Source organism: Acholeplasma equirhinis (assembly GCF_017052655.1).
GTDB classification, from domain to species: Bacteria; Bacillota_I; Bacilli_A; order Acholeplasmatales; family Acholeplasmataceae; genus Acholeplasma; species Acholeplasma equirhinis.
Genome location: NZ_JAFIDC010000001.1, coordinates 1,153,433 through 1,211,103, shown reverse-complemented (window position 1 = coordinate 1,211,103; position 57,671 = coordinate 1,153,433). Strand labels below are relative to the sequence as shown.

Annotated in this window: 68 protein-coding genes, 2 tRNA genes, 1 pseudogene and 1 other annotated feature (2 of these 72 running past the window's edge); of the genes and pseudogenes, 63 read left to right on the top strand and 8 right to left on the bottom strand. The window is 32.7% G+C overall.

Features of this window, described 5'->3' with window-relative positions; genetic code table 11:
- The 3 genes in view from ftsH to tilS are tightly spaced (at most 12 nt apart) and all read right to left on the bottom strand, a layout consistent with a single transcriptional unit that may run on beyond the window.
- Positions 1–522 carry the beginning of an ATP-dependent zinc metalloprotease FtsH gene (gene ftsH / locus JV173_RS05720; protein ID WP_205735333.1) on the bottom strand. It extends 1,413 nt beyond the left edge of the window, so the window shows 522 of its 1,935 coding nt (coding positions 1–522); the start codon lies at positions 520–522; the stop codon falls past the left edge of the window.
- 12 nt (positions 523–534) lie between these two features.
- On the bottom strand, positions 535–1,074 hold the full coding sequence (gene hpt, locus JV173_RS05715; protein WP_205735332.1) for a hypoxanthine phosphoribosyltransferase: 540 nt from the start codon (positions 1,072–1,074) through the stop codon (positions 535–537).
- Positions 1,067–2,299, bottom strand: a complete 1,233-nt coding sequence (gene tilS / locus JV173_RS05710) for a tRNA lysidine(34) synthetase TilS (protein WP_205735331.1) — start codon at positions 2,297–2,299, stop codon at positions 1,067–1,069. Before tilS ends, hpt begins: the two co-directional genes overlap by 8 nt.
- 57 nt (positions 2,300–2,356) lie before the next feature.
- Here tilS and JV173_RS05705 point away from each other — a divergent pair, with 57 nt between their 5' ends.
- Complete coding sequence (locus JV173_RS05705) at positions 2,357–2,905, top strand: Maf family protein (protein ID WP_205735330.1); 549 nt, start codon at positions 2,357–2,359, stop codon at positions 2,903–2,905.
- Positions 2,906–2,914: 9 nt separating this feature from the next.
- On the opposite strand, the gene hslO is transcribed toward JV173_RS05705, so the two are convergent.
- The gene (hslO, locus tag JV173_RS05700) at positions 2,915–3,790 is read right to left on the bottom strand and encodes an Hsp33 family molecular chaperone HslO (RefSeq protein ID WP_205735329.1); all 876 of its coding nucleotides are present in this window, start codon (positions 3,788–3,790) and stop codon (positions 2,915–2,917) included.
- Between the two features lie 60 nt (positions 3,791–3,850).
- Between hslO and dusB the strand changes: the two genes are divergently transcribed.
- The 4 genes from dusB to JV173_RS05680 all read left to right on the top strand — a co-directional run bounded on the left by dusB (position 3,851) and on the right by JV173_RS05680 (position 7,594).
- Positions 3,851–4,849 (top strand): tRNA dihydrouridine synthase DusB, encoded by a 999-nt coding sequence (dusB, locus tag JV173_RS05695; protein WP_205735328.1) that lies wholly within the window; start codon positions 3,851–3,853, stop codon positions 4,847–4,849.
- 259 nt (positions 4,850–5,108) lie between these two features.
- Positions 5,109–5,320 (top strand) — a binding site (T-box leader).
- A gap of 64 nt (positions 5,321–5,384) precedes the next feature.
- Positions 5,385–6,182, top strand: coding sequence for a transporter substrate-binding domain-containing protein (locus tag JV173_RS05690; RefSeq protein ID WP_205735327.1), 798 nt, complete (start codon positions 5,385–5,387; stop codon positions 6,180–6,182).
- A 1-nt stretch (position 6,183) separates the two neighbouring features.
- Complete coding sequence (locus JV173_RS05685) at positions 6,184–6,861, top strand: amino acid ABC transporter permease (protein ID WP_205735326.1); 678 nt, start codon at positions 6,184–6,186, stop codon at positions 6,859–6,861.
- Complete coding sequence (locus JV173_RS05680) at positions 6,851–7,594, top strand: amino acid ABC transporter ATP-binding protein (RefSeq protein WP_205735325.1); 744 nt, start codon at positions 6,851–6,853, stop codon at positions 7,592–7,594. Before JV173_RS05685 ends, JV173_RS05680 begins: the two co-directional genes overlap by 11 nt.
- A gap of 39 nt (positions 7,595–7,633) precedes the next feature.
- Here the strand turns inward: JV173_RS05680 and hflX are convergent, their stop codons facing one another.
- Positions 7,634–8,890: a GTPase HflX gene (gene hflX, locus JV173_RS05675; RefSeq protein WP_205735324.1), complete on the bottom strand. Its 1,257-nt coding sequence runs from the start codon at positions 8,888–8,890 to the stop codon at positions 7,634–7,636.
- On the bottom strand, positions 8,877–9,179 hold the full coding sequence (locus JV173_RS05670) for a winged helix-turn-helix transcriptional regulator (RefSeq protein WP_205735323.1): 303 nt from the start codon (positions 9,177–9,179) through the stop codon (positions 8,877–8,879). The genes hflX and JV173_RS05670 overlap by 14 nt, the downstream gene beginning before the upstream one ends.
- A 153-nt stretch (positions 9,180–9,332) precedes the next feature.
- On the opposite strand from JV173_RS05670, the gene JV173_RS05665 reads away from it, so the two are divergent.
- From JV173_RS05665 to JV173_RS05575, 19 genes are all read left to right on the top strand, one after another.
- The gene (locus tag JV173_RS05665; RefSeq protein WP_205735322.1) at positions 9,333–10,085 is read left to right on the top strand and encodes a diadenylate cyclase; all 753 of its coding nucleotides are present in this window, start codon (positions 9,333–9,335) and stop codon (positions 10,083–10,085) included.
- Between the two features lie 12 nt (positions 10,086–10,097).
- On the top strand, positions 10,098–10,268 hold the full coding sequence (locus JV173_RS05660) for a hypothetical protein (protein WP_205735321.1): 171 nt from the start codon (positions 10,098–10,100) through the stop codon (positions 10,266–10,268).
- Between the two features lie 14 nt (positions 10,269–10,282).
- Positions 10,283–11,866: a diguanylate cyclase domain-containing protein gene (locus JV173_RS05655; RefSeq protein WP_205735320.1), complete on the top strand. Its 1,584-nt coding sequence runs from the start codon at positions 10,283–10,285 to the stop codon at positions 11,864–11,866.
- A 24-nt stretch (positions 11,867–11,890) separates the two neighbouring features.
- A complete protein-coding gene (locus tag JV173_RS05650) occupies positions 11,891–12,412 on the top strand; it encodes a 5-formyltetrahydrofolate cyclo-ligase (RefSeq protein WP_205735319.1) in 522 nt (173 codons plus the stop codon).
- 9 nt (positions 12,413–12,421) lie between these two features.
- Entirely contained in the window at positions 12,422–12,706 is a 285-nt protein-coding gene (locus JV173_RS05645) for a YutD family protein (RefSeq protein ID WP_205735318.1), read from the top strand.
- Between the two features lie 32 nt (positions 12,707–12,738).
- Positions 12,739–12,972, top strand: a complete 234-nt coding sequence (locus JV173_RS05640) for a NifU family protein (protein ID WP_205735317.1) — start codon at positions 12,739–12,741, stop codon at positions 12,970–12,972.
- A 1-nt stretch (position 12,973) separates the two neighbouring features.
- A complete protein-coding gene (locus tag JV173_RS05635; RefSeq protein WP_205735316.1) occupies positions 12,974–13,438 on the top strand; it encodes a divergent PAP2 family protein in 465 nt (154 codons plus the stop codon).
- Positions 13,435–14,247, top strand: coding sequence for a DegV family protein (locus JV173_RS05630; protein ID WP_205735315.1), 813 nt, complete (start codon positions 13,435–13,437; stop codon positions 14,245–14,247). The genes JV173_RS05635 and JV173_RS05630 overlap by 4 nt, the downstream gene beginning before the upstream one ends.
- A gap of 6 nt (positions 14,248–14,253) precedes the next feature.
- Entirely contained in the window at positions 14,254–14,796 is a 543-nt protein-coding gene (locus tag JV173_RS05625) for a hypothetical protein (protein ID WP_205735314.1), read from the top strand.
- 128 nt (positions 14,797–14,924) lie between these two features.
- Complete coding sequence (locus JV173_RS05620) at positions 14,925–15,251, top strand: S1 RNA-binding domain-containing protein (RefSeq protein WP_205735313.1); 327 nt, start codon at positions 14,925–14,927, stop codon at positions 15,249–15,251.
- 3 nt (positions 15,252–15,254) lie between these two features.
- Positions 15,255–16,529, top strand: a complete 1,275-nt coding sequence (locus JV173_RS05615) for a glucose-6-phosphate isomerase (RefSeq protein WP_205735312.1) — start codon at positions 15,255–15,257, stop codon at positions 16,527–16,529.
- Entirely contained in the window at positions 16,526–16,972 is a 447-nt protein-coding gene (gene tsaE / locus JV173_RS05610; protein WP_205735311.1) for a tRNA (adenosine(37)-N6)-threonylcarbamoyltransferase complex ATPase subunit type 1 TsaE, read from the top strand. Before JV173_RS05615 ends, tsaE begins: the two co-directional genes overlap by 4 nt.
- On the top strand, positions 16,969–17,556 hold the full coding sequence (tsaB, locus tag JV173_RS05605; RefSeq protein ID WP_205735310.1) for a tRNA (adenosine(37)-N6)-threonylcarbamoyltransferase complex dimerization subunit type 1 TsaB: 588 nt from the start codon (positions 16,969–16,971) through the stop codon (positions 17,554–17,556). The genes tsaE and tsaB overlap by 4 nt, the downstream gene beginning before the upstream one ends.
- The gene (rimI, locus tag JV173_RS05600; protein ID WP_205735309.1) at positions 17,537–17,989 is read left to right on the top strand and encodes a ribosomal protein S18-alanine N-acetyltransferase; all 453 of its coding nucleotides are present in this window, start codon (positions 17,537–17,539) and stop codon (positions 17,987–17,989) included. The genes tsaB and rimI overlap by 20 nt, the downstream gene beginning before the upstream one ends.
- A complete protein-coding gene (gene tsaD / locus JV173_RS05595) occupies positions 17,970–18,980 on the top strand; it encodes a tRNA (adenosine(37)-N6)-threonylcarbamoyltransferase complex transferase subunit TsaD (protein WP_205735308.1) in 1,011 nt (336 codons plus the stop codon). Before rimI ends, tsaD begins: the two co-directional genes overlap by 20 nt.
- 56 nt (positions 18,981–19,036) lie before the next feature.
- On the top strand, positions 19,037–20,713 hold the full coding sequence (locus JV173_RS05590; RefSeq protein ID WP_205735307.1) for a hypothetical protein: 1,677 nt from the start codon (positions 19,037–19,039) through the stop codon (positions 20,711–20,713).
- A gap of 107 nt (positions 20,714–20,820) precedes the next feature.
- The gene (locus tag JV173_RS05585) at positions 20,821–22,611 is read left to right on the top strand and encodes a glycosyltransferase (RefSeq protein ID WP_205735306.1); all 1,791 of its coding nucleotides are present in this window, start codon (positions 20,821–20,823) and stop codon (positions 22,609–22,611) included.
- 12 nt (positions 22,612–22,623) lie between these two features.
- Positions 22,624–24,258 carry a glutamine--tRNA ligase/YqeY domain fusion protein gene (locus JV173_RS05580; RefSeq protein WP_205735305.1) on the top strand — a complete coding sequence of 545 codons (1,635 nt, stop codon included), beginning with the start codon at positions 22,624–22,626 and terminating at the stop codon, positions 24,256–24,258.
- 13 nt (positions 24,259–24,271) lie between these two features.
- Positions 24,272–26,362, top strand: a complete 2,091-nt coding sequence (locus JV173_RS05575; RefSeq protein ID WP_205735304.1) for an ATP-dependent helicase — start codon at positions 24,272–24,274, stop codon at positions 26,360–26,362.
- A gap of 34 nt (positions 26,363–26,396) precedes the next feature.
- Here JV173_RS05575 and JV173_RS05570 read toward each other — a convergent pair whose 3' ends face one another.
- Both JV173_RS05570 and JV173_RS05565 read right to left on the bottom strand, forming a co-directional pair.
- On the bottom strand, positions 26,397–27,095 hold the full coding sequence (locus JV173_RS05570) for a DUF4956 domain-containing protein (protein WP_205735303.1): 699 nt from the start codon (positions 27,093–27,095) through the stop codon (positions 26,397–26,399).
- A complete protein-coding gene (locus JV173_RS05565; RefSeq protein WP_205735302.1) occupies positions 27,082–27,813 on the bottom strand; it encodes a polyphosphate polymerase domain-containing protein in 732 nt (243 codons plus the stop codon). Before JV173_RS05565 ends, JV173_RS05570 begins: the two co-directional genes overlap by 14 nt.
- Before the next feature lie 101 nt (positions 27,814–27,914).
- On the opposite strand from JV173_RS05565, the gene JV173_RS05560 reads away from it, so the two are divergent.
- From JV173_RS05560 to rplE, 39 genes and pseudogenes are all read left to right on the top strand, one after another.
- On the top strand, positions 27,915–29,063 hold the full coding sequence (locus JV173_RS05560) for an ATP-dependent helicase (protein ID WP_205735301.1): 1,149 nt from the start codon (positions 27,915–27,917) through the stop codon (positions 29,061–29,063).
- A gap of 98 nt (positions 29,064–29,161) precedes the next feature.
- Positions 29,162–31,141, top strand: coding sequence for an NAD-dependent DNA ligase LigA (ligA, locus tag JV173_RS05555; RefSeq protein ID WP_205735300.1), 1,980 nt, complete (start codon positions 29,162–29,164; stop codon positions 31,139–31,141).
- Positions 31,134–33,950, top strand: a complete 2,817-nt coding sequence (gene uvrA, locus JV173_RS05550) for an excinuclease ABC subunit UvrA (RefSeq protein WP_205735299.1) — start codon at positions 31,134–31,136, stop codon at positions 33,948–33,950. The genes ligA and uvrA overlap by 8 nt, the downstream gene beginning before the upstream one ends.
- A 28-nt stretch (positions 33,951–33,978) precedes the next feature.
- On the top strand, positions 33,979–34,479 hold the full coding sequence (locus tag JV173_RS05545) for a phage holin family protein (protein ID WP_205735298.1): 501 nt from the start codon (positions 33,979–33,981) through the stop codon (positions 34,477–34,479).
- A 3-nt stretch (positions 34,480–34,482) separates the two neighbouring features.
- A complete protein-coding gene (hprK, locus tag JV173_RS05540; protein ID WP_205735297.1) occupies positions 34,483–35,430 on the top strand; it encodes an HPr(Ser) kinase/phosphatase in 948 nt (315 codons plus the stop codon).
- On the top strand, positions 35,420–36,955 hold the full coding sequence (gene lgt, locus JV173_RS05535) for a prolipoprotein diacylglyceryl transferase (RefSeq protein ID WP_205735296.1): 1,536 nt from the start codon (positions 35,420–35,422) through the stop codon (positions 36,953–36,955). Before hprK ends, lgt begins: the two co-directional genes overlap by 11 nt.
- A gap of 9 nt (positions 36,956–36,964) precedes the next feature.
- Complete coding sequence (locus JV173_RS05530; protein WP_205735295.1) at positions 36,965–37,876, top strand: NAD(P)/FAD-dependent oxidoreductase; 912 nt, start codon at positions 36,965–36,967, stop codon at positions 37,874–37,876.
- 4 nt (positions 37,877–37,880) lie between these two features.
- The gene (gene whiA, locus JV173_RS05525; protein WP_205735294.1) at positions 37,881–38,807 is read left to right on the top strand and encodes a DNA-binding protein WhiA; all 927 of its coding nucleotides are present in this window, start codon (positions 37,881–37,883) and stop codon (positions 38,805–38,807) included.
- A complete protein-coding gene (acpS, locus tag JV173_RS05520; RefSeq protein WP_240453018.1) occupies positions 38,804–39,166 on the top strand; it encodes a holo-ACP synthase in 363 nt (120 codons plus the stop codon). The genes whiA and acpS overlap by 4 nt, the downstream gene beginning before the upstream one ends.
- Before the next feature lie 67 nt (positions 39,167–39,233).
- On the top strand, positions 39,234–39,944 hold the full coding sequence (locus JV173_RS05515) for a hypothetical protein (protein ID WP_205735293.1): 711 nt from the start codon (positions 39,234–39,236) through the stop codon (positions 39,942–39,944).
- Positions 39,945–40,000: 56 nt separating this feature from the next.
- On the top strand, positions 40,001–42,175 hold the full coding sequence (locus tag JV173_RS05510; protein WP_205735292.1) for a Tex-like N-terminal domain-containing protein: 2,175 nt from the start codon (positions 40,001–40,003) through the stop codon (positions 42,173–42,175).
- Positions 42,176–42,237: 62 nt separating this feature from the next.
- Positions 42,238–42,328 (top strand) — tRNA-Ser (locus JV173_RS05505).
- Positions 42,329–42,331: 3 nt separating this feature from the next.
- Positions 42,332–42,407 (top strand) — tRNA-Glu (locus tag JV173_RS05500).
- Between the two features lie 193 nt (positions 42,408–42,600).
- Positions 42,601–43,083 (top strand): hypothetical protein, encoded by a 483-nt coding sequence (locus tag JV173_RS05495; RefSeq protein ID WP_205735291.1) that lies wholly within the window; start codon positions 42,601–42,603, stop codon positions 43,081–43,083.
- 101 nt (positions 43,084–43,184) lie between these two features.
- Positions 43,185–43,916 carry a sugar nucleotide-binding protein gene (locus JV173_RS05490; protein ID WP_205735290.1) on the top strand — a complete coding sequence of 244 codons (732 nt, stop codon included), beginning with the start codon at positions 43,185–43,187 and terminating at the stop codon, positions 43,914–43,916.
- A 25-nt stretch (positions 43,917–43,941) separates the two neighbouring features.
- Positions 43,942–44,349 carry an SRPBCC domain-containing protein gene (locus JV173_RS05485; RefSeq protein ID WP_205735289.1) on the top strand — a complete coding sequence of 136 codons (408 nt, stop codon included), beginning with the start codon at positions 43,942–43,944 and terminating at the stop codon, positions 44,347–44,349.
- 163 nt (positions 44,350–44,512) lie between these two features.
- Positions 44,513–45,202 carry a nuclease-related domain-containing protein gene (locus tag JV173_RS05480; RefSeq protein ID WP_205735288.1) on the top strand — a complete coding sequence of 230 codons (690 nt, stop codon included), beginning with the start codon at positions 44,513–44,515 and terminating at the stop codon, positions 45,200–45,202.
- A 53-nt stretch (positions 45,203–45,255) separates the two neighbouring features.
- Positions 45,256–45,768, top strand: a complete 513-nt coding sequence (locus tag JV173_RS05475) for a hypothetical protein (RefSeq protein WP_205735287.1) — start codon at positions 45,256–45,258, stop codon at positions 45,766–45,768.
- A 21-nt stretch (positions 45,769–45,789) separates the two neighbouring features.
- Positions 45,790–46,497 carry a restriction endonuclease gene (locus JV173_RS05470; RefSeq protein ID WP_205735286.1) on the top strand — a complete coding sequence of 236 codons (708 nt, stop codon included), beginning with the start codon at positions 45,790–45,792 and terminating at the stop codon, positions 46,495–46,497.
- A 77-nt stretch (positions 46,498–46,574) separates the two neighbouring features.
- Positions 46,575–47,327, top strand: coding sequence for a hypothetical protein (locus JV173_RS05465; RefSeq protein WP_205735285.1), 753 nt, complete (start codon positions 46,575–46,577; stop codon positions 47,325–47,327).
- Between the two features lie 37 nt (positions 47,328–47,364).
- Positions 47,365–47,553: pseudogene (locus tag JV173_RS05460) on the top strand (YccF domain-containing protein); the annotation flags it as partial.
- Positions 47,554–47,574: 21 nt separating this feature from the next.
- A complete protein-coding gene (locus JV173_RS05455; RefSeq protein WP_205735283.1) occupies positions 47,575–48,426 on the top strand; it encodes an NAD(P)-dependent oxidoreductase in 852 nt (283 codons plus the stop codon).
- A 118-nt stretch (positions 48,427–48,544) separates the two neighbouring features.
- Positions 48,545–49,393 carry a DegV family protein gene (locus JV173_RS05450; RefSeq protein WP_205735282.1) on the top strand — a complete coding sequence of 283 codons (849 nt, stop codon included), beginning with the start codon at positions 48,545–48,547 and terminating at the stop codon, positions 49,391–49,393.
- Positions 49,394–49,403: 10 nt separating this feature from the next.
- Complete coding sequence (locus JV173_RS05445) at positions 49,404–49,841, top strand: MarR family winged helix-turn-helix transcriptional regulator (RefSeq protein ID WP_205735281.1); 438 nt, start codon at positions 49,404–49,406, stop codon at positions 49,839–49,841.
- A 94-nt stretch (positions 49,842–49,935) separates the two neighbouring features.
- The gene (locus JV173_RS05440; RefSeq protein ID WP_205735280.1) at positions 49,936–51,345 is read left to right on the top strand and encodes a hypothetical protein; all 1,410 of its coding nucleotides are present in this window, start codon (positions 49,936–49,938) and stop codon (positions 51,343–51,345) included.
- A 211-nt stretch (positions 51,346–51,556) separates the two neighbouring features.
- The gene (rpsJ, locus tag JV173_RS05435; protein ID WP_205735279.1) at positions 51,557–51,865 is read left to right on the top strand and encodes a 30S ribosomal protein S10; all 309 of its coding nucleotides are present in this window, start codon (positions 51,557–51,559) and stop codon (positions 51,863–51,865) included.
- A gap of 44 nt (positions 51,866–51,909) precedes the next feature.
- Complete coding sequence (gene rplC / locus JV173_RS05430) at positions 51,910–52,548, top strand: 50S ribosomal protein L3 (protein ID WP_205735278.1); 639 nt, start codon at positions 51,910–51,912, stop codon at positions 52,546–52,548.
- A gap of 11 nt (positions 52,549–52,559) precedes the next feature.
- On the top strand, positions 52,560–53,183 hold the full coding sequence (gene rplD / locus JV173_RS05425; protein WP_205735277.1) for a 50S ribosomal protein L4: 624 nt from the start codon (positions 52,560–52,562) through the stop codon (positions 53,181–53,183).
- Complete coding sequence (gene rplW / locus JV173_RS05420; protein ID WP_205735276.1) at positions 53,183–53,485, top strand: 50S ribosomal protein L23; 303 nt, start codon at positions 53,183–53,185, stop codon at positions 53,483–53,485. Before rplD ends, rplW begins: the two co-directional genes overlap by 1 nt.
- 32 nt (positions 53,486–53,517) lie before the next feature.
- A complete protein-coding gene (rplB, locus tag JV173_RS05415; protein ID WP_205735275.1) occupies positions 53,518–54,348 on the top strand; it encodes a 50S ribosomal protein L2 in 831 nt (276 codons plus the stop codon).
- 11 nt (positions 54,349–54,359) lie between these two features.
- On the top strand, positions 54,360–54,641 hold the full coding sequence (rpsS, locus tag JV173_RS05410; RefSeq protein WP_205735274.1) for a 30S ribosomal protein S19: 282 nt from the start codon (positions 54,360–54,362) through the stop codon (positions 54,639–54,641).
- Between the two features lie 11 nt (positions 54,642–54,652).
- Entirely contained in the window at positions 54,653–54,988 is a 336-nt protein-coding gene (gene rplV / locus JV173_RS05405; RefSeq protein ID WP_205735273.1) for a 50S ribosomal protein L22, read from the top strand.
- Positions 54,989–54,994: 6 nt separating this feature from the next.
- Positions 54,995–55,756, top strand: coding sequence for a 30S ribosomal protein S3 (gene rpsC, locus JV173_RS05400; protein ID WP_205735272.1), 762 nt, complete (start codon positions 54,995–54,997; stop codon positions 55,754–55,756).
- Positions 55,757–55,761: 5 nt separating this feature from the next.
- Positions 55,762–56,178, top strand: a complete 417-nt coding sequence (gene rplP / locus JV173_RS05395) for a 50S ribosomal protein L16 (protein ID WP_205735271.1) — start codon at positions 55,762–55,764, stop codon at positions 56,176–56,178.
- A complete protein-coding gene (gene rpmC, locus JV173_RS05390) occupies positions 56,175–56,366 on the top strand; it encodes a 50S ribosomal protein L29 (protein WP_205735270.1) in 192 nt (63 codons plus the stop codon). Before rplP ends, rpmC begins: the two co-directional genes overlap by 4 nt.
- 14 nt (positions 56,367–56,380) lie before the next feature.
- Positions 56,381–56,647 (top strand): 30S ribosomal protein S17, encoded by a 267-nt coding sequence (gene rpsQ / locus JV173_RS05385; RefSeq protein WP_205735269.1) that lies wholly within the window; start codon positions 56,381–56,383, stop codon positions 56,645–56,647.
- Positions 56,648–56,661: 14 nt separating this feature from the next.
- The gene (gene rplN / locus JV173_RS05380; protein WP_205735268.1) at positions 56,662–57,030 is read left to right on the top strand and encodes a 50S ribosomal protein L14; all 369 of its coding nucleotides are present in this window, start codon (positions 56,662–56,664) and stop codon (positions 57,028–57,030) included.
- 14 nt (positions 57,031–57,044) lie between these two features.
- Positions 57,045–57,464 carry a 50S ribosomal protein L24 gene (gene rplX / locus JV173_RS05375; protein WP_205735267.1) on the top strand — a complete coding sequence of 140 codons (420 nt, stop codon included), beginning with the start codon at positions 57,045–57,047 and terminating at the stop codon, positions 57,462–57,464.
- Positions 57,464–57,671, top strand: the 5' end (the start) of a protein-coding gene (rplE, locus tag JV173_RS05370) for a 50S ribosomal protein L5 (protein WP_205735266.1). Its footprint extends 335 nt past the window's final position; the window shows 208 of its 543 coding nt (coding positions 1–208); its start codon is at positions 57,464–57,466; its stop codon lies off the right edge, out of view. Before rplX ends, rplE begins: the two co-directional genes overlap by 1 nt.

Here is a 57,671-nt window from a genome sequence, read left to right as displayed (position 1 = left end):
GCGAGAAAGTCTTGCTCTGTTTCTTGTAAAGTCTTGTGCTTTATTATTTTGTGATGTCATGCTTCTGAATAAGATAACAACTAAAATGATTGGTAATGCAACTGTTAAGATGATTTGAAGAATTGTCCAAATATCAACAGAAACGTGTTCTTTAAATGTTAATGCGATAGGTTGTGCTGGATTTAATGCATTATAATCTGCAACAACATCATAAAGATCATTTAATCGATCTCCATAAATTAACATGGTATAACCGCGATATCCTTCAGGTGTATTACCTGCAGAATAATAACCAGAGATATGCCATAAGTTGTAGTTGTCACCACCGACATATTCAACTGTGATTGTAGCAATCTTGTCTTCTTCAATCAATTGAACTAATTCTGACTCGGTAATTGTAAGTTCTCCAGGTTGCATATTTAAGATGAAGAAGTAGATACCAGCAGATAGAAGAATAATGATTAAAATGACAAGCAAATCAGGACGCATTGGTGATTTTGTAGGTTTTTTCTGTGCGTTCATATATAATCCTTCCTATTTTTCGTATACTTCGGGTTTTAATACACCGACGTATGGTAAATTTCTATAACGTTCTTGATAGTCGAGGCCATAACCAACGACGAATTTTTTAGGGATTGTTTTCCCGATGTAATCAGGTATGAAAGTAACTTTCCTACCTTCAGGTTTATCAAGTAAAGTGACAACCTTTACGGATTTTGCACCGCGATACTTTAATAATTCAGTAATAACTTTTAAAGTTGATCCTGTATCAACAATGTCTTCAACAATTAACACATCGCGACCAGCAACTGAATGATCTAAGTCATACTTAATTTTGACATCTCCAGTGGATGCGATACCGCCATGATAACTTGAGACTGCCATGAATTGCATTTCCATTGGAATCTTTATGTGCTTAATGAGTTGAGCCATGAATGGAATACAACCATTAAGAAGACCAACAAGAAGTGGTGTCTTACCTTCATATGCCTTCGTAAGTTCTTCACCTAGTTTGACACAAATATCTTCAATTTCAGCTTCAGAAACTAAGATCTCAGCGATATCTTTATGCATGGTTATCCTCCTCTAATTCAAGGTAAATTTTATTGTTTTGTCCTAAAGTCTGATTGATATAAAGATTTGGAATCCAAAGAATTCTGTTTTTATTGTCAGCAACAATTAAAAGTGAATCTCTTTGTTCTTTTGGTACTTTTTTATCAATTAAAAACTTTTTGAGTTTTTTACTGCCATAGGAAAACGATAAAACATCTCCATTTTTCCTACGACGCAAAGTAATAGGAAAATCTAATTCATTATAACATAATTCTATTGAATTATTGGGATTGTTAGATAATTTGTGGGAAATCGTGAGAGTTGGTACTTTTTCATCGTTTTTAGTTGATGAAAACTCTTTTATTTTAACAAGATCATATGCTTTAATTAGTACATACTTACTGGATAACTTAATTTCAATATTTGGTTTCTTTGATGCAAGTTGTTTCAATATGTTTGAAATCTTTTCATACGATTTTTGAACATCATAACCTTCAAGTAAATAACTGATTAAATCCCATTTAATTGCTTCATGAAGCGAATTGAATGCTGTAAGACTAAAGGCATTTCTTTCGCCTAGAAAACTTTTTGTTTGACTTCTAATATAGTCACTAGCAAGAAACACTTGCCGACTAAAGTTTCTAATACGGGTATAAATATCATTTTCCTCATTAAGTTGAGGGACAACATGATGTCTGATTCTGTTTCTTAAATAATCATCTTCAAAGTTGCTGCTATCATCTCTGTATTTAACTTGATTGTTGTTTGCATAAGAAATAAGATCTGCCTTAGAATATTTAAGGAGTGGTTTATAGTATGTAAAAGGATTGATTTTTGTAACTTCCTGCATACCACTATAGCCCAGTAAATTAGAACCTCTTGTAATTTTCATCAAGACAGTTTCTAACAAATCATCATTATGATGTGCAGTGATGATATGTGATGTTTTATATTCATTTGCAACTTTCTCTAATAGGTCATAGCGTTCTTTTCTTGCTTCATCTTGGAAATTACCTGATTTAATATTTAATTTAAAGTACTTATATGGAATGTTAAAAGAACTTGTTATACTTTGAACAAGCTCGTGGTCTAAGTTTGCATCATCTCGTTTTTGATGATTAAAATGGACAACGATAAACTTATAATTTTCCTTGATTAAATAATCAAGTAAAACCATCGAGTCTACACCACCACTAATCGATGCGATATAAGTATTTGATTTTGGTAAATTCAGTCTTAATTCCATATATAAACCCATCTAAAAATGTTAATATAATTATATCACGCAAAGGAACTCATGAAGATGTTAATATTAGGATCAACTTCTGCAAGAAGGAAAGAAATCATTGAAAAATTAAATATTCCATTTAAAGTTGTATCACCTAACTTTAATGAAGACGAACTAGATATTAATCTAGACCCACTAGTTTATGTTCAAACAAACGCACTTAATAAGGCATTATCGTTAAAAGAAGTATTTCCAAATGATACGATTTTAACCGCGGATACAATTGTTGTTTTTGAAGGTGAAATTTTAAATAAACCATTAGACGAAGCAGATGCATATTTAATGTTAAAGAAACTAGCGAATAATGAACATATAGTTTATACAGCTTGTACACTGATTAAAGATGGCAAAGTAGAACAATTTTACGATAAAGCAATTGTTTACTTTAAACACTATTCAGACGTTGAAATTCTAGATTATATCAATACCGGTGAACCTATGGATAAGGCAGGTAGTTATGGTATTCAAGGTCACGGTGCTAAACTCATTGATAAATATGAAGGTAGTTTCTATACAATCATGGGTTTACCACTTGATATGGTTAAAGAAAAACTAGGATTATAAAAAAAGAAATTATGCCTTTTTGGCAATAATTTCTTTAAGTTCTTCCTCGTTAAAAATATATTTTTTATTACAATATGGACAGACGATTTCTGCTTGTTTGTCTTCAATCAAAATATCAGTTAAAGTCTTTTTGTCAAGTTGACTAAGAGATTTTTTATATTTAGATCTTCTACATCCACAATAGTATTTAATTGGATGTGTTTCTAAAATGCGTTCAGTGTTGTCTGCAAGTAAACTTATCATATCTTCAGGTGTTTTACCATCGGCAAGATAGTCTGTAACAGAAGTAATCTTACTTAATGCAGATTCTAGTTTTGAAATCGTTGAATTTGAAGCACCAGGTAAAACTTGAATAATAAATCCACCGGATAAAATCACTTTTTGAGTTTTAGCAACTAAGACACCAAGTCCAACAGCAGAAGGTGTTTGTTCACTGGTTGCATAATAATATGTGAAATCATCACCAATTTCTCCAGTTTGAAGTTCTGCACTTGAAGTGAAATAATTACCTTTCCAGTCTTTTGTTACATATAAGTAACCTGAACCAACTGCAGCACCTACATTCAATTTTCCCTTTTTAGGTCCATCTTCATAAACTAAATAAACATTTGGATTATCAATTCTAGATTTAACAACACCAAACTTAGCATCAACTAGCATTGTCCCCACTGGGCCATCTCCAGCAATTTTTAATTGTATTCTCTCCCCATCCTTATACATTAAACTCATCATTGCAGATGCGGTTATAAAACGGCCCATTGCAGCTGATGCAGTCGGCATGGTTTGATGTAACTTTCTTGATTTTTCGACGAGAGTGGTAGAAACTGATGCATAGATTCTAGCCTCTCCATTATATGCTAATGCAATTACTGTGTAGTCTTTCATAAATACCTCATTTGTTATTATAAACTAAAACTGTGATAAAATAGCACACGGTGAAGAAATATGAGTTTTAAATTAGGAAATTATGAAGTTGCTAACAAATTAATCTTAGCACCAATGGCTGGTGTTTCTAACTCACCATTCCGTTTACTTGCAAGAGAATACGGTGCTGGTGTAGTTTATGCAGAAATGGTTTCTGATAAGGGAATCTTTTTTCAAAATTCTAAAACACTTGAATTACTCTATATGACAGAAGTTGAAAAACCTGCTGCACAACAAATCTTTGGTAGTGACTTAAACACCATGGTAGAAGCAGCAATGTTTATTGATCAAAATTCAAACTGTGATTTTATTGATATTAATATGGGATGTCCAGTTCCAAAAGTTGCAATCTCTGCACAAGCTGGTGCATCTTTAATGAAAGACCCACAAAAGATTTACGATATTGTTTCAGCTATTAAAGCAAAAGTATCTAAACCAGTAACAGTTAAAATCAGATCTGGGTGGGATGAAAATTCAGTTAATGCAGTTGAAGTTGCAAAATTAATTGAAAAAGCTGGTGCATCTGCAATTACTGTTCACGCAAGAACGCGTGCACAAGGTTATTCTGGAGAACCAGATTTAAATGTGATTAAAGCAGTTAAAGAAGCTGTTTCAATCCCAGTTATTGGAAATGGTAATATTGTTGATGGACCCAGTGCTTTACGTATGTTAGAGTATACTGGATGTGATGCAGTCATGATTGGTCGTGCTGCACTCGGTAATCCGTGGGTATTTAGAGAAATCAACGCCTTCCTAAATGGAACTGAAGCACCAAAGAGAAGATATTCAGAAGTTAAAGAATTAATGGTCAGACATTTTGATGATCTAGCAAGACTTCGTGGTGAACACATTGCATGTTTAGAAATGAGATCACATGGGCCATGGTACTTAAAAGGATTACCTGGAGCAAGTGAAGTGCGTGCCAAACTTGCAAGAACACAAACTCGATCAGAATACATGGCAAATTTAGACGCGTATTTTGAACAGTTTGCTGATGACATTATTGAACCTACAAACTAAGACACTTTCAAAGTGTCTTTTTTTATATATTGAATCATACATCTTTCTTAACAACTCACCAAAGAAAGACACATTTACGAATTGATATATAGTATGTTTATAGATACCTCATATGATGGAGGGTAAAAAATGAAGAAACTTTATATATTAGTCACAGTCAAAATATCACTAATTAAATGACGCAAAATGTCGATAAAAACGTTTTCAATAAAAAAATAGTGCAAGCATATTGTGAAATCTTCAAAATAGAATATAATTCATTTTAGCGAAGAAAAAGAGTAGTAGTTTGAGAGTCTTAGCCTAGAGAGCTGGTGGATGGTGTAAATCAGCGTATTACCTCATACGAACGTGCTTTGGAGCTTGTATTTCGAAGGGATCACCTGAGGGGTACACGTAGGTCGGCGTTAACGATGAGAGTGCTAGATTTATCTAGAACTAGGGTGGTACCACGGAAGTCTTTTCGTCCTTAGCAATTTTGCTAAGGATTTTTTTATTAAAGAGAGAAAAAAAGAAAAAAATAAAAGGAGAAAAAACAATGTTTAAAAAAATCACAGTATTAGGAATGTTATTCATTTCAACAATTATGTTAGCTGCATGTGATTCATCAAATGTATTTGAATATATTATTGACTCATCTTATGATGGATGGATTACTTTAGGTACTTCAGCTGACTACCCACCATATGAATGGCCAATGAATGTTGAAGGTAAACAAACAATTGTAGGTATCGATATCGAAATTGCCAAAGAAATTGCTAAAGCGGCAAAGAAAAATTTAAAAGTTATTAACAAAGGATTTGATTTCTTATTAGAAGACTTAGTATCTGGTAAGGTTGATTTTGTTATTTCAGCAATGACACCAACTGAAGAACGTGCACAAATCGTAGACTTCTCAAAAAACTACTATGCTGCATCACAATCTATTTTAATTAAGTCATCTAATGCAGAACTTTATACAACATTTGAATCATTAAATGTGAATACAGTTAAAATTGGTGCACAATTAGGTTCAATTCAAGCTGACTTAGCAGAAGAATTTGAAAATGCACAAAAACAATTCATTCAAGCAATCCCAGATTTAGTGATGAGACTTCAAGATGGTCAAATCAATGCATTAATCTTAGAAACAGCTGTTGCTGATTCATACATTAGAAATCAAGCAGGATTAATGATTGCTCCAATCGCAATCGGCGATTCAGAAGATGGTACTGCTGTTGCAGTTCAAAAAGGAAACCAAGAACTACTTACTTTAATCAATTCAGTGATCGATGAATTAATCGAATCTGGTAGAATGGATGAAATCGTAGCTGCAATGGTTTTATTAAACAGCTAAGATGGATTTCTCATTTATTTTAGATCCTTATTACCTAGGTATATTACTTCAAGGTTTAGGGATGACTTTAGCACTTGCTATACTATCAGTCATCTTTGGTACACTCCTTGGATTTATACCAGCTTGGTTACGATTATCTAAAAATAAAGTTTTAAAATTTATTGGAACAGCTTATGTAGAAATCATTCGTGGTACACCACTACTTGTTCAAGTTTTATTGATCTATGCAGTAGTACAATTACCTGTAACTTTATTTTTAGGGATGGACTTATCATCATTTATTCCAGGTATGATTGCATTACTTGTTAACTCAAGTGCTTATGTATCTGAAGTTATTCGTGGTGGAATTCTATCAGTAGATAAAGGTCAAAGCGAAGCAGCTTTAAGTTTGGGTCTTTCAAAAGGCCAAACGATGAGAAAAATTATATTACCACAAGCAATTAAGAATATCATCCCTGCACTTGGTAATGAATTTGTCACCATGATTAAAGAGACATCGATCTTTATGTATCTCGGTATTGCTGAATTAATGTATTCAGCAGTTATTGTAAGAAGTCAAACTTATTTAGTTAAAGAAACGTATATTGTGGTTGCAGTTATGTACTTCATGTTAACTTTCCCAACAGCTAAATTAATGGCATACTTTGAAAGGAGATTAAAGAAGAGCGATGCAAAATAATCATATTGAGGTAATCAATCTTCGTAAAACTTTTAAAGATGGTACACACGCATTAAATGGCGTTAGTGCACAATTTGAGTACGGTAAAGTCACAGTTATTATTGGTCCTTCAGGTAGTGGTAAATCGACTTTACTTAGAACGCTTAATTTAATGGAAACACCAACATCTGGTGATGTTTTATTTGATGGGGTTTCAATTCTAGAACCAAAATTTGATATTCAAAATCATAGAAAACAAGTTGGTATGGTTTTCCAACACTTTAATCTTTTCCCACATTTATCAGTTTTAGACAACTTAAACATTGCACAAAAATTAGCAAAAGGAAAAACTGAAGAAGAAGCAACTAAAATTTCTCTAGACTTGCTTGAAAAAGTTGGTCTATTGGAAAAACAAAATAGCTATCCGAATCAATTATCCGGTGGACAAAAGCAAAGAATTGCAATTGCTAGAAGTTTAGCAATGGAACCAAAAGCAATCTTATTTGATGAACCAACATCAGCGCTCGATCCTGAAATGATTGGTGAAGTACTTGCAGTTATGAAAAATCTTGCAAACTCAGGTATGACAATGGTAGTTGTTACACATGAAATGGGATTTGCTAAAGAATTTGCAGATAAAGTGATTGTAATGGACCAAGGTGTCATCATTGAAGAAGATACACCAGAGGTTATCTTTGGAGCCCCAAAGAATGAAAGAACTAAAAACTTTTTAAAACGTGTTTTACAAGTTTAATTAAAGAAAAACCCCAGAGTTAAATGCTCTGGGGATTTTTTATGACTTTTGAACAACATACTTTTTAAGTTGAGCTGCTAATTTAGGTGTTAAGACAGCTTTAACATAAGTACCTTCATCAATATATTTAGTTTCAATGACGGTTGTTTCTGTTTTTAATCTTTGATAAAGTGCACCTTCATCAAATGGAATAAGCAAATGAACAATTCTACTTTCTTCATAAAGATGTGATTGGATTGCTTGATAAAGTTCATCTAGTCCTTCACCAGTTTTACTTGAAATATAGAAATAATCTTCCATAATGTGAGGGGCTGAAAATCTCATATCCTTTTTAGTTACAACAAGTAATCTTGGTGTTGTTTCCATACCTAATTGTTTAAGAATGGATTTAGTTAATTCTAATTGTTGAATAGAAGGATTAAGTCCATCAACAACATGTAAGATTAGATTAGCATCTTGAATATCTGATAAGGTTGATTCAAATGATGAAATTAGTTCAGGTGGAAGTTTTGAAATAAACCCAACGGTATCAATCAAGATGAAGGGTGGCTGGTTATCTTTTTTAATTCTTTTTGATTTTGTATCAAGTGTTGCAAATAGCATGTCTTTTTCAAAAACTTCAGTTCTATCCGTTCCAAACTTATCTGCAAAGTAATTCATTAAAGATGATTTGCCAGCATTTGTATAACCAACAAGTGCGACGATTGGAATTGCGTTATCAAGCCTTTTTTGACGACTGATTGTTCTTGTTTGTTGAATCTTTTCAATCTCTCTTTTAAGGTTTGAGATTTCAATTTGAAGTCTTCTGCGATCCATCTCTAATTTTGTTTCACCAGGACCTTTCGCATTGAATGATCCACCACCTTGACGTGAAAGTGAATTACCCATACCGACTAATCTTGGTAACATATAAAGCTTTTGTGCAAGTGCAACTTCTAGCATGGCTTGTCTCGTTTTAGCACGTTCTGCAAATATTTGTAAAATTAGAAATGAACGGTCAATAATTTGTACTTCTAAAATCTTTTCTAAGTTTCTAAGTTGACCAGGTGAAAGTGTGTCATCAAAGATTACGATATCGATATTTAGAATATCAATCATCTTTTTAACTTCTTGAACTTTTCCACTGCCAATATAGTATCTTGGATCAATTTGTTCAATTGCTTGAATTACCTTATCAACTGGCTGTATATTACAAGCCTTTGCTAGTTCTTCAAGTTCTAATATAGAGTTTTCTGTTACTTCGAGTGTTGTTTTATAATTTGCTGCGATTAATAATGCACGATCAATTTTTTGCATATGTATCTCCCCAACTTCTGATGGCATCCATAATCGGTTTTAAACTAAAGCCTAAATCTGTTAAAGCATATTCGACTCTGGGAGGAATTTCTGGGTATACAGTTCTAGAAATCAGTCCTGATGCTTCGAGGGATCTTAAGTTTTGAGTCAAAACCTTTTGACTGATTGCCTCAATATTTCTTTTTAGTTCTGAAAATCTTTTTTTACCTTCTAAAAGCTCACGGATGATTAAAAATTTCCATTTTTCACCAAACATATTTAAAGCTTTTTCGATTGAACAAGTGTCCATGTTATAACCCCTCTCTTATGTTAGTTACAATTTGATACTAACGATGATTTGTATACCAGAAGCATTATAGCATATAATAGGGGAAACCACCTTACAAACATATCATTATATGATATAATCTAATTAAACTTTATTTCGAAAGTAGGGATGATTATGCCTGATTGGGCTGCAAATTTATCTTGGTGGACACTGCTTGATTTTTATATTTTTTTCATTCTAGCAGTCTTTGTATTAAAATTTGTTTTACACAGTAAACGTATGTTATCAATGTTTATGTTCTACCTATTTACTGTAGGTATTTTCTATGTTGCAAGTTTACTTGATTTACCTCTATCGAAAGAAGTTTTTGAAGGGTTACCTTTAATCACATTAATTTTTGTAATTGTGATTGGAGCACCGGATATTCGCTTAACAATGGAATCCATGTGGAAAGAAACAACTAAAACAGGGATGCTTGTTATGGGTACCGAAAGAACTAAAAATGAAATTATTAAAGCTGCTGCTAAACTTTCTAAAGAAAGAATCGGCGGTTTAATAACAATTGAAAAACATAACACTTTAGATCAATATGCATCACGCGCGATTACGTTAAATGCAGATGTCACTCATGAATTATTGTTAAACATCTTTACACCAAATACACCACTGCATGATGGTGCAGTCATTGTACGTGGAGATAAACTTATCTGTGCTGGTGCGTACTTCATCCTATCTTCAAATGATAACTTTGAAAAAACAACTGGTTCACGTCATAGAGCAGCACTTGGTATTTCTGAGATTACGGATGCCTTAACAGTTGTTGTATCAGAAGAAACTGGTAGTATCTCGGTTGCTATTAATGGTGTGATGACTAAAATGAAAGATGAAAATGCGCTTAATGAGTATTTATCACTCTTCATGCGATAGGAGGAAATGACGATGAAAAAATTCTTTCACTTTTTTCTAGAACCAATTAGATTTTTTGGTTCCAGAGATTTATCAGCAAAAATCGTTGGTTTCTTTGATCGCCACGGTTGGTTAGTTTATGTTTTAGCATTTTTAGTTGCACTTGCTGGTGTATTCTTTAAATATATGTATCCTACATTCTAAACGAAGGAAATTTCATGATTGCTTACACTCAACATCCAATATTTGGGGTAATTACAGCCGTTTTTATAGTCGTGCTTGTCATTACTGAATCCATCTTAAGAGAAAAAGTATTAAGAAATAGACTGACATTTTCATTTATAAATGTTGCATTTTTTGTAACGTTAATTTTCTTTTATGAAGACCAAATTCTTACAAATGAAGATTTACTTTTATACTATGTTGTATATATATATTTCAACTATGCAATTTTCTTACTTGCCTTATACCAAACATTTAGAAATGCAATTATTAATGGTTCTTATTATCAACTCTTTATTAAAGGTGTAAAAAACACTAAATGGAATGTATATTACGTTGTTGACCAAAAAGAGAGAATCAAAGATATTTCATTCTCTTTACTGCGTGAACTCAATTTAAGTAAAGATGAAGTTGTTGGTAAAAAATTCTTAAGTGTCTTTAATTCAAAGGTGCGTTTTACTAAGATGAACGGTGAAGCTGCACACAACAGAACAATTGAAAAGTATTTTAATGATTATAGAAAGACAGTTAAACCAAATGATTCTGAAATCATGGAGTTAGAACTTCAAAACTTTAATGGTGAACCTGTTATGCTTCACCTTAACATGCAACCATTATACGTACTTGGTCGTTATCGTGGTCGTATGGCAGTTGGTGAAAAGCGAACTGATGAAGAACTCTTACAAGTAGAAAAGACATTAAAAGCGACAGATAAAGAATTAGAATCTATTCGACATAAGTTTATTGCAACATTAGAATTATCAGATGAAGGTTTATTCTATATTGATTTAGATGAAAAAACAGTATGGATGAACGATACAATCATTGATCAATTAAATGTTCCAAGTCATACACTTAAAGTTACAGACTTTAGAGATATGATTCATCCGCAAGATCTTCAAAAGTATTTAGATACGATTTCAAATCTTACACCATCCAAGCCAACCTATGCAGCGTCTTACAGATTTAAACTAGATGATACATACATTTGGATTAAAGAAAAAGGTAAGCGATTATTTGAAGATAGAGAATCGTCTGTGATCATGGGGACAATTACTCCAGTTCATGCACAGTACTTTAGAAAATCTAATATTGCAGTTCTTGATCAAATTAAAGATGAAAACTATTTATTACCGGATTTAAAACAATTAATCAAAAATGGCAGACCATTCCAACTTGCGATCATTAATCTTAAAAATGTGCCAAAGATTAATAGTGAACATGGCAGAGATGTTGGTAATATGTTAATGGCACAATATATTACAAGACTTAAACAATCATTTATTACAGAAAGTTCAGATATCTATCGTTTAAGTGGATTAGAGTTTGCATTTACAATCACAGATCCACGCAAGATGGCAAGCCTACACAATGGTGTAAGAAGTCAAGAAAACTACTTAAACATGACGATGGAATATGGTTCAATTACTGCTGAACTCGAGGTATTTATTGGGGTTGCACAAATGTATGATGATGCAGTCAATGCACAAGATTTATATCAAAATGCTGCACTTGCACTTAAAACTGCACAACTCCCACAATATAAGGGTCAAGGATGTTTCTTTAAAGATATCAAATAATTATTAAAGTGAGAGGGGATTCTCATGGATAAGAAAACATTAAGAAAACAAATATTAGAAAAAAGAAGTGCATTAACTGATGCAAGAAAAAAAGAAGCTGCATCAAAGGTGATTGAAAAGTTATGTGAGGACGAACATTTCCTTAAAGCTGATTTTGTTGGATTATTCTATCCTGCAAATGGAGAAATGGATTTAATGGAAATCATATCTCGTTTTCCTGATAAAATCTTTGCTTTACCTAAAACAGTTAATGACAAAGTCATGTATTTACAATATGACCAGTTTACACAACTTAAACATGCAAGTTTTGGTATATATGAACCGCAATTTGGATTTGATATTACAGCAAAACTTGAAGTTATTTTAGTACCATGTTTAGGTATTACTAAAAACTTTTATCGTTTAGGTTATGGTAAAGGTTATTTTGATAAGTTTTTTAAGAACAGATTAGAGGTTTATAAGATTGGAATAATCTATGAAGATGAAGTCGTTGACTTCGAACCTGAAACATATGATATTCCAATGAATGATTACATCTCAGGATAAGAGGTTATTATGATTATAGAAACAGAAGTGGGTACATTCGAACTCATTAAAAACTATCGTGAAGCTTTTGATATACAAAAGTTTACTGAAAAGTATGTAGATGTTGCTTTTGATAGATATACCTACATAGTAGGTGATCTTTCAAGTGAAATCTTAAGATTGAAAGGATTCTCACAAGATCCTAAGGGTGCAAATGGTTATAAAAAGATTCCAGATTACATTAATGAAAGTTGTAACCACAATTGTCCATTTTTCGTGCTAAAACGTGTAAAAGTGGAGCAAAATAAAGTATAATAAGTTTAGAAAAATGATAGGAGTTTTGTAGAATGAGTATTGAAGCCACAACAGAACAAGTAAATGCTATTCTAAAGCGTGTTCGCCCATATATCCAAAGAGATGGTGGCGATATTGAACTCGTTAATATCGAGGAAGGTATTGTCTATGTAAAAATGGGTGGTGCATGTGACGGATGTGCAGCAATTGATATTACACTAAAACAAGGAATAGAGCAAATGATCCTAGAACATGTACCTGGGATTATTGCCGTGGTAACCGTCTAACATGTCAACACCAGAAGCAGTAATTATTATCTCAATCGCCTCAATGGTCATCGCTCAAGTATTGAAGTTTTTTATTGATGCCATTATAAATAAAAGAGTGAATGAAAGTATCTTACTTTCAACAGGTGGTATGCCATCTTCACACAGTGCATTAGTTACATCCCTAGCGACATCTATTGGTTTATTTGAAATTCATGACAACGGGCAATTAAGCACAATATTTGCGATTGCTTTAGTACTTGCTTTAGTCGTGTTACATGATTCAATGGGTATTCGTTATGAGGCATCTAAACATGCACGCGAATTAAACCAAATTAAATTACGTTTAAACTTAATTGAAAATATTGATGTTGAAGAAAAGAAATTAAAAGAAGCTTTAGGACACAAACCTAAAGAAGTATTTGCAGGTATTTTATTAGGGGCATTTATTGCCATCGTGGGATATTTTATTTTTGTGAATAAATGAGAACTTTCGGTGTCGTTTTAGACTCATACCTACATTTAGAACTTAATAGAGAAAACTTTAAAGATGCGGCAATCGTATCTTTATCTTTTATGTTAAGAGATCATGAAGTAATTGATGCTAAAACTAACCCTAAAGATTTATTAGAACTTAAACCAAACGAGATTCAAGTGATACCACCGAAACCAGAAAGTTTTATTGCAGCATATGAAAATCAAAAAAACCTGGGGTATAAAGATGTTTTTGTTTTAACATCTTCTAGATATTTATCTGAAACTTTTAATCAAGCAAATCTTGCAAAAGTTATTTTAAATAAAGATGATTATCATATTATTGATACAAAAACATTTGGTTCAGGTATTGAAGAAATTTTATATCAACTTGATATACTCTCAAGACTTGAAACTTCAAATCTTTCTATACTAACCAAAATTAAAGATTTTATTGATCAAGAATTAACAATTCTATTTACTAAGTCACTTCCAAATGAAAAATCAAACTTAATTAAAAACTTGTTACCATTAAGCTATGTAGTTTCAATTAAGGATGATTTAGAAATGATTAAAAACACATTTACTAAAAATAAGATTTTTGAATATCTAAAAACGTTAATTGATAATCAAATCAAAATCGGATTAAAACCTTATATTCGATTAATGTATCAGAACTACAAGGAAGCTAAAATATTACAACAAGAGTTATACACATTACTTAATATCAATGTGTATATTGATTCACCGCTTCCAAATTTAATTTATAGTAAATTACCTAAAGTAGAATTTGGATTAACTTTAGGTCGTGGATTGGAGTAATGCATTATGAGATTAACTAAAAGACAATGGATCATGTTTTCTTTCTTCATCATTTATTTTGCAACAATCATGTTACTTTTTGCATTAACAGGATATATTGAATATTTACTATCTAATATTGCAGTGATTTTATTCTTAGCAGCACTTTATTTAGAAAATAGTCCTTCGAGTTCATATGTAGTTGTTTTATCAACCATTATGGAGGTTGTTAGCTTATTCTTTGGTATCATAGAAAACCCTGGAATCATGTTGACATTCTTTGGTATATTAGAACTTGTTAAAGTTGTTGCAATGGGATATTTTGCATACGCATATTTCAAAGTTGGATTTAGAAGACAAAATGTATTTATTCCAATTGTTGTTTTATCAGGACTACTTGGACTTTATTATTTATTTACGATGATTCAAACAATGATGAGTATTTATTCATTTAATATATTAAATATCACAATCATTACTTTAATCAGTCTAAAAGATTTAGCACTTCCTGCTGCAATAATCACATTTACGTTCTTCAAAAGAAAACAATCAAATTACTTAGATTATTAAACACGAAACTAAAACCTCGTGTTTTTTTATTTATTTTTGCTAAATTATGGGTTATAAAGATAAATTCTTTATAAGACAAATAAAGAGTGATATAATAAGTTGAAAAAAATGAATAGGGACAGTATATTATGGAAAAAGGCGACCGTATCTTAGTAAAAATCACGGGTATTCAACCATATGGTGTATTTGTTGAATATGAGAATTACCAAGGATTAATTCATATCTCTGAAGTTTCCGATCACTTTGTTAAAGAGATCGATAAGCTTTTTACTGTCGGAGAAATGATTTATGCAACTGTTCTAGAAATTGATGAAGACTCAAATAAACTTCAACTTTCATATAAAGCTGCTCAAAAAATTCATCCGAGAGTTGCTAAACAAGTTGATATAAAAATTGGTTTCAGATCGATAGAGAAAAAATTAAATGAATGGATTTCAATGAAGAAAGAAGGGTAACTCATGAGTTTAAAAGTTAATATTAGTCAAGCTGAAAAGTTTTTATCTAAAAAAGTAACAACGCTGCAAGAAAATGTAAACCAAGTTCATGAAATGATCAAATCGAAATCAGGTAAAGGAAATGATTACCTTGGTTGGTTAGATTTACCATTTGATTATGAAAAAGAAGAACTAGAGCGTATTTATGCATTAAAAAAGAAATATGCTAAACTCGATGTTTTAGTCGTTATTGGTATTGGTGGTTCATATTTAGGTGCGAAAGCAGGACTTGAATTCTTAAAAGAACCATTTAAGAAAACAAAACCAGAAATTATTTTTGCAGGTCATCAATTATCTGCTAATTACTTAAAACAATTACTTAAATACTTAAATAAAAAAGATTATGCAATCAATGTCATTTCTAAATCTGGTACAACAACAGAACCTGCTGTTGCTTTCCGTTTATTAAGAGAGCACATTGAAAATAAATACGGAAAAGAAGAAGCAAGAAAACGTATTTTTGCAACCACAGATAAAGCACGTGGTGCTTTATATCAACTTGCAACAAATGAAGGTTATGAAAAGTTTGTCATTAAAGATGATATTGGTGGACGCTTCTCAGTTTTAACTTCTGTTGGCTTATTACCATTTGTTTTTGCAGGAATTAATGTTGAAAAGATGTTAAAAGGTGCACAAGACGCATGGCAGGATGCACAAGACCCATCATTAAAGAAAAATAAAGCTTACCTTTATGCTGCAACACGTTATGCACTATATAAAGAAGGTAAGATGGTCGAATACTTAGTTGGCTATGAACCACGCCTATCATTCTTTTCAGAATGGTGGAAGCAATTATATGGTGAATCAGAAGGTAAAAATGGTAAAGGCTTATTAGTTTCATCTGCTCAATTTACAACAGATCTTCACTCACTTGGTCAACAAATTCAAGATGGCTTAAGAATTATTTTTGAAACAGTGATTGAACTTAAGAAAACAGATTCACTCACCATTCCATTTGATCAAGATGATCTTGATAAATTAAATTACATTGCTGGTAAAGAAATTTCATATGTAAATGAAAAAGCCTTACTTGGTACTCAAATGGCACACGTAGAAGGTAATGTTCCAAATATCTTAATCTCAATTGATAAATTGGATAGTTATCATTTTGGTTATATGATTTACTTCTTCGAAATTGCATGTGCAATGAGTGCATATTTACTTGATGTCAACCCATTTGATCAACCTGGGGTTGAAGCATATAAAAAGAATATGTTTGCGTTACTTGGAAAAAAATGAGAACAATATATACAAATAGCAGTGAAGAAACTATTGAATTAGGATATAACTTAATCAAACAAATGCCACATGATTGTCATGTGGTTTTACTTTCTGGAGATTTATCTGCAGGAAAAACCACATTAACTAAAGGGATTGCTAAAGCTTTAAATGTGAAATCAATTATTAATTCACCAACCTTTACGATTTTAAAGGTTCATAAAGGTGATAAGACTTTATATCATTTTGATCTTTATCGTATGGATAAAGTTGGTACCGATTTTGACCTTGAAGAATATATTGATGATCCAAACTCTTTAGCGGTCATTGAATGGCCATATCAAGTCAAAGAACTCCTTCCACAAGCATATGTTGAAGTCAAACTTACATATATTAAAGATAATGAACGAGAAATCGTTATAAGCAGTGTGAACATGGATGATTCTTGGGAGAATAATTTATGAAATATTTATTAATAGATACATCAACACCGACTATGGTTTTGATGTTACAAGAAGATAAGAAGACACTTGATCTCATCACAAGAGAAGGTAAATCTGATCATCAAGCTTATATTATTCCGTTAATTGATGAACTTTTAAAACGTAATAAATTAGATTCAAACGATTTAGATACTGTTGTTGTTGGTGTTGGACCTGGTTCATACACAGGATTAAGAGTCGGTGTAACAACTGCTAAGACTATGGGATATCAAACTAAAGTTAAAGTGAGAAAGGTATCTTCATTACTCTTCTTAACTTCTGGTTATAAAGATGAAGTCTATGCTTGGCATGATGCAAGAAATAATTTAGGTTTTTCAGGTCTTTTCAAAAAAGGTGAACATTTAAATGAAGAAGCACTTCGTTCAATGGATTCATTATCAGAGAAAGATAAATCAAAATTAGTTGTTATTAACAAAGAGACAATTAAACTTGATGGTGCGATAATCGTGAATGCAAGTACTGAAGTTTCAAATGTATTTGAACTTATTCCAAATTATTTAAGAAAGACAGAGGCGGAAAATAAACTTGATCAGACAAGCTATTGAAGCTGACCTTTTTGAAATTGAACGCTTAGAAAAAAAGATTTTTAATGAAAGTTTAGGCTTTGCATTCTTGAAACAAGAACTTGTTGATAATCCATTCTCCAAAATTTTTGTATATGAACAAGATGGAAAAATTATTGGATATATGAGCTATCGACAAATTGATAGCAACGCTGATATCATGAATTTTCTTGTGGATGAACCATACCAAAATCAAGGCATTGGTAAAGAAATCTTTAAATTTGTCCTTGAAGAAATGAAAAATGACGGTTGTGAAACCATCATTTTAGAAGTAAGAAAGAGTAATCAAAGAGCAATTTATTTTTATGAAAGTTTTGGTGGAAAAGTGATTCGTACAATCCCTAATTACTATAAAGATGAAGACGGTCTTGTGATGATTATCGAGGTAAATAAAAATGATTATACTATCAGTTGAAACATCATGTGATGAAACATCAGTTGCCATAACAAAAGACGGTAAAGAAGTTTTATCCAATGCAGTTTTATCACAAATTAAAATCCATGAAAGATATGGTGGAGTTGTTCCAGAAATCGCCTCACGAGCACATATTGAGTCAATTCTCTATATGTTTGATGAAGCTATTTCAACAGCAAACATTAAAGTTTCTGATATCGACTTAGTAGCAGTTACACAAGGACCTGGATTAATTGGTTCATTGCTTGTTGGTATCAATGCTGCAACAACCTTTGCGTATATGCATAAATTACCAATTCTTGGTGTAAACCATTTAATTGGACACATCTATGCACCACTTGTTGAAAATGATTTTAATTTTCCTGCACTTGCACTCCTTGTTTCAGGGGGACACACAGAACTTTTATTAATCAAAGACCATTTTGAAATTGAGTTATTAGGTACAACACTTGATGATGCAGTAGGGGAAGCTTATGATAAAGTTGCAAGAATTTTAGGTCTACCTTATCCAGGTGGTCCAGTTGTTGACCGCTTAGCAGCAACCGGTAAAGCAATTTATCCACTTCCAAAACCATTCTTAAAAGATGATCCATACAATTTTTCATTTTCAGGATTAAAAAGTGCAGTACTCAATTTAGTACACAACATGAAACAAAGAGGTGAAAGTTTCAATGTGGAAGATGTGTGTGCATCCTTCCAAGAAGTTGTAACTGAAGTTTTAGTTGAGAAAACAAGACATGCAGCAGATAGTCTTGGTGTGAATCAAGTAGTACTTGCTGGTGGTGTTGCTGCGAATAAAGGTTTACGTGCAAAAATGGCATCAAGAATTACAAATCAACAAATTCTTGTTCCGGCATTTAAATATTGTACAGACCAAGCAGCGATGATTGGTATTGCAGCTTATTATCAAGTTCAAAAATATGGTATGCCGACATCATATTTTATTAAAGGGGATTCAAGTTTTTCAATCGACGAAGTTAAGCAATATTAACTTAAGTTAGATAGATAAACTATATAATTAAACTGTGATAAGGGAGGGAATAAGTTATGTTTAAACTTATCAAATTTATATTTAAGCTGGTTGGGTTCTTATTACTCATACTTGCGTTATTACCAATTATTGCATTAGTTATTATGTATAAAGGATATGAAGCACCTAAAGCTGACTTTGAAGCACAACCTGCAATTTCATTTGAGGATATTGCAGCAGCAAGAATGGATGAATTCCTTTCTGATAATGATGCAGAACACTTTAACTTTTCATTTACTAAAGCGGAAGCAAACTCTGCTTTAAAAGCAATATATGCTGCGAATAATCCAGATTTTGCAACAGATAATCCAAATGCTTCAGATGCTCTTAAAAAGTATGCAATTGCCATTGGTGACAACGGTGGATTAAAAGGTGTTACCTTAAACTTCTATGAAGGTGGAATGACGCTTGAGGCCGGTGTTGAAGCAGGTTTCTCTGGTATTTACTATCAAACAACACTCTTTATTGATTTCACAGTTGAAATTGAACCAATGGTTGTTAATGGTCTTGCACAAACAGAATACAAACTTGTGATTAAAGGTATTTCAATCGGTAACTTACCAATCCTATGGATGTATGATTTTGCAAACTGGGTTTATGGTTTAGTGACAAAAGATGATTTAAATACGTTGATTCAAGGTGTTGTATCTGGATTTGGTCATTTTGATTTAAATACAAAGAGTGTTTGGGTTTATACGGAAGATTTACTTAACCTTTTAGGTGATGAAAATGATCCAAACCGTCCAATGTTGGAAGCACTACTTGGATTCGTTGATGATGAAGAATTATTAGATACAACATTTGCTGATGGTGAAGGTGGTCTTGCACTTGCACTTGGTAAGATGCGTTCAACTAAAACACAATATCAATTAACATCTCAACTTCAAGATGAAAATGATGTAACTCAAATGTTTACGGGTCAATTAACTTCACTCTTATTATCATCTTTAGGTGGTGGAGATACCCTTAATTATGATATGCATGAACAAGCATTTAACCAATTACTTGATTACTATGTTGGTGATCAAATGAATATGACTCAAGAGTTAGAACTAGGTACACATAAATATCTACTTTCAACTCAACCATTATTCGCGAAATTCCAAAACGGTAAGGTTTACTTTACAGTTATCCTAACAATTGAAAAAGATGGTGACTTAACTAAATCATTTAAGACAGACTTTACATTAGAAGCAGTGCCTTCAGTATCACAAGATGGACAAGACTTAATCTTTACAATTGGTTCAATTGGACTTGGAGATGATCTTGCTGTTTCAGCTGATAGAGTTCAAGTTGTCTTAGGATTAATTGGTGAGTCTGAATTGATTCAAGGTAATCAAATTATTTTAGAAGATTTCTTAGGTGAATTTGCTGCACAAGATGTTTCAGTTGAAGATATCTTAGTTGTGAATACATACCTTAGATTTGAACTTAAACCAACGGGTGCTTATGCAGATGCATTAAATGAACTTCAAAACTTAATTGATGATGTTTTAGCAGATGTATTAACTGACCCAGCATTTGAAGATATCTTAGATGTCTTTGAAGGCTTACCAGAAAATCCAACAGCTGATGATCTAGCAGAATTACTAGATGCAGTGAACGAACTTGATCCAGATAATTTAGAAGCACTATATGAAGCACTTTACGATGGACTCAGTGGTATTGATGGATTTGAAGGATTAATTCCATAATTTAGAGGAAGAGACTGAAAACAGTCTCTTTTTTTATCTGCCTAATTTTTCTATATCACTTTATGTGATATAATTAATTAACACGAAATTAGTAATTGAGGGTTAATATGGTAATAGTTTTTGTCATTGATAATTACTTGCATCAAACCAATGGTACGACGATTACAGCACGTCGATTTATCGAACAATTAAGAATGCGTGGCCACGAGGTCAGAATTTTATCTGCGGGTGAAAAAGAAGCACACTTTTATGCACTTAAAGAACGTTATATTCCAATTGTTACTGAATTTGCAAGAAAGCAAGATGTCGTCTTTTCTAAACCAGATAAAAAAATTATTGAACAGGCATTCCAAGGTGCCGATATTGTCCATTTTCTAACACCTTGGAAGACTTCACAAGTGGCTAGAAAGATTGCTAAAAAACTGAATATTCCACATACTGCAGCATTTCACATTCAACCAGAAAATATTACTTATGGAGCAGGTTTAAATGGGCTTGGATTTTTAAATGGCATAATCTACCGTAAATTTAGAAGATTCTTCGGTAAAATATCCTATGTTCATGCACCAAGTAACTTTATTGCAAATGAACTTTATCGTCATAGTTATACAACAACTGTGAAGGTGATTTCAAATGGTGTATCTGATGTTTTCTTTAATGCAAAAGTTAAGGAACAAGAAGGTAAATTCCATATCATCTCAACCGGACGCTATGCAAAAGAAAAGAATCAGATTTTATTACTGAAAGCTGTAAATAGTTCTAAGTATAAAGATCAGATTAAAATCACCCTTGCAGGTCATGGTCCTAAAAAATCGATGCTAGAAAAGTATGCTAAAGCACACAATCTGGATGTTGAGTTTAAGTTCTTTAAACAAGAAGAACTCATTAAAGCATTAGAGAGCGCACATCTTTATGTACATACTGCAAACATTGAAATTGAAGCAATTGCATGTTTAGAGGCAATTGCAGTCGGACTTGTTCCACTCATTGCAAATGCTAAGAAGAGTGCAACAAGACAGTTTGCATTAAAACCTACAAATCTCTTTGAACCAAATAATGTGGTAAATTTAAAACAAAAACTAGAGTACTGGATTGAAAACAAAGAAGAAAAAGAAGCACTTAGAAAAGCATACGCTTCTTATACTGAAAAGTTTCGTCTAAGTTATTCGGTTGACCGTTTTGAAGAGATGTTACAAGAAGCAATTAAAGAATCGAAAGCTAAACGTTTAAGTCAAACACTTAAAGGAAAAGCATTCCAGAAAACTTTAATTCATCCACCGGTCAAACGCACACTTTCTGCCATGACATATTATTTAATTGCTCTACCACTTTTATTCCTTTACATGAAGTTATTCTTAAATGTGAAATATAAAGGTAGAAAACATTTTAGAAATGTTAAAGGTGGTGCTGTTGTCATATCGAATCATGTGCACATATTAGATTCTGCAATGAACTCACTTGCAGCATTTCCAAAACGTCCAATCATGACTGCAATGAAAGCTAATTTTGAAAGACCTGTTGCAGGATTCTTTGTAAATTTACTTGGTGCAGTGCCTGTTCCTGAAGGATTACTTGAAACACAGGTGTTCTTCCAAACATTAAGTGATCAAGCAAGAAATGGCCGATTTGTTCACATGTATCCTGAAGGTGAATTAATTGATAAGGATTCAGAAATTAGAGAATTTAAAAAAGGTGCATTTAAACTTGCAGTTGAGTCTGGTGTACCCGTTGTACCGGTTAGAATTAGTTTTAAACACTCCAAGTTCTTACTATGGGATCGTGAAAGTATTATTTTAAATGTGGGAGAACCACTTTATCCTGATACCTCTATTCCAAATAAAGAAGCACTAGAAAAACTTAAAAATGAAGCAATCACTCGCATGAATGCGTTAGATTAAGAGGTTATATTTATGGAAAATCAATCAAATTTTATTAAAACAATTATGGAAGATGATATCAAAACTGGTAAACACGATGAAATCATTACCCGTTTCCCACCAGAACCAAATGGTTTCTTGCATATTGGACATGCCCGTGCAATTGTAACCAATTTTGAACTTGCGAAAGTTTTTGGTGGAAAAACAAACCTACGCTATGATGATACAAACCCATCTAAAGAAGATGAAGTTTATGTTAAAGGTATTATTGAAGATGTAAGATGGTTAGGTTATGAACCTGCAGGCATCTATTGGGCTTCTGATTACTTTGAAGAAATGTATCAACGTGCAATCATCTTAATTAAAAAAGGTTTAGCTTATGTTGATGATCAATCAGCAGAAGAAATCGCTAAAACTAGAGGTGATGTTGTCACTCCAGGTATCCCTTCACCTTACAGAAATCGTACGGTTGATGAAAACTTAGAACTTTTCGCACAAATGCGTGAAGGTAAATTTAAAGAAGGCGAAAAAGTATTACGCGCAAAAATTGATATGGCAAGTCCAAATATGAATATGCGTGATCCAGTACTTTATCGTATTAATTTTGCAAGTCACCACAATACAGGTGATACTTGGAAAGTTTATCCAATGTATGACTTTGCCCATCCAATTGAAGATGCAATCGAAGGTATTACACACTCACTTTGTTCATTAGAATTTGAAGACCACCGTCCATTATATGACTGGGTAGTTCGAGAAACAGAAATGCCACATACACCACGCCAAATTGAATTTGGTCGTTTAGGTATTGTGAATACAGTCATGTCAAAACGCCTATTAAAATATTTAGTGGATTCTAATTATGTTGATGGTTGGGATGATCCTAGAATGCCAACATTATCAGGTCTTCGCCGTAAAGGATACACTAAAGAAGCTATCCGTGCATTTATTCTTGCAACAGGATTAGCTAAGGTGAATAGTGAAGTTGAAGTTGATATGTTAGAGTCATTTGTACGTGATGATCTTCAAGCAAGAGCAGGACGTGCATTTGCTGTGATTAACCCATTAAAGGTTACAATCACAAATTACCCTGAAGGTAAAATCGAATACTTCGATGTACCTTTCCATCCAGAAAATACAGGACTTGGTTCAAGAAAAATTGCATTCTCAAAACATGTTTACATTGAACAAGAAGACTTTTCAGAAGTTAAACCAGATAACAAATATAAACGTTTATCGTTAGGTGGGGAAGTACGACTATTCCATACTTATTTCATTAAAGCAACTGATGTTGTTAAAGATGAAAATGGTAAGATCGTTGAAGTTCTTGCAACATATGATGAAAAGACTTTATCGGGTTCAGGTTTTAATGAAAGAAAACCAGATGGTACAATCCATTTTGTTGAGGCAACTACAGCAATTCCTGCTACATTCAATTTCTTTGGACCATTACTTGATGCAGATACGAACAAAACAATTGATGAAAGATATAATCCAAATTCACTTTCTCAAAAACAAGGATTTATTGAAGGTGGATTAAAAGATGTTAAAACAGATGAAAAATTCCAATTTGTTAGAAATGGATATTTCAATTGTTACGCAAACAAGAAGACAAATAACCCATACGAATTTAATGAAATTGTTCCATTAAAGAGTAGTTATAAATAATTAAGGAGTTTCAATGGAAGAGTATTTAGCTAAACTCAATCCTGAACAATTAAAGGCGGCCACACATGTTGATGGCCCTCTTTTTGTCGTTGCAGGTGCTGGTACCGGTAAAACTAGAACCCTAACAACTAGAGTTGCATATTTAATTAAAGTTGCAGGTATCCCAGCAGATAATATCTTAGCTGTGACTTTTACAAATAAAGCAGCAAGAGAGATGAAAGAACGTATTGTACATATGGCAGGACCTTACGCAACTGGCGTATGGATATATACTTTCCACTCACTTGCATCACAGATTTTAAGAAAAGATATCGAAGTATTAGAGTTAGGCTATAAAAAGACTTTCAATATCGCAGATGAAGATGATGCTAAAAGTATTATTAGAGACATCATCAAGAAACAAAACTTAGATCATAAACGTTACAAAGTGAATGACATTAGAAATAAAATTAGTGATTTCAAATGTTTCTCACAAGATCGTTTTGATGACACTTATGAGAAACTCGTTTACCAAAACTACCAAAAAGAACTTGTTGATAATAACCTACTTGATTTTGATGATTTACAAATCTATCTACATAAACTGTTGTTAGAACATGAAGATGTCAGACGTTACTATCAAGAAAAATTCCAATACATTTTAGTTGATGAGTTCCAAGATACTGACCATATTCAATATGAGATTATTAAGTTACTTGCAGGTATAAAGAAGAATATATTCGTCGTAGGAGACCCTGACCAATCAATCTACGGTTTCCGTGGTGCGAACTATGAGAATGCAAACCACTTTAGACGCGATTTTGGTGGTGAACAAGTCTTAAATATGAACTATCGTTCAACACCTGAGATTTTGGATTTTGCGAATAGATTAATTTCACATAACATCAATCGTCCAGTTAAAAAGAACTTAACAACTGAACAGGAACCAGGTTTTGAACCACTTGTTTGGAATGCACAATCCGATCGTGGTGAGGCAACAATGATTGCAAACGAAATCAATCGTTTGGTTAAAGACCTTGGATATAGTTATCAAGATATTGCAATCCTTTATCGAAATAATGCATTATCGAGAACCTTTGAAGATACTTTAATGAAAATGAATATTCCATATGTTATGTATGGTGGACTTTCTTTCTATCAAAGAAAAGAAATTAAAGATATTCTGGCATACATTAGATTACTTGTGAATCCACATTTAGATTTTTATTTCAAAAGAGTGATAAATGTTCCAAAACGTGCCATTGGTCCAACAACAGTAACTAAACTTGAAACACTTGCGAAGAGTCTTGGTTTATCTATGTTTCAAGCAATTGATTATCTTGATGTAACAGGTAAAACAAAAGAATCCTTAGACGGATTTAAGAAATTAATACTTGAGATGCAAGAACGTATGCTAACAATGGAAAATTTAGATGAAATTGTTATGTATGTTGCATATCATACGTCATATCTATTAATGCTTGAAGAAGAAAAAGATGATATCTCACAAGATCGTATCGATAACATCAAGGAATTAAAATCTGTATTCGTTCAAGGTGAAGAATTCTATGAAGGTACACTTGTTGAAAAACTCACTCAACTTCTAGACCAAATCGCTTTATACACCGATTTAGACCAGAAGTTAGATAAAGATGCTGTCGTACTCTCAACGTTCCACCAAGTGAAGGGATTAGAGTTTAAAGTTGTCTTTATGACGGTTATGGAAGAAGGTATTTTCCCATCACCGCTTTCTACATATGATTCAAGAGAACTTGAAGAAGAACGCCGAATTGCCTATGTTGGTGTGACAAGAGCTCGAGAGAGATTATATTTATCAAGAGCAGATGAACGTTTACTTTATGGTAATTACATCAGACCACTTGCATCACGTTTCTTAAAAGAAATGCAACCAATGAAAGAGAAATTCACAAGACCTGTATATGAACAAAGTTCATCAAGACCAAGTGAACATTATCTAAAAGCAGGTGATAAGGTGAGTCATATTGTCTTTGGTGAAGGTATTGTTGTCAATATTGAATCAGATATCGCAACCATCGCATTCAAACTACCACATGGTATTAAGAAAATATTAGAAAACCATCCAAGTTTAAAGAAAATAGGATAAAAGAAAACCCCTCGACTTTTCGAGGGGTTCTTTATCAGTTGTTAGGAGTATTTGTCATGAGTGCTGCATAATCATGAACAAGTGTAATATTTAAATTACTGTTACGTGCACGTAAATCATCAATAAATAGTTTTTGATCTAAATCTTTGTTAAGTTTAACAATATAAGTTAATTCAAAGAGTGAACCAAAATCTATTGTCTTTACACGTTGAAGTTCAAAGTGATCTAAATACTTTTCAAAGATATCATTAAAGGCCTCAGTATAATTTAAATTCTCAGCAATAACAATTTGAAGTTTTGAGTATTTAGTTTTTTCAGCATCAATCTTTAAGAAATATAAGATGATAAAGATGAGTGAAATCATAGCAGTAATCAACATAGCATATCCTAAAGCACCCATTGCAGCAGCAAGTGCAATCGCAACTGTACTTAAGATATATGTGATATCACGACTATCTGCCATAGCAGTTCTAAATCTTACTAAAGCAAATACTCCAGCAAGTGAGAATGCAGTACCTAGTGCAGTATCTAAATTATTATTAACCAGTAGAATAATTATAGAGATAACAACCGGTAGAAGAATTAGTGTTGCAACAAACGATTTTTCATACACCTTTTTTCTATGTGTAAACATAAAGGTTAAACTTAAGACTGCACCTAATATTGCAGCTGAAATCATAATAATTAAAATATCATCCCAGGACGCACCGCCTGTTAAATCAAGTGTTAACATGAATCATTCCTCCTTCGTGTAATGTTTCGTACGTATTCGTATATTTTGAGAAGCTCTTTGTGAAAACTTTATTTTCTGTTAAGAGTTTAGATAACCAAAGTGGATAATTAAACAGCGACTTAATTTCCATAACAATTAGATTTTTAGACTGTGGTAAGGTAAAGAATTCAGTTTCTTTATCTAATGTTTTTAAATGTGCATATTCGATATGATCATCAAATGTTACTCTAATACCAGTTTTAGGATCTAAAAGTGCTAAGCGTTTATATCTAATAAATGTAAAAGGTACAACTTCATATCGATCTAAATAAAATTTAACTTCTTTATAAATTTGATTTTGAGTATAATCGTCAAATTCTAAAGGTATTTTTTTATTTAAGAAATCAATCGCTTTTTCACGGTTAACTAAAAGTCTTCTTTTATTACCCTGTCCACTTAACTTTTTCTTTAATTCTATAAAGACTGGTGTATCATCTTTTAAAGGATATTCATAAAATCTAACACGCAGTTTTTCTTTATAGGAAAGTCTTGTTTGAGTTTGTCTGATAACTTCAAAGTTAGTTGTATCATAATAGATTGTATAGACGGGATAAAGACTACCATTTGGAGAGTAGAGGTCATAAATAAATCCAGCATCTAAAAAGCCTTTGACTAAAGCTTTTTCTTGTGCCTTATTTAATACATATTTTTTCTCATATCTTAAAAATACAGTTTCCAAAAAATCGGTTTCCTTTTTCTCTCAGTAACTATATTGTAGCATGAAATACTACAAAGAGTAATTGTTGATATTTTTCACTACTATAGTTTAGGTGAAAAGATATGATTCTCAATGAAGAACAAGAAAAAGCAGTGTACTCAAAAGATCAATTCATTTTCTTACTTGCTGGTGCTGGTAGTGGAAAAACACGTGTCATAGTCGAACGCATCAAACATTTAATATCAAGTGGAGTTAAAGAAAAAGAAATCTTAGCAATTACATTTACAAAGAAAGCAAGCATTGAAATGAAATCACGTTTATCAAATCAAAAGATAGAAATTCATACATTTCACGCTTACTGTTATAAACGATTAAGTGAACGTAATCAATTTAAGATATTTGAAACTGATCAAAGATTTACAGATGATGAAATTCTAGCAATTGCAAATTATAAGAATAGTTTATATCAAACTAAAAAACCTAAAACTTTTGAATTCTATCAAATGTATTTAAAAGAGAAGGGATTATTGGATTATGACGATTTAATGTTAGAAACCATAAAATATGTCAAACATCATCCGTTTAAGTATATTTTTATTGATGAGTTCCAAGATACGAATATTTTACAATTTAAGTTACTTGAAACAATGATTAAAAAGGATACGTTTGTTTTTACGGTAGGAGACCCTGACCAATCGATTTATGCATTTCGTGGAGCTCATTTAGAACTCATTGATAAATTTATCAGTAAATATCAAGCTAAAGTCTATAAACTAACTAAAAACTATCGTTCAAATGATCGCATCATTGATGCTGCAAACAATCTAATTTCCTACAATAAAAACAGATTTAAGAAAGAGCTTATGAGTCTAAGAACTGCAACAATAAAGCCTGAAATTATCCTTACAAATAAAGAAAATTCAATTGAATCAATTATTACTTTGATTAAAACTAAATCGCTTCATAAAGCAGTTATTCTTTATAGAAATCACTATCAAGTAAGTCAATTAAGACAAGCACTTGAAAGAAATTATTTATTTGAGGTTAGGCTCTTAAGTTTTCATGAATCTAAGGGATTAGAATTTGATCAAGTGATTATTGTTGGTGCTGAGATTCTGCCTTTTGATAAGGAACATACATATTTTGGTGAGGAGGAAGAACGTAGATTATTCTTTGTTGGAATCACTAGAGCAATTCATGAACTCTATATTTTTTCTTTGAAAAAAACCAAGTTTTTGAAACAAACTAAAATTGATGTTAGATATATTTAATATTCGTATCATAATGATACGAAGTGAAAATATTTTCATAGTCTTATCATAGGATGACACATACGGTTGCGTGGTATAATAATCTAAAGGTGATTATTATGGACGTACTTACTAGAATTAATGAGCTTAGAAAACAAATAAATCGTGCAAATTACTTGTATCATACAATGGATAAACCAGAAATTTCTGACTTTGAGTATGACCAACTTTTAAAAGAATTGATCAAACTTGAAATTGAGTATCCTGAGTATGATGACCCAACTTCTCCAAGTAAGAAGATTGGCGGAACAGTTTTAGATGGTTTTCAAAAACATACACATACTGTACCAATGATGTCACTTTCAAACGTCTTCAATCAAGAAGAGCTTTTTGACTTTTATGAAAGAATAGAAAAGATAACTAAAGATTTTACAGTCACAGCGGAACTAAAAATAGATGGCTTAGCAGTGACTTTAATTTATGAAAAAGGCGTCTTTAAAAAGGCTGCGACCAGAGGTAATGGTTCAGTTGGAGAAGATATCACACATAATGTCTTAACAATTAAATCTTTACCATTAAAGTTAACTGAACCAATTGATATTGAAGTTCGTGGTGAAATTTATATGTCACACGAGGCTTTTAAAAAAGCAAATGAAGATCGTCTTGAAGAAGGCTTGGATCTTTTTGCCAACCCTAGAAATGCAGCTGCAGGAACAATCCGTCAGTTAGACAGTAAAGTGGTAGCAAAAAGAAAGTTAAGTCTTTTTACGTATGCAATTGTTAACGCAACACAGTATGTTAAACGCCAAAGTGAGTTATTAAAATACTTAAAGCAATTAGGTTTTCCGGTGAATCCACATTATAAAAAAGCGGATAGTTTTGAATCCTTAGTTGAATATATTAAAGATTTTGATCAATTAAGAAAACAACTGCCTTACGATACAGATGGGGTTGTTATAAAAGTCGATGAATTAAATTTATATGATCAAATTGGATACACTGCAAAGTATCCTAAGTTTGCAACTGCATATAAGTTTGAAGCAGAAAAACAGGAAACAGTGATTAGAGATATTACCTTCCAAGTTGGTAGAACAGGTGTTATTACACCAGTTGCTGAACTGAAACCAGTTCAAATTTCAGGTTCACTTGTTTCTCGTGCAACTTTACATAACGAAGATTATATTTTAAGTAAAGATATTAGAATTGGTGATCACGTTTTAGTACATAAAGCAGGAGAAATTATTCCAGAGGTTTTAAATGTTGTTTTAGAAAAGAGAACAAATCGAGAACCATTTAAGATGATTGATCATTGTCCGGTTTGTAAATCACAATTAGAACGTAAGGATGGTGAAGCAGACTACTACTGTACAAATCCTAATTGTGAAGGTAAAAAGATGTTTTCAATTATCCATTTTGCATCTCGTGCTGCAATGGAAATTGAATCTTTAGGTGAGAAAGTTGTTGAACTACTTCACGATCTAACCTATATTCAAACAATTACAGATATTTATAAACTTGAAAACTTTAAAGATGAACTTGTTGAACTACCTGGATTTGGCAAAAAGAAAATTGACAATTTACTTTCTGCAATTGAAAAGAGTAAATCGCAATCTTTTGATCGATTTATTTTCGGTCTAGGCATCAAACATGTTGGTGCAAAGATTGCCAAAATCTTAGTTAAAAACTTTAATGATATTGAAAAACTAAAAGCTGCAACTTATGAAGAGTTAATTTGTATTCCAGATATTGGTGAGCAAATTGCGATATCTGTTGTTGAATACTTTAAAAACGAAAATAATCTCGCAATGTTAGATGAACTTAAATCCCTTGGACTTAATATGCATTATGAAAAAGAAGAAATTAAAGAACATGCATTTAATGGAAAAGTATTTGTATTAACTGGAACATTAGAAAGTTTTTCACGTGATCAAGCATCAGCAATCATTGAAAAACTTGGTGGTAAAGTTTCATCATCAGTCAGTGCTAAAACAGACTATCTTTTAGCTGGTGCTGATGCAGGTTCTAAATTAAAGAAGGCTCAAGATCTAGGTGTTACTATCATGAGTGAAGATGCGTTCAAGGTGCTAATTAATGAATAATAATGACTGGATTAGAGTTCGCGGAGCACGCGAAAACAATTTAAAAAATATCAATATAGATATACCTAAAAATAAACTTGTCGTCATGACAGGTGTTTCTGGTTCAGGTAAATCAAGTTTAGCTTTTGATACGATTTATCAAGAAGGTCAAAGACGCTATATGGAGTCATTATCGAGTTATGCAAGACAATTTTTAGGCAATTATGAAAAACCTGATGTTGATTCAATTGAAGGGTTATCACCTTCAATTTCAATCGATCAAAGAACAACCTCAAATAACCCACGTTCAACGGTTGGTACAGTAACTGAAATTTATGATTATTTTAGATTACTTTATGCAAGAGTTGGTACACCTTATTGTCCAGGTTCTGATGTACCTGTAACAAAACAGACTATTGAAGAAATGACTTTAAGAGTTCTTCAAATTCCTGAAGGTTCTAGAGTTGTGATTGTAGCACCCGTTGTTGAACGTCAAAAAGGTACACATAAAGATAAGTTAGCTCAATTTTTAAAAGAAGGATTCACAAGAGTTTGGGTAGATGGTGAAACGATGTTAATCGAAGAAATGGATGCACTTGATAAAAACAAGTTCCATGATATTGGATTAATCGTCGATAGAGTCGTTATTAAAGAAGGTATTCGTTCAAGAGTATTCGACGCTTTAGAACTTGCAAGTAAATATGCAGGTGGTAAAACAAGAGTCGTTGTAAATGATAAAGAAATCATTAACTTTAGTGAAAACTATTATTGTGAAGGTATCGACTTTACGATACCTGAACTAGAACCAAGACTTTTCTCATTTAATACGCCAATTGGTGCTTGTCCACATTGTAATGGTTTAGGGTTAAAATTAGAGGTAACAAAAGAACTTGTTACAGACCCTGAAAGAGGGATATTAAATGGTGGGTTAATTCCTTATCGTTATGCAGATGAAGGAAATCTTTCTTTACAAGAGTTAGAAATTATTTGTAATCACTATAATATAGATCCTTATGTACCAATTAGAGAATTACCTGAAGATAAGCTCAATATCATTCTTTATGGTTCTGATGAAGAAATTCATTTTAAACTTAAATCAAACAGTGGACGTTACCACGAAAAAGTTGCGCGTTATGAAGGTTTAATTTCTCAATTAAATCGTCGTTATATTGAAACATCTTCAGATTGGGCAAGATCATGGATTGAATCATTCATGACTGAAACTACTTGTCCAGTATGTCAAGGTCAAAGATTAAACGAAGCTGCAAGATCTGTTAAAGTCAGAGCTTTAAATATCTCTGAAATGATGGCACATTCAATTGAAGATCTTTTAGTTTTAATTAATGATTTAGGTTTAAACGATGAACAAAGACAAATTGCTAAATTACTCTTACAAGAAATTGAACATCGATTAAACTTCTTAAATGATGTGGGATTAGGTTATTTAAATCTTGCAAGAAGTGCAGGCACACTTTCAGGTGGTGAAGCTCAACGTATTCGACTTGCAACCCAAATAGGTTCTAAGTTATCTGGTGTCTTATATGTACTGGATGAACCATCGATTGGGTTACACCAAAAAGATAATCAAAGATTAATTAACTCATTAAAGAAAATGAGAGATTTAGGCAATACTTTAGTCGTTGTTGAACATGACCATGACACCATGATTCAATCAGATTATTTAATTGACATTGGACCTGGTGCAGGTATTCACGGTGGTGAAGTCATTGCAGCAGGTACACCTGAAGAAGTTATGAATAATCCAAAAAGTATTACAGGTCGTTACTTAAAAGGTGATCTAGAAGTTGAGACACCTAAAAAACGAAGAGAAGGTAACGGTAAAGATATCATGGTTGTTGGTGCACGTGAAAACAATCTGAAGAATTTAACAGTTGCATTCCCTCTTTCTAAACTAACTTTAGTCACAGGAGTATCTGGTTCTGGTAAATCAACGCTTGTGAATGAAATCTTAGTTAAAGGTTTACGACAAAAATTATATAAATCAAAAGATCTTGCTGGTAAGCATGATATGATTGCTGATTACGGATATATTGATAAAATTATTGAAATTTCACAATCACCAATCGGATACAATCCAAGAAGTAATCCTGCAACATACACCGGTGTATTTGATGACATTAGAGATGTATTTGCATTAACGAATGAAGCAAAGATGAGAGGTTATCTCAAAGGTAGATTCTCATTTAACGTCAAAGGTGGTCGTTGTGAACACTGCGGTGGTGATGGCGTGAAGAAGATTTCAATGCACTTCCTTCCGGATGTTTATGTACCTTGTGAGGTTTGTGGTGGTACAAGATATAATCACGAAACATTACAAATTAAATATAGAGGAAAGAATATTGCAGAAGTACTTGATATGACGATTGAAGATGCATGCACATTCTTTGAAAATCATCCAAAGATTTCAAGACTACTTGAAACCATCCGTGATGTAGGTTTAGGCTATATCAAACTTGGTCAATCTGCAACAACACTATCAGGCGGTGAAGCACAAAGAGTTAAGCTTGCATCTGAATTATACAAACGTATTACACCATCAACTCTATATGTCTTAGATGAGCCAACAACAGGTCTTCATACAGATGATGTCAATCGCTTAATTAAAGTATTACACCGTATTGTTGACCAAGGGGCAACAATGATTGTAATTGAGCATAACTTAGATGTCATTAAGAATGCTGACCACATTATTGATTTAGGTCCTGAAGGTGGTGCAGGTGGTGGTATGATTGTTGGTATGGGTACCCCTGAAGAACTTGCACAAAATGAAAACAGTTATACTGGAAAATATTTAAAAGAAGTCTTATAAGCATAAGTACATTTTTAAGAAGGTCGGTATGGATAATAAAGATAATGATCAAAAAGATGATCAAAAGAAAAAACAAATTAATATCCTAAGTAAAGAAAAAGGTACATCCATTGGATATCAATTGGGTTTTATTATGCATGATAATTTTTCACTTCATATATTATTAACACTTATCGTGAATTTACTTTCAAGTGCAGTCATCATAGGTATATACAGTACTTTTTATAAGTTGATAGAAGTGCATAGTTTTGAGAGTTTCTTTATTGGGTTAATACTTTATACAGTCATGGAAATCATTATTAAATTAATTTTGATTCGATTTGCATGGAAAATTTTGATTCAAACCTTTGGATTCATATTCTTTATCTTGAATTTATCTTTATTCTTTATTGTTTCGCTTATAGTACCTGGATTTACATTCTTAACAAACCCATCAAATATTGTTATTTTTACTTTAAGTTTTATGGCGTTCCGCCTACTCTTAACAACCTATATTAGAAAATCACGTCTCTTTCAGAAAGGAGTTTAACACATGGATGAAAAAAGAAGTATATCTGTTAAAAAGATAGCTAAAGAGTTACAATTAACTTTAATTGCAGGTGAAGCAGGTATTGAAGGTAGGGTATCTGTTGAAATGCTTGCACGCCCTGGGGTAGAATTCGCAGGGTTCTTAGATTTTTATGATAGCGACCGTATTTTATTAATTGGTTCTAAGGAATCTCATTTCTTAAAATTACTTGATGAAAAAACTCAAAAGGAAAGGGTTGAAGCTGTTTTAAAACATCAACCACCATGTGTGATTTTCTCTGTTAATGTTGATGTACCACAATACTTTATTGATTTAGGAAATACTTATGGTGTACCGCTCTTTAAATCTAAAGAGCGTACGACCCCGGTAAACTCAAAACTTTATGCATATTTAAGAAGTGCACTCGCTCCAAGAAAAACTATTCATGGGACACTCCTTGATATTTATGGTATGGGTACTTTAATTATTGGTAAGAGTGGGATTGGTAAATCAGAAACAGCACTTGAATTAATCAAAAGAAATCATATCTTAATTGCTGATGATCGTGTCGATGTTTATGAAACTGCACCTGGTATTATTATTGGACAAGCACCAAAAATCTTAGAAAAATACTTAGAAATTAGAGGTATTGGGATTGTTGATGTAGTTCAAATGTTAGGTGCTGGTGCATTCCGTGAAAACAAGAAAGTAAGATTAGTCATTGAACTTGAGCAATGGGATGATAAGAAAAACTATGATCGTTTAGGATTAGAAACAGAAAGTTATCAAATCTTTGAAACTCAAATTCCAAAGATTACTATTCCGATCCTTCCTGGTAGAAATAATGCGACATTAGTGGAATCTGCTGCAATGAATCAAAAGTTAAAGTACTTAGGATATAATGCCGCAGAACAACTGGTTAAAAACGTTGCATTAAAAGCAGCATCTAAAGGAGAAGATGATGAAGAATAGTTTTAAAAAATATGAAAGCTACTATACATATATTGGATTTTCCATTATCTTTATGTTACTTGTACTAATTGCAACAAGTGGTGTTGCACCTTATGATTCAACTGCAATTAGAATTGAAGCACTAGGCTTGGAAGTTCAATGGTATGCAGTATTTATTTTAACTGGGATTACATTTGGTGGATATTTAGCATATAGAGAGTTTGTAAAAGCGGGTAAGAATCCTGACATTTTATGGGATGGTTTATTACTCTGTGTGCCACTCGCGATTATTGGAGCTAGACTTTGGTATGTGCTATTTAACCTAGATCGTTATAATGGTGATTTCTTACGTATGCTTAATTTCACAGAAGGTGGATTAGGTATTCATGGGGCCGTTATCGTGACATTCTTAGTCATAATTCCTTTTGCGAAACGTAAGAAAATTAGTCATTGGTTTATTTATGATGTTGTTGCACCTGGATTTTTAATTGGTCAAACATTAGGCCGTTGGGGTAACTTCATGAACCGTGAATTATACGGACCTGTTTTAGATAATGCAGATTGGCTGCCTCCATTTGTTAAAGATCAAATGTTTATCAATGGTGCTTATCGTCATCCAACCTTCCTTTATGAAAGTGTTTGGAATCTAATTGGTTTAGTCATTATCTTAATTTTAAGAAGAAAAAGAACATTTAAACTTGGTGATATCTTAGCGTTCTACTTATTATGGTATGGTGTTGGTCGTATTCCAACTGAAATCTTAAGAATGCAAAGTGGTGTTGATGAACCATTAATGCTCTTTGGAATTCCGGTTTCGATTGCAACCTCCGTCCTCTTTATTTTAGGTGGGCTTGTCGTATACTTTGGAAAACGTTTAATGAAAGTTGATGAAGGTTATTACAGTGACTATGGTAAAAAGGTTGTTCTATTTGATTTAGATGGTACTTTACTTGATACTATCGATCTCATTTACGATAACATCCGTCAAACCTTTAAAAAATACTTCCCAAGTAAAACATTTACAGAAGATGAATTAAAAGCTTTTGTTGGACCAACACTACAACACTCATTTTCATGGTATGAACCAAATCCTAAAAAGATTGAAGAAATGATTGAATTCTATCGAAAGACGAATCTTGCTAACCATGAAAAAGGTGTCAATGCGTATCCTCATGCAAAAGAAACTTTAACGGCATTAAAAGATGCAGGTTACTTAATTGGTATTGTATCTAGCAAGAAAAAAGAAGTTTGTGCGCTTGGGTTAGAACAAAATGACTTATTACAATTTATAGATGTCATTATTGGTAGTGATGATGTCACTAAGCACAAACCAGATAAAGAACCAATTATGAAAGCTTTGGAAAGTTTAAAAGCACATCCAGCAAATGCAATCTATATTGGTGATCACTCAATGGATATTGAAGCTGCAAAAGCAGCAGGTGTCAAAAGTGTTGGCGTATCTTACTCTATTCACTATGATAAAGTAATGGCTGCACGTCCTGACTATATGATTGATGATTTAGAAAAATTACTATACATACTCTAGGGGAATAACATGTTATACGACTTACTGATTATAGGTTCAGGTCCTGCAGGCATTACTGCAGGGATATACGCAAAACGTGCAAACCTCAATGTTGCAGTCTTTGAAAAGAATGCACCAGGCGGACAAATTTTAAATACTGCAGAAGTTGAAAATTATCCAGGATTTAAAAAGGTTAAAGGGTTTGAACTTGCACAATCCATGTTTGAACATTTATTAGAACTCGAAGTACCGGTGATTTGGGAAGAGGTTTTATCTGTTTCAATCGATGGTGAAAAAAAGATTATTAAAACAGAATTTAATACGTATGAAGCACGTGCAGTACTGGTTGCAACTGGTGCAGTACCAAGAACTTTAAATGTTGAAGGTGAAGCAGACTTTACCCAAAAAGGTATTAGTTGGTGTGCAATTTGTGATGGTCCTCTCTTTAAAGATAAAGAAGTTGTTGTGATTGGTGGAGGTAACTCAGCTGTTGAAGAATCTATCTTTTTAAGTAATATTGCTAAAAAGATTACAGTCGTTCAAAATCTTGATCATTTAACAGCGGATCCAAAAGCTCAAGACCACTTAAGAAAGATGCCAAATGTTGACTTTATCTTTAATGCTAAAGTTAAAGCATTTAAAGGAAAAGATGCTTTAGAAAAAGTTGTTGTTCAAAAAGATGGTAAAGAAATTGAAATTCCTGCTGAAGGTACTTTTGAGTATATTGGATTAGTTCCAGTAACCAAATTCTTAGATGGATTAGGTGTGACCAACCCATATGGTTATGTCATTGCAAAAGATGATATGACTACTTCAGTTCCTGGTCTTTTCTCATCAGGAGATGTGAATGTCAAACCAATTAGACAAATTGTAACCGCAGTATCTGATGGTGCAATTGCTGTTCAAAGTATTTTAAGATATTTAGAAAAATTAGGAGAATAACAATTTGAGTTTTGCAAAAATCGTCAAAGAGGAACTCATCCAACTCCATCTAACCAAAGAAGAAGAACTTGCTGAGTTAGCAGCGATGATTGAACTTGCAACTGAATTTACAATTGCAGGTGGTGAACCAATGCTTTGGTTTAAATCAAATAATCCAACCGTTGCAAGACGCTTTTTAACTTTACTCAAAAAACTCTATAATGTCGGTACGACGTTACTCACCAAAAAACAGGGTAATTTCAAAAAAGGATACCAAATTCAATTAGGCATTAAAGATGCGATTGAAGAAATCAGACAAGAACATGGTATTTTTACCGATAATGAAGAGGTTGATTTACTCATTCAAACAAGAGAAACAAAAGAAGCCTATTTACGTGGTGCATTCTTAGCTGCAGGTTCTGTTAACGATCCTAAGACTGCTGAGTATCATTTGGAAATCTATGCTGAAAGTAAAGAAACAATTTTAAGAATTCAGCAAACGATGAATTACTTTGATTTAAATGCTAAGATTACACATCGTAGAAATGGACTGATTTGTTACTTAAAAGATGTTAACTCGATAGAAGATTTCTTGCGCATTATAGGTGCCAGTGATACAGTATTCAGTTTTGAAGATATCAGAATCAAACGAGATTTCAATAACTCAATTAATCGAATATTAAACTGTGAAATTGCAAACGAAAAGAAAACCATTGTTGCAGCTAATCAACAACTTCAAGATATTAAACTCATTGAAAAATTCAAAGTTGAGATTGGACCTAAATTAAAACAAGCTGTTCGCTTAAGAAAGCAATATCCAGATGTATCATTAAATGAACTTGTTGATATATTTGAGAAAGAATATAAAGAGAAAATTACAAAGTCAGGCTTGAATCATCGTTATACAAAACTCAAAGAGTTAGCCGATGATATTAGAAGGAGTAAAGCATGATCAAATCGATTGGTACAGATTTAGTCAAACTTGAACGAATCAAAGAAATTGGTATTGAAAAGTTTGCAGAACGTATACTATCTCCAAAGGAAAGCGTAGTTTTTAAAACCATCACAAATGAGTTAAGAAAACTGACATTTCTTGCTGGTCGTTTTGCAGCTAAAGAAGCACTATTTAAATGTTTTAAAAAAGGTGATTTAACTGCAAACTATAAAGATTTTGAAATTTTGAATGACGAAAATGGTGCACCATATATCGAATCAAAATATACAAAGGAATTGATTTCTCATATAACAATCACACATACTGAGGAATTCGCAATTGCATTTATAGTGCTAGAATATGCAGAATATAAATAAAACGTTGTAAAACTTATAAGTTTTCGTTATAATAAGTATGCGTAATTTTTAAAAGGATGTGGAAAAAATGGCTCGTGTAGACAAAAAAGAAGTAATAAAAAAAGAAAAAGTAGTTGCTGAACCATCAGGAATTACAGGAATTAAAGAAGAATCACCAAAAGGTGAGTTATTCTTCAAGATTGTATTAATTGTGATGGCTGCCGCACTTGTTGGTGTTGTTCTTTATTTCGTTATTGATGCATTAATTGGAGATGGTAATACTAATCCTTCTAAACGTTATAATGAAAATAACTATATCACATCATATCAAGTACAACAAATTAAGTCAGGTGAAAACTTTGAAAACATTGCACATGCAGGTTTAAGAGATGCACTTGATAACTATGCATACGTATACATTTTCTTCTATGCAGAAAACACAGACGGTTTAATAACTTCAACATTAGATCGTCAAAATCAAGCATTAGAAGTTATGGATCAAATTATGGCTTTAGATGTTAAAGAAATTACATTGAATGCAGGTACTTCAACTGAATTAACTTATCTTGTTATTAATGATGATGTTGCATTCTTCTTCGTAGATACTTCATTAGCATCAAATGCCGATTGGGTAAACTCAGTTGACACAACTGAAGGACAAGCAGCTGCTGCAAATGTGCCTCTATTACTCGAAATTCATAATGGTGAAGACTTAGAATGGTTTGGACCTTGGACAAAGGTTGATTCAAACCCAGCTGCATTAACTAAGTTACAATCAGTATTAGCAGACTTACAATAAAAAGTAGACTAAAGGGGAGATTTTTTCCCCTTTATGTTTCTTAAGGAAGGAAAATTATGAACGAACAGTTAATTCAAGAAGTCTCTAAAGACTTAAAACTACCAATTACTAAAGTTGCAGTTGTTCTTGACCTCTTAAGTGAAGGTGCAACCATACCATTTATCGCACGTTATCGTAAAGAAATGACAGGCGGTATGGATGAAGAACAAATATTTGCAATTAACCAAGCTTTTGAATATGCTCAAAATTTACTTAAACGTAAAGAAGATGTCATTCGTTTAATCGATGAAAAAGGCATGCTTACAGAAGAATTAAAAAATGAAATCTTAAATGCTAAAAAGTTAGTCGAAGTGGAAGACCTATATCGTCCATTTAAAGAAAAGAAAAAGACAAAGGCAACCGAGGCTGTTGCAAAAGGTTTACAACCACTTGCTGACTTCTTATTATCATTCCCAAAAGAAGATCCAATTGAAGAAGCTAAAAAGTATTTAAAAGAAGATGTTAAGACAGTTGATGAAGCACTTGAAGGTGCTAAATACATTGTTGCTGAAATGATAAGTGACAATGCAACTTATCGTAAAGCATTAAGAGACTACTTATTTAATCAAGGTGTGATTACATCTTCAGTTAAAAAAGATGGCAAGACACTTGATGAAAAAGCAGTCTATGAAGTTTATTATGATTTCTCACAACCAATCTCAAAAGTTAAACCACATCAAATCCTAGCACTTAATCGCGCTGAAGATGAAAAGGTTGTAACTGTTAAATTAGAAGGTACAAAAGATGGTATGGAACAATACTTAATCCGTGAAGTGATTAATAAACCATCAAAAGCAGATCAATATCTTAATGAAGCGATTGCCGATGCATTAAAGAGATTAATATTCCCTTCAATTGAAAGAGAAATTCGTTCAGAATTATCTGATAAAGCAGAAAATCAAGCAATTGAAGTATTTGCAGATAATTTACAAAAACTACTCTTACAACCACCACTTAAGGGTAAAGTTGTTTTAGGAGTAGACCCAGCATTTAGAACAGGTTGTAAATTATGTATCGTTGATAAAAATGGTATGGTCTTAGAAAAAGGTGTCATTTATCCTCACGAAAAGAGTGTTGGTGCTAAAGTCGATGAAACCCTACTATTTGAATCACGTTTAAAATTAAAAGTTTTATATAAGAAATATCAATTTGAAATAGTTGCTATTGGTAACGGTACAGCATCTCGTGAAACTGAAAGTTTTATTTCTAAAGTCATTAAAGAAGAAAGCATGAATGCTAAATATGTCATTGTTTCAGAAGCTGGTGCATCTGTGTATTCTGCGAGTGAAGTTGCAAGAGAAGAATTCCCTGATTATTCAGTTGAAGAAAGATCAGCAGCATCCATTGCAAGACGTTTACAAGATCCACTTGCTGAACTTGTAAAAATTGATCCTAAATCCATTGGTGTTGGTCAATATCAACATGATGTTACACCTAAGAAGTTAGATGATACATTAAACTTCGTAGTTACTCAAGTTGTGAATAATGTTGGTGTTAATGCAAACACTGCATCTAAATCACTTTTAATGTATGTATCTGGCTTAAATAAAACAGCGGCAGACAACTTTGTTCAATATAGAAATAAAATTGGTGGATTTAGAAATCGTAAGGACATCTTAAAGGTTCCAAAACTTGGACCTAAAGCTTATGAACAAGCAATCGGCTTCTTAAGAATTCCTGATGGTGATGAAATCTTAGATATGACATCTATTCACCCTGAAAGTTATGAACTAGCAAAAGAAGTGATGAAGAAATTAAAGATTGATCCACAAGAAATTGGTAAAGCATCGATGAGAATCTGGGTTGATAATTTAGATCGTGTTTCTCTTGCTAAAGAGTTAAATACCGATAAGTACACATTAGACTTAATCTTAGATGCATTTGTTGCACCTTTAAGAGACCCTCGTGATGAATTCCAACAACCAATCCTTAAATCAGATATCCTTCATATTGAGGACTTACAAGTTGGTATGGAATTAGAAGGAGTTGTCAGAAATGTCACAGACTTTGGTGCATTTGTTGACATCGGATTAAAGAATGATGGGCTTGTTCACATTTCAAAAATCTCTAAACAATTCATTAAACATCCGAAGGATGTCTTATCTGTTGGACAAATTGTTAAGGTATGGGTATTAAATATTGACCTTCAAAAACAAAAAGTTGGTCTTACAATGATTAATACTGCAAATTAGCAATTGACATCCATTTTAAAATAAGTTAACATATAAAGGCATGACTTAGTCATGTCTTAAACGGAGTGATACTCAAGAGGCCGAAGAGGGCGCACTGCTAACGCGTTAGACGGGTAACACCGTGCGAGGGTTCAAATCCCTCTCGCTCCGCCATATGGCCCGTTGGAGAAACGGTTAACTCACATGCCTTTCACGCATGCACTCACGGGTTCGAATCCCGTACGGGTCACCATTTCGAACTTAAAACTCTATTCCTTATGGATAGAGTTTTTTCTTTCTAATATCTTTATTCTTATTATTGATATAATAGAAATATGCACTACTTAAAAAACTTGGATATTAAGAGTAAATTCATATTGATCTTAACAATTTTGTTCATAGGGTGGATGAGCATTTTTTTGATTTGGTTAAATATATATAAATATGTGTATATTTTAAAATATGCTATTGATATCATTTGGTTTATCATCCTACCACTTTTTGTCTACACAATCACTATGGCAAGTATTGTCATCTCCATATCAAAAAAAGTATTGATGCATATTGTACTTATCATTTGTATGCTCATTACAACAATTGCAGCAAGTCTACTTATATTCTTAGGTATCGTTTTTGGATTTGGATTTCAAACATTTAAAGTTCAAGATGAAGACATCATATTCATTAGAATAGATAGTTTGATGGATCATTATTATGAGGTTCATGAACTTAACGGGTTATTAACAAGAAAAATAGAAGATTTAAGTGGACATAATTTACCTTATGAAATTGAGATTTTAAGCAGTGAAGAAATAGGTAACCAAAAAGTAGTTAAAATTAAGGGATTTTCGGATGGCGACTACTCTTATTTACATTTTGAATATGTCGACGATATGTTAGAATTAGTTGATGTTACAGTAGTCAATTGATGTTTATATTTTGTTTGAATTAGATTAAAAAATAAACTTCTATCAAAATGATAGGAGTTTTTTATTTATGGAATATAATGAAGGTAAAGAGGTAATTAACTATGAAAGCTATCTTTACTGGATTAAATGGAACAGTTGCACCTTTTGCTAAAGCATACTTTGAAGAAAAGGGATATGAAGTGATTCCTTTTAAGCGTGATGAAGTATCAACTGATGACAAAGAAGCAATGCTTCATTTTATTAGGGAAGTTTCACCGAAATTAATTATACATTTTGCTATGGGTTCCAGTGATTGGGCTGCAAGTTTAGCTGAGATTGCTAAATTGTTAAAAATTAAGTTTGTTTATATCTCAACAGTATCTGTCTTTTCTAATGATAATGTAGGACCACATGATATCAGATCAATACCTGACGCAATGGATGATTATGGTATCTACAAAAGAAGATGTGAAGATGCATGTTTAGCTATCAATAAAGATTCATATATTGTTCGATTAGGATGGCAAATAGGTTATGATAAAGGCTCAAATCAAATGGTTGATTTCTTATATCGTAAAATGGAAATAGAAGGTGTCATTCATGCATCAAGTAAATGGTACCCAGCATGTTCTTTCTTAAAAGATACCGCAAGTGCGCTTTATGATATTGTTACAAACCATCAACCTGATCTTTATTTGGTTGATAGTAATGATGGTTTTAACTTCTTTGAAATAGTGACTAAACTCCAAAGACTACACCCATCACTTGTTGTTAAAGAATCAACCGATTTTAAAGCGAATCACCGCATGATAGATGAAAGAGTAAAAATTAATAAACTATCAAAAATATTATAATTTTCAAAAGAAGGGGAAAGAGAAAATGAAAATTACAGTAACTGCAATGATTGATAAACCAGTTGAGTTTGTCTATCAAACATATAATGATCCAAAACAAGTTAAGTTTTGGAATCATGCATCAGATGATTGGCATTCACCAAGTGCCAGAGCAGATTTTAAAGTAGGTGGTAGATTTAGCTACCGCATGGAAGCGAAAGATGGTACAGATGGATTCGATTTTGAAGGTACATATCGTGTAATTACTAAAGAACATATAAACTACATTATGGATGATAACAGAGAAGTGGATATTTATTTCCATGGTCATGGTCATCATACCCATCTAGATGTTATCTTTGATGCTGAAAACACTTATCCTGCGGAGTTCCAAAAAGCAGGTTGGCAAGCCATTTTGGATAATTTTAAAGCATACTGTGAATCATTAAAATAATTTTGTAATAAAAGCTTAAACTTAAGTTTCTTTATTCAGGTACTACCTTGTATAATGAGAGTAGACAAAGAATAGAGAAACTTATTTCTTTTTAATTTAAGATAAATGAATTATTTTATTAGGAAGAGATTAAGTTTTATCATGAAGAAAGAGGAGAAACATCATGGAATTAATTTTAATCATAGTCGTTATATTATTGATTGCAGGATATAGTGCCTACTTACAAATACCTACAGTTAAAGGTAGAAGATTAGAAAAGAAAATTCATAAAAATCTAAAGAAATGTGCAGAAAAGTTTGGTGGTATTGAATTACATGACTTTATGTTTGAGGATCAATACAGTTCATCTCAAATTGATAACATGTTAATTACATCAAAAGCAATTTATGTCATTGAAGCTAAAAACTACAATGGTCATATCTTTGGTTCAGAACAAAACGAAAACTGGACAATGACTGTTAAACATGAAAATGTTAAACGTGGTAGAAACGGAAGAAAGTATACAAAGACTTTAATCTCTAAACATCAATTTTATAATCCCATTAAACAAAACCAAACGCATATCAATAAAATCATTCGTAAGTTTGAACCTAATTTACCTGTATTTAATATTATTACTTTTGGTTCGCGTGCAGTTTTAAGAGATATTACTTTTGAAAATGGCAAACAAACATTTGTTATAAATTTAAACAAGTTAACTTCTCTGATTAAAGAATTAGAGAAGGTACTTGAATTTAATTTATCACTAGAAGAATTAACTGAACTTGTCGATAGTTTTTATCTTGAAAATATCACTGATAAACTTGCAAGAAAACAACATGTCCAAAAAATTAAGGAAAAATATAATAAATAGCATAAAAATATTATAAAATAATATTGTATTCACCTTTTGAAGGGATCAATCTTATGCAAATAGAAGTTAAGTCTTATAATCATGACAGATTAAAATCAATGAAAAAGAACGCGTTATTTTCTAACGCGTTTGTTATTTTAGCGATACTTGTTCTTGTTGTTACAATGTGGGATCAGTTAATCGCTGATGACTCTATCATTTATCTATGGGTTGTCATTGGTGCATTCATTTTAGTTTCTATTGGATTTCTATTCTATTATCCAAGTGTGATTCAACGTGTTGTGATTGATGAAACAGGGATACATGCATGGAATGAAAAGAAGTTAATAAAGTTATACAATTGGACGGAAATTAAATCAATTGAAATTGAAAGTATCCAACTTTCAAAATATAATCCATTAACTTTCAAAGAAATTGTTGTCAAAAACGGTAGCGAAACTAAAACTTCAAAGTTGCTTAATAGTAAACAACAACCCATCGTGATTAACTTAGAAAAAGATGAAGATGATGTGATTGAAGTAATAAAACATTATGCAGAACAAAATCAAATTGAATTTAAGCGTTAATTTATATTAAGGGGATATAAAATGGGGAGAAAAAAGGAAGATTTGACTGTTACAGATTTAATAGAAAAGTTTTACTGGTTCTTAAAAAGAAGGGTAAACTTTGATGATTTGCAAGCTACAGTATTGATTACAAGTCTAATTGTTTTACCGATTTCAATTATGTTTGGATTTTTTTACAAACAGGATGTATTTTATAGAAATATCTTTTTTGTTGCAATTGCAGTGGATTTCTTGACTGTTGTTTATACTATAATTAAAATTAAATACTTTAGGGATAAAAAAATCTCTGATATCGCAGAATTTAAAAAGAAGAAAGTTATAGAAGTAAAAACTATAGACGATATAAGAAAATTAAATTCGAACGAATTTGAAGCATTTGTTGACCAAGTGTACAAGGCAAAGGGATTCAAAACAGAATTAACACCAATTTCACATGATCATGGTGCGGATCTAATTGCAATTAAGGATAATGAAAAATATGTTATTCAAGTCAAAACAAGTATTCATTCAATAAAAAAGGATGGTATTTATTCTGCTGAGGAAGCTAGAGATTATTATCATTCTGATTACGCAGTTGTTGTCGCTAATAATGTATTTACAGATAGAGCAATTCTTACAGCACAACGCTATGATGTGAAACTTATAAATATTCATGAATTAGATAAATTTTTAAGAAAAAATCAAATTGTCACGATAAAAAGTGAAGATTATTTTAAAAAGAGGGCGTAAACTTGAACACTAAAAATTATTATCAAAACTTAACATTTTATTCATTGAGATGGATATTCTTGTTCTTTATCTTTTTAATGTATATCTTTTTTCTTGGTAACGTGACTGCAGATACAACGACATATGTGCTCTTTTCTTTACCAACATTTTATGTATTTGTTATGAATATACTTCAATATAGATATAAAGATTCGCAGCATTTATTAACATTTAAGTATTACATTTCAATTCTGCCAATTATCTTTACGTTTGTTGTCAATATTGTTCAGTATAATATCGATGTGTTTTCAAAGCCAGAATTCTTATTACCACTTGTTTTATTCGGATTAGTTACACTTGTGTATCTTTATGAACAAAAGTGGGTAGGTTTTACACCTAGTAAAGTCTTTGAAGAAAAAGAAAATAAAGATTTAAGACCAAGGAAAAAGATGCAAATTGAAACATTGATATCAATGTTATTCGTCTTAAACTTTGTTATTATGACAATCAATGCACTATTTAATATGATCATGTTTTCAGTGACTGATAATCCAATCAATGGGTATATCGTTGTTTTAATTCCGATGGCGATTGTTTGGTTACTCATGATGACACAAAGATTAACTAAGTTTAAAACATTAACGATTATTTTAAAATTTTTTACAGGAAATTTCATGCAGTTTGTATTTATAGGGCTATTAATATTTAGAGATCCTTATGTGCAATTTGGTGAAGCTTTCGTATTATCTATCGTATTACTAGGTACATTTGTTATTTCTCTATTTGAAATTGTATTTAATAAGAAGTATTTTGCATATGAGGTTAAACTAGTTACTAAAGAAGAAGTATAAAAAATAAACTAATGATTTTAGAAAAGTGGAAAAAGAAATGAAATTATTAGGTAACATTATTTGGTTTGTCTTTGGTGGTTTGTTTGCTGCCATTTGGTGGTTCTTATTAGGTATATTATTCCATATCCTAATTATCACAATTCCTTTTGGTCGTCAATGCTTTAAGTTTGCGAAACAATGGTTTAAATTAGGAAAACTTGCACTCATACCTTTTGGAGCTACTATTAAAGGTTAATAAGGAGTTTATATGAAAATTGGATTTATTGGAACTGGAATTATGGGTGCTCCGATCGCACTTCATTTAGCACGCGCAAATTATGATGTAACTGTATTCAACAGAACAATATCAAAAGCGGAAAAGTTAAAACCTGAAGTTTCAGTTTCATATACAATTAAAGAACTCGCTGAATCCTCAGATATCATCTTTAGCATTGTTGGATATCCAAAAGATGTCGATGAAGTGATCCATGAGGTGTTTAAATACGCTAAAAAAGGTACAATTATTGTCGATATGACAACATCATCTCCATCTTTAGCAGAAAACTTATATGAAAAAGGTAAAGAGTTAGGTTTTAGACTTGTTGATGCACCAGTAACAGGTGGTGATCAAGGTGCTAAATCAGGGACACTCTCTATTATGGTTGGTAGTGAAAAAGAAGTTTTTGATGAAATCGTACCACTTCTTCAAACCTTTGGTAAAACCATAACCTATATGGGTAAAGCGGGTAGTGGCCAATATACCAAACTTGCAAACCAAATTGCAATTTCTGGTGCACTTGCAGGTGTTGCAGAAAGTCTTTACTTTGCAATGGAGAAGAATTTACCTCTGGATGCTGTTCATCAAGTCTTATCGGGTGGCTCAGCATCATCTAACCAATTGATTTATAATGGTAAGAAAATGATCTTAAAAGATTATGAACCAGGATTTTTCATTAAACACTTTGTTAAAGATTTAAATCTTGCGCTTGATGAGGCAAAAGGTAGTCTACCGATTGCAACTAAAGTGCGCGATATGTTACAACAATTAATTGAAAAGGGTTTTGAAAATAAAGGAACTCAGGCATTTATTCTAAATTATCTCGATAGCCATGTAAGTTAAACACGAAGAACCGCCATTTGAGGTGTTTTTTTCTTACTTTCAGGGATGAATTCATGAAAAGTATGATACACTAATGATATAATACTTTGAGTATCAAACTAATATGAGGAGAGAGTAAATGAAGAAAATTGCTATCGCAGTTACTTCGACGTCTGGGATTGATTATATCGATGCAAAAAAAGATTGCCTCACAGCACGTTTAACTGTAACATTTGACCGTAAAGAATATGTGGATTATGAAGAAATCACAGCAGATGATTTCTATCAAATGATGCTTGCAAAACCCGATGCAGATATCCATACATCCCAAGTATCAACAGGGCAATTCGCCGAATTATATGAAAAAGTAAAAGCTAATGGGTATGAAGAACTTTTAGTGATTACACTTTCGTCTAAATTAAGTGGAACCTACCAAGGTGCAATTCTTGCAAAAGATTTAGTTCCTGGTTTAAAGGTTGAAGTTTTTGATTCAAAAAGTGTATCATATGGAGAAGCAATCTTAGTTGATCATGCGCTACGTATGGTAAAAAATGGAGCTTCACTACAAGAAATTATTAAGAAATTAGAATTTGTAAGAGACAATACAAAAATATATGTACTTGTCGATACACTTAAATATCTTGTGAAAAATGGTCGATTATCATCGACTGCGGGTTTGCTTGGTACCCTTTTAAAAATCAAACCATTATTAAAAATTATGGAAGATGGATCTTTAAAACCATTTGAAAAGATTCGTACAACAACAAAAGCGCAGCAAAGAATCTTAGAAGTCATGTTAACTGAAACAAAAGACAAAGATGTTGATTTCTTTATTGCATATACAACAAATTTAGATAAAGCAGAATACTTCAAAAAAGAGATTGAAACTGCAAGACCTGGAGCGAAGGTAACACTTTATCCACTGACACCAGTTGTCGGGGCACATGCAGGTCCTGGAACTTTAGGTATGGGGTATTCATTAAAATAGGAGGCATTTCATGGCATCATCAAAAGAAATCATCAATACCTTATTAGTCGATGTTTTCAATCAAATTTTATCAATCGAAGAACGCACACTTAAAGAACGCGGAGTCACAATTTCAATGAGTGAAGTGCATGTTTTAGAAGCAATTAAAAACACAGAAGTTCCAACAATGGGTGAGGTTGCTAAAAAACTTCGTATCACATTAGGTACTTTAACGACTGCTATTAACATTCTTGCACGTAAAAAATATGTTTATAGATATACGGATGAATCAGATAGAAGAAAGGTATATTTAAAACTTACAGATCTTGCACTGAATGTATTAAAAATACATGATGAGTTTCATGATGAAATGATTAATTCAGTCTTTAAGGATTTAGAAATTGATAAAGATGAAGTCTTAATGAAATCCCTTGAGAATATCATGGTATATTTCAAACAAAGATATTAATTCGTTTTAAAGTATAAATTAAATCGGGAGAGAGTTTTAGCATTTTTTTGTGCAACTCTCTTTTTTTATGCGATTTTTGAAGTGAGGTTAAAAGATGTTACAAACAAATTACATTAAAGGATTTTTAAAAAGTATTCAAAACAGTCATGAATATATATTAAATGACAAGATTCATTTGGAAAAATTCATGCTAGACATCATAGAACAAGAGATAAATCATATTAAAAGACGCTATGAACTTGGTTTTTTTCATGCAACAAGTTTAAAGGAGCTTTATACGTGTAATATCTTACTTGAAAGCTTTAAAACATCATTTTTAATGTATTTTGAGGAAGGTATAACTTTAAATCGATACCTAGATATATTAAGAAAAAAGAGCCTTTTTTTATATCAAAATGAGACAATTTACCGACCATTTTTAGATCGAATTTTAAGTAAATTTGAGGCAAAAATGCTCACTTTTAAACTCGATTTTAAGGGAAATGTATTGGTGAAAATAGAAGAACCAAACCTCTATATTATCCTTGAAATTAAAGACAAAATTAATGGTATTGTTTTTGAAGAATTCCCTAAAAATAGACTTTTGTATCAACAAATTTTTAGCCTAGTTCCTTTTGTTATTACGAAAGAACAGCTTGAATTCAACAGATTTTACATCCTTAATTTAGCAACTAACGAGTGTGTTAAAGATCTTAAAAATGAATTAAAATATGCGGGTTCAACCATTCAAAGTCTTACGCAATTAGGTGTTGAAGTTTTTGATTTGGAAGTACTTAGTCTGATGCAAAATAGCAAGTTAGATTTTATTTTCGTTGAACCCGAGAAAGCTTATTTAAAAAATGATGGGTTGCTTGATTATGTTGAACGTATCCAGTTTTATAAAAGTTTATATAGAATATATAAAGATTCTGAAATTTTAATTACATTACCGAGGCTAGATATTTTAATCTATTATCATAGACTAGATGATGATTTTATCGTTGATCAGGAAACGTTATCTAGATTTTATACGATGTATATAGAGGAATTACGTGCAATCTTTAGTCACCCACATAATCATTTAAAGATAACAATTCCACACAGTGCCTCAGAATACCACTTCGAAAAACTTAGACAAATTATTATGACAATTATTAAAGAAAACTATCAAACGGAAGTTCCAATTGGGTTTAATATTGAACACGATTTAGGATATGAGAACTTAGAATTATTCAAACATTCAGATTTTACAATCATTGACACAGAAAGACTTTATGGCGAAATTGTCGATGAAAAAACGAAAGAAGATACATTTTTAACAGAATTGATGGAAGTCAAAGAGAAGACTGAAATCAAACATGTTGAAATGTACCTTACAGGTACAACTATCCAAGAAAAGAAATATTATAGTAAAATTTTAGAACTGGGATTTAAATACATTGTGGTAAATTTTAGATTATTCGAATACTATAGTGTTGATATTCAAAACGATCTAGAGATAATTCAGAATTTTGATGTAAATTAAGCATATTTTCTTAAAAATAATATTTTTAAAAGATTTTTGTAAAAAAGGGGTTGCATCTAAAAACCTTTTTTTATATAATAAGAAGGCTTGCGTACATACAAGTAAAGCGTTGATCTGGGAGGTTATTGGTACACCGATAGCCGTTGTCGATGTAACAAATTTTTCCAGGGAGTAAAGTCTATGCAAGATTATAGGCGAAAGGAGAACAAAAATGGCAAAAGAAATTATCAAAATCAGTTTAAAGGCATATGATCACAGATTAATCGATCAAGCTGCTAAGAAGATTGTTGAAAGTGTTGAAAAGACAGGTGCTACTGTACAAGGTCCAATTCCACTTCCAACTAAGAAAGAAGTCTTCACAATCTTACGAAGCCCTCACGTAAACAAAGATTCACGTGAGCAATTCGAAAGAAGAACGCACAAGAGATTAATTCAAATCTTAGATCCAAACTCTAAGACAATTGATGCTTTAATGAGAATTGATTTACCATCAGGTATTGACATCGTCCTTAAGAAATAATTGATGTTATAAAAGGTCAAAATTAAAAAGAAAGAGGAAAGACAATGGCCAAAGGAATCTTAGGTAAGAAAATTGGAATGACACAAATTTTCGATGAAAAGGGTGTTTTAATTCCAGTCACAGTTGTTGAAGTCGGCGATAACGTAGTCTTACAACAAAAAACTGTCGAAACAGACGGTTATGTTGCGACTCAAATCGGTTACGAATCAAAACGTGAAAAATTAAGTAACAAGCCTGAATTAGGGCACGTGAAAAAAGCTAATACAGCACCTAAGCGCTTCATTAAAGAAATCAGATTTGAAGTGCTTAAAAACGAATTAGCAGAATTAGAAGTAGGAAGCACAGTAAAAGCTGATATTTTCCAAGCTGGAGAAGACATCGACGTAACTGGTACTTCAAAAGGTAAAGGTTATGCAGGTGCTATCAAACGCCACAACCAGTCAAGAGGACCAATGACTCACGGATCTATGTATCACAGAGCTCCGGGTTCTATGGGTGCTATTAAAGGTAATATGAAAGGTAAAAACTTACCTGGTCATATGGGCGCTGAAACAGTCACAGTACAAAATCTAAAAATCGCTGCTGTTGATGTTGAAAATGATTTACTATTAATTGCTGGTGCAATCCCAGGACCTAAAAAAGGTTATGTAATCGTTAAGACAAGCGTAAAGAAAGGTAACTAAGGGTAATTACTATGCCAAAACTAAATGTATATAATCAGTTAGGTGAACAAGTATCTGAAGTTGCTTTAAACGATGCAATCTTCGGTATTACACCAAACCAACAAGTTATTTATGACGTTGTCAACGCACAACTTGCTGCGATGAGACAAGGTACTTCAAAAACTAAAACTCGTGCTGAAGTATCAGGTGGTGGTAAAAAACCATGGCGTCAAAAAGGAACTGGTCGTGCAAGACAAGGTTCTATCCGTTCTCCACAATGGAAGGGCGGCGGTATCGTATTCGGACCAACTCCTAGAAGTTATGCAGTGAAAGTTAACCAAAAAGTTAAACAATTAGCTTTAAGAAGTGCACTTTCATACCATGTTCTTGAAAATCAATTAACAGTTGTTGATTCATTATCATTAGAACAACCAAAAACAAAATTATTCGTTGAAGTTTTAAACAACTTAAAGCTTGAAGGAAAAACATTAGTGTTAGTTGGAGAAGCTGATCGCAACTTAATGTTAGCAGCATCAAACTTACCTACTACATTATTAAAAGAAGTTTCACAAGCATCAGTATACGAAATCTTAAAGTTCAAAAATGTCGTATTAACTTCTGATGCAGTTAAATACTATGAGGAGGTATTAGGATAATGGCTAAGACAGTTGATGTTAAATACTACGAATTATTACGCGAGCCTATTATTACTGAAAACTCAATGAAGTTAGTAGAAACTGCAAACCGCTACACATTCAAAGTACCTAAGACTGCAAACAAAATTGAAATCAAAAAAGCAGTTGAAGCAGTATTTGAAGTAGAAGTAATCAAGGTTCATACAATTAATGTATCTAAGAAAGCCAAAAAGGTTGGTAGATACGCAGGCTTTAAAGCTGGCTACAAGAAAGCAATCGTACAGCTTAAAGACGGACAAAAGATACCAGCATTCGCTGTGTAACTTGTAAGTGAAAGATATAGGAGACTTAACTTATGGCAGTTAAAATTTATAAGAGAACGACAAACGGTCGTCGTAATATGAGCGTTCTTACATTTGACGAAATTACAACATCTACTCCTGAAAAGTCACTACTTGCGCCAGTTATTAAAACCGGTGGTCGTAACAACCAAGGTAAATTAACAGTACGTCACATTGGTGGCGGAGCAAAACGCAAATACCGCGTTATTGACTTTAAGCGTGATAAAGATGGGATTGTTGGTAAAGTTGCAACAATCGAGTATGATCCAAATAGAACAGCAAATATCGCATTAATTAATTATAAAGATGGTGAAAAGAGATATATCTTAGCACCTAAAGGTCTTACAGTTGGTACTGAAATTGTTTCAGGTCCAAATGCAGACATCAAAGTTGGTAACGCATTACCAATCGTAAACATTCCAGTTGGTACAGTTGTACACAACGTAGAATTAAACCCAGGACGTGGTGGTCAATTAGCAAGATCAGCAGGTACTTCAGTTCAAATCTTAGGCCGCGAAGACAAATACGTCTTAGTTCGCTTACAATCTGGTGAAGTACGTAAAGTTTTAGGTGCTTGCCGCGCAACAGTTGGTGAAGTCGGAAACGAATCTCACGAATTAGTACGTGTAGGTAAAGCAGGTAGAACTCGTCATATGGGTATCCGTCCTACTGTTCGTGGTTCTGTAATGAACCCAGTAGATCACCCACATGGTGGTGGTGAAGGTAAACAACCAGTAGGTAGAAAACAACCAATGACTCCATGGGGCAAGAAAGCTCGTGGTATCAAGACTCGTGATAGCAAGAAAGCGTCTAACGGCTTAATCGTAAGACGTAGAAATGGATAAGGAGGGAAATCATGGCACGTTCACTTAAAAAAGGACCTTTCGTAGATCAACATTTATTAGATAAGGTTTTAAAACAAGCTAAAGCAAACGACAAAAAAGTAATTCAAACTTGGAGCAGACGTTCAACAATCTTCCCTGAGTTTATCGGTTTCACAATTGCTGTCTATAACGGACGCGAACACGTTCCTGTCTATATCACTGAAGATATGGTTGGACACAAACTCGGAGAATTTGCACCAACTCGCACATTCTACGGACACAAAAAAGATGATAAGAAAGTAAGCAAGAGATAGGAGAGAAAATCATGGAAGCTAAAGCTATTGCAAGAACTGTGAGAATCGCTCCTAGAAAAGCGAGACTCGTTATCGACTTAATTCGTGGTAAAAATATTAAAGAAGCACGCGCTATCTTAATGTTCACACCTAAAGCTGCATCTCCAATCATTACTAAAGTTTTAAACTCAGCGATTGCGAATGCAACTCACAATTTATCAATGAATGAAGAAAAATTATTCGTTAAAGAAGTTTGGGTTAACGAATCAATGACAATGAAGAGAATGTTACCTCGTGCTAAAGGCACTGGTAACTTAATTAAGAAAAGAACATCACACATCACTGTGGTTGTTGCAGAGAAGGAGTAATAACGCATGGGACAAAAAACCAATCCAAATGGCTTACGTTTAGGTATCATCCGCACTTGGGAATCTAAGTGGTATGCATCTAAAAACGATGTGCCAGCATTAGTAAAAGAAGATGCGTTAATTCGTGAGTTCCTATCTGACAGCTTCAAAAAAGCTGGTGTTGCTCAAATTGAAATTGAACGCGTTAAAGTTAAAAACAAAGAACGTATTACAATCAAATTACATGTTGCTAAACCTGGTATTGCATTAGGTAAAGAAGCAGCAGATAAAAACAAGGCAGTTGATACTTTACAATATTTAACTAAGAAAGAAATCGTGTTAAACATTGTTGAAGTTAGACGCCCTGAAAAAGTAGCAGTTTTAGTTGCTCAGTCAATTGCTGATCAATTAGAACAACGTGCATCATTCCGTCGTGCACAAAAATTTGCTATTTCACGTGCACTTAAATCTGGCGCTAAAGGTATTAGAACTCTAGTATCTGGTCGTCTAGGTGGCGCTGAAATCGCACGTAGTGAAGGTTATTCAGAAGGTCGCGTGCCTCTGCATACCTTAAGAGCTGACGTTGATTATGCTACAGCAGAAGCTAAGACTACTTATGGTATCTTAGGTATTAAAGTTTGGATTTATCATGGTGAAGTTTTACCAGGACAAACAATTTTAGATACAAGAAAACCGTTTGAAGCTGATCAACCAAGAAGAGATAGACGTCCAAATAATAATAATAAAAACGACAGACGTCCTAAACAAAACGAACGAATGGAGGACTAATCATTATGTTAATGCCAAAAAGAACGAAATATCGTCGTCCTCATCGCGTTTCCTATGAAGGAAAAGCAAAAGGTAAAAACGTTATTACAAACGGTGAATTTGCCTTAGTTGCAAAAGAGGGGGCGTGGGTAACAAACCGCCAAATCGAAGCTGCTCGTATCGCGATGACTCGTGAAATGAAACGTCTCGGTAAGGTTTGGATCAATATCTTCCCACACCTTGCTAAAACAAAGAAACCACTTGAAGTGCGTATGGGTTCCGGTAAAGGTGCTCCAGACTCATGGGTTGCAGTAGTAAAAGAAGGAAAAATTATGTTTGAAATCGCTGGTGTGAGTGAAACTATCGCAAGAGAAGCTTTACGTTTAGCTTCACACAAGTTACCGATTAAAACTAAGATTGTTAAGAGAGGTGAGGAAGCGTGAAATTAGCTGACATCAGAAAAGCAAAAACTGCAGACTTAGAAAAGAAAATTGCTGACTTAAAAGCTGAACTTTTCAACTTACGTTTCCAACACGCTGTTGGACAATTAGAAAACACTGCACAATTAAGAACAATTAAAAAGACCATCGCTCAAATGAAGACTGTCATTTCTGAGCGCGGCGAAGAATAAGAGAGGATATAACAATGGAAAGAGTAAATAACAAGAAAGTTTATACTGGAAAAGTTGTATCTGACAAACGTGACAAAACAATTACTGTTTTAGTAGAAACTCACAAAAAGCATCCACTATATGGTAAACGTGTACGTTCATTAAAGAAGTTCCATGCGCATGATGAAAACAACGAAGCTAAAATGGGCGACATTGTAGAAATCATCGAATCAAGACCACTTTCAGCTTTAAAACGTTTCCGTTTAGTTAGAGTGGTTTCAAAAACTGAAGAGATTGTATAAGGAGGACGTAAAAGATGATACAGCAAGAAACAAGATTAGTTGTTGCTGACAACTCAGGCGCTCGCGAAGTACTTGTTATCAGAGTACAAGGCGGTACTCGTCGTCGTTATGCAAACATCGGTGACATTGTCACTGTTGCAGTTAAAAAAGCAACACCAACTGGCGCAGTTAAAAAAGGTGATGTTGTTGACGCAGTAATTGTCAGAACAAAACAAGGTTTAAGAAGAGCTGATGGTTCATACATTAAATTTGATGAAAATGCAGTTGTTATTATTAAAGACGATTTAAATCCAAAAGGTACACGTATCTTTGGACCGGTAGCAAGAGAACTCAGAGAAAAGAACTTCATGAAAATCGTATCTCTTGCACCTGAAGTATTGTAAGGAGGGAGCCACATATGAATATTAAAACTGGTGATACAGTTGTAGTGATTGCTGGTGGCGATCAATTTACAACAGACAAAAAAGGTATTAAAACAAGAAAAACAGGACGTGTCTTAAAAGTTAACCGCAAAGATAACACAGTTATCGTTGAAGGTGTTAACATCGTTAAGAAACATGAACGTCCAAAGACACAAAATGATAAAGGTGGTATCGTTGAGAAACCAGCTCCAATCCATGTGTCAAACGTAGCGATCTTAGATCCAAAAGATAATGTTCCAACTCGTGTTGGTTACAGATTCGAAAACGGTGTTAAAGTTCGCTTCGCTAAAAAGAGTGGTTCTGCATTAGATAAACCAGCTAAGAAAGCTGCTGCACCTAAAGCTGAAGCTGCTCCAAAAGCAAAGAAATCTAAAAAAGAAGGAGCTAACGAATAATGAGCGCAGCATTAAAAGAACTTTATACTTCTAAAATTGTTCCTCAATTAGTTGAAAAATTCAACTATTCATCAGTTATGGAAGCTCCTAAACTTGAAAAGATTGTTATCAACATTGGTGTTGGTGACGCTGTTGCTAACTCAAAGGCTTTAGACATCGCAGTTGAAGAATTAACTTTACTTTCTGGTCAAAAACCTGTAATTACAA

Bases quoted from the DNA above. Each gene is read 5' to 3' on its own strand.
- hpt (WP_205735332.1), bottom strand. From the start codon at position 1,074: ATGCATAAAGATATCGCTGAGATCTTAGTTTCTGAAGCTGAAATTGAA.
- tilS (WP_205735331.1), bottom strand. From the start codon at position 2,299: ATGGAATTAAGACTGAATTTACCAAAATCAAATACTTATATCGCATCG.
- JV173_RS05705 (WP_205735330.1), top strand. From the start codon at position 2,357: ATGTTAATATTAGGATCAACTTCTGCAAGAAGGAAAGAAATCATTGAA.
- hslO (WP_205735329.1), bottom strand. From the start codon at position 3,790: ATGAAAGACTACACAGTAATTGCATTAGCATATAATGGAGAGGCTAGA.
- dusB (WP_205735328.1), top strand. From the start codon at position 3,851: ATGAGTTTTAAATTAGGAAATTATGAAGTTGCTAACAAATTAATCTTA.
- JV173_RS05690 (WP_205735327.1), top strand. From the start codon at position 5,385: ATGTTTAAAAAAATCACAGTATTAGGAATGTTATTCATTTCAACAATT.
- JV173_RS05685 (WP_205735326.1), top strand. From the start codon at position 6,184: ATGGATTTCTCATTTATTTTAGATCCTTATTACCTAGGTATATTACTT.
- JV173_RS05680 (WP_205735325.1), top strand. From the start codon at position 6,851: ATGCAAAATAATCATATTGAGGTAATCAATCTTCGTAAAACTTTTAAA.
- hflX (WP_205735324.1), bottom strand. From the start codon at position 8,890: ATGCAAAAAATTGATCGTGCATTATTAATCGCAGCAAATTATAAAACA.
- JV173_RS05670 (WP_205735323.1), bottom strand. From the start codon at position 9,179: ATGGACACTTGTTCAATCGAAAAAGCTTTAAATATGTTTGGTGAAAAA.
- JV173_RS05665 (WP_205735322.1), top strand. From the start codon at position 9,333: ATGCCTGATTGGGCTGCAAATTTATCTTGGTGGACACTGCTTGATTTT.
- JV173_RS05660 (WP_205735321.1), top strand. From the start codon at position 10,098: ATGAAAAAATTCTTTCACTTTTTTCTAGAACCAATTAGATTTTTTGGT.
- JV173_RS05655 (WP_205735320.1), top strand. From the start codon at position 10,283: ATGATTGCTTACACTCAACATCCAATATTTGGGGTAATTACAGCCGTT.
- JV173_RS05650 (WP_205735319.1), top strand. From the start codon at position 11,891: ATGGATAAGAAAACATTAAGAAAACAAATATTAGAAAAAAGAAGTGCA.
- JV173_RS05645 (WP_205735318.1), top strand. From the start codon at position 12,422: ATGATTATAGAAACAGAAGTGGGTACATTCGAACTCATTAAAAACTAT.
- JV173_RS05640 (WP_205735317.1), top strand. From the start codon at position 12,739: ATGAGTATTGAAGCCACAACAGAACAAGTAAATGCTATTCTAAAGCGT.
- JV173_RS05635 (WP_205735316.1), top strand. From the start codon at position 12,974: ATGTCAACACCAGAAGCAGTAATTATTATCTCAATCGCCTCAATGGTC.
- JV173_RS05630 (WP_205735315.1), top strand. From the start codon at position 13,435: ATGAGAACTTTCGGTGTCGTTTTAGACTCATACCTACATTTAGAACTT.
- JV173_RS05625 (WP_205735314.1), top strand. From the start codon at position 14,254: ATGAGATTAACTAAAAGACAATGGATCATGTTTTCTTTCTTCATCATT.
- JV173_RS05620 (WP_205735313.1), top strand. From the start codon at position 14,925: ATGGAAAAAGGCGACCGTATCTTAGTAAAAATCACGGGTATTCAACCA.
- JV173_RS05615 (WP_205735312.1), top strand. From the start codon at position 15,255: ATGAGTTTAAAAGTTAATATTAGTCAAGCTGAAAAGTTTTTATCTAAA.
- tsaE (WP_205735311.1), top strand. From the start codon at position 16,526: ATGAGAACAATATATACAAATAGCAGTGAAGAAACTATTGAATTAGGA.
- tsaB (WP_205735310.1), top strand. From the start codon at position 16,969: ATGAAATATTTATTAATAGATACATCAACACCGACTATGGTTTTGATG.
- tsaD (WP_205735308.1), top strand. From the start codon at position 17,970: ATGATTATACTATCAGTTGAAACATCATGTGATGAAACATCAGTTGCC.
- JV173_RS05590 (WP_205735307.1), top strand. From the start codon at position 19,037: ATGTTTAAACTTATCAAATTTATATTTAAGCTGGTTGGGTTCTTATTA.
- JV173_RS05585 (WP_205735306.1), top strand. From the start codon at position 20,821: ATGGTAATAGTTTTTGTCATTGATAATTACTTGCATCAAACCAATGGT.
- JV173_RS05580 (WP_205735305.1), top strand. From the start codon at position 22,624: ATGGAAAATCAATCAAATTTTATTAAAACAATTATGGAAGATGATATC.
- JV173_RS05575 (WP_205735304.1), top strand. From the start codon at position 24,272: ATGGAAGAGTATTTAGCTAAACTCAATCCTGAACAATTAAAGGCGGCC.
- JV173_RS05570 (WP_205735303.1), bottom strand. From the start codon at position 27,095: ATGTTAACACTTGATTTAACAGGCGGTGCGTCCTGGGATGATATTTTA.
- JV173_RS05560 (WP_205735301.1), top strand. From the start codon at position 27,915: ATGATTCTCAATGAAGAACAAGAAAAAGCAGTGTACTCAAAAGATCAA.
- ligA (WP_205735300.1), top strand. From the start codon at position 29,162: ATGGACGTACTTACTAGAATTAATGAGCTTAGAAAACAAATAAATCGT.
- uvrA (WP_205735299.1), top strand. From the start codon at position 31,134: ATGAATAATAATGACTGGATTAGAGTTCGCGGAGCACGCGAAAACAAT.
- JV173_RS05545 (WP_205735298.1), top strand. From the start codon at position 33,979: ATGGATAATAAAGATAATGATCAAAAAGATGATCAAAAGAAAAAACAA.
- hprK (WP_205735297.1), top strand. From the start codon at position 34,483: ATGGATGAAAAAAGAAGTATATCTGTTAAAAAGATAGCTAAAGAGTTA.
- lgt (WP_205735296.1), top strand. From the start codon at position 35,420: ATGAAGAATAGTTTTAAAAAATATGAAAGCTACTATACATATATTGGA.
- JV173_RS05530 (WP_205735295.1), top strand. From the start codon at position 36,965: ATGTTATACGACTTACTGATTATAGGTTCAGGTCCTGCAGGCATTACT.
- acpS (WP_240453018.1), top strand. From the start codon at position 38,804: ATGATCAAATCGATTGGTACAGATTTAGTCAAACTTGAACGAATCAAA.
- JV173_RS05515 (WP_205735293.1), top strand. From the start codon at position 39,234: ATGGCTCGTGTAGACAAAAAAGAAGTAATAAAAAAAGAAAAAGTAGTT.
- JV173_RS05510 (WP_205735292.1), top strand. From the start codon at position 40,001: ATGAACGAACAGTTAATTCAAGAAGTCTCTAAAGACTTAAAACTACCA.
- JV173_RS05490 (WP_205735290.1), top strand. From the start codon at position 43,185: ATGAAAGCTATCTTTACTGGATTAAATGGAACAGTTGCACCTTTTGCT.
- JV173_RS05485 (WP_205735289.1), top strand. From the start codon at position 43,942: ATGAAAATTACAGTAACTGCAATGATTGATAAACCAGTTGAGTTTGTC.
- JV173_RS05480 (WP_205735288.1), top strand. From the start codon at position 44,513: ATGGAATTAATTTTAATCATAGTCGTTATATTATTGATTGCAGGATAT.
- JV173_RS05475 (WP_205735287.1), top strand. From the start codon at position 45,256: ATGCAAATAGAAGTTAAGTCTTATAATCATGACAGATTAAAATCAATG.
- JV173_RS05470 (WP_205735286.1), top strand. From the start codon at position 45,790: ATGGGGAGAAAAAAGGAAGATTTGACTGTTACAGATTTAATAGAAAAG.
- JV173_RS05465 (WP_205735285.1), top strand. From the start codon at position 46,575: ATGTATATCTTTTTTCTTGGTAACGTGACTGCAGATACAACGACATAT.
- JV173_RS05455 (WP_205735283.1), top strand. From the start codon at position 47,575: ATGAAAATTGGATTTATTGGAACTGGAATTATGGGTGCTCCGATCGCA.
- JV173_RS05450 (WP_205735282.1), top strand. From the start codon at position 48,545: ATGAAGAAAATTGCTATCGCAGTTACTTCGACGTCTGGGATTGATTAT.
- JV173_RS05445 (WP_205735281.1), top strand. From the start codon at position 49,404: ATGGCATCATCAAAAGAAATCATCAATACCTTATTAGTCGATGTTTTC.
- JV173_RS05440 (WP_205735280.1), top strand. From the start codon at position 49,936: ATGTTACAAACAAATTACATTAAAGGATTTTTAAAAAGTATTCAAAAC.
- rpsJ (WP_205735279.1), top strand. From the start codon at position 51,557: ATGGCAAAAGAAATTATCAAAATCAGTTTAAAGGCATATGATCACAGA.
- rplC (WP_205735278.1), top strand. From the start codon at position 51,910: ATGGCCAAAGGAATCTTAGGTAAGAAAATTGGAATGACACAAATTTTC.
- rplD (WP_205735277.1), top strand. From the start codon at position 52,560: ATGCCAAAACTAAATGTATATAATCAGTTAGGTGAACAAGTATCTGAA.
- rplW (WP_205735276.1), top strand. From the start codon at position 53,183: ATGGCTAAGACAGTTGATGTTAAATACTACGAATTATTACGCGAGCCT.
- rplB (WP_205735275.1), top strand. From the start codon at position 53,518: ATGGCAGTTAAAATTTATAAGAGAACGACAAACGGTCGTCGTAATATG.
- rpsS (WP_205735274.1), top strand. From the start codon at position 54,360: ATGGCACGTTCACTTAAAAAAGGACCTTTCGTAGATCAACATTTATTA.
- rplV (WP_205735273.1), top strand. From the start codon at position 54,653: ATGGAAGCTAAAGCTATTGCAAGAACTGTGAGAATCGCTCCTAGAAAA.
- rpsC (WP_205735272.1), top strand. From the start codon at position 54,995: ATGGGACAAAAAACCAATCCAAATGGCTTACGTTTAGGTATCATCCGC.
- rplP (WP_205735271.1), top strand. From the start codon at position 55,762: ATGTTAATGCCAAAAAGAACGAAATATCGTCGTCCTCATCGCGTTTCC.
- rpsQ (WP_205735269.1), top strand. From the start codon at position 56,381: ATGGAAAGAGTAAATAACAAGAAAGTTTATACTGGAAAAGTTGTATCT.
- rplN (WP_205735268.1), top strand. From the start codon at position 56,662: ATGATACAGCAAGAAACAAGATTAGTTGTTGCTGACAACTCAGGCGCT.
- rplX (WP_205735267.1), top strand. From the start codon at position 57,045: ATGAATATTAAAACTGGTGATACAGTTGTAGTGATTGCTGGTGGCGAT.